The sequence below is a fragment of the Edaphobacter sp. FHG110511_03 genome, from assembly GCF_059115365.1.
In genome coordinates this window covers 113,589-171,259 of the sequence record NZ_JBZYWL010000007.1, presented here as the reverse complement: position 1 = coordinate 171,259, position 57,671 = coordinate 113,589, and the positions used below count along the sequence as shown (strand labels likewise).

General features: G+C 56.1%; 37 protein-coding genes (2 of these 37 cut by a window edge). 25 read left to right on the top strand and 12 right to left on the bottom strand.

The features are described 5' to 3' along the window. On the bottom strand, positions 1 to 1,020 hold the 5' portion of the coding sequence (locus AC5S26_RS25335; protein WP_494187745.1) for a carboxypeptidase-like regulatory domain-containing protein. Its footprint begins 2,571 nt before the window's first position; 1,020 of the gene's 3,591 nt are visible here — the first part of the coding sequence; the start codon lies at positions 1,018 to 1,020; its stop codon lies beyond the left edge, outside the window. A 383-nt stretch (positions 1,021 to 1,403) separates the two neighbouring features. Here AC5S26_RS25335 and AC5S26_RS25330 point away from each other — a divergent pair, with 383 nt between their 5' ends. From AC5S26_RS25330 to AC5S26_RS25315, 4 genes are all read left to right on the top strand, one after another. After that, positions 1,404 to 1,553, top strand: coding sequence for a hypothetical protein (locus tag AC5S26_RS25330; protein WP_494187744.1), 150 nt, complete (start codon positions 1,404 to 1,406; stop codon positions 1,551 to 1,553). 323 nt (positions 1,554 to 1,876) lie between these two features. Then, a complete protein-coding gene (locus tag AC5S26_RS25325) occupies positions 1,877 to 3,508 on the top strand; it encodes a glycoside hydrolase family 28 protein (protein ID WP_494187743.1) in 1,632 nt (543 codons plus the stop codon). Positions 3,509 to 3,622: 114 nt separating this feature from the next. After that, a complete protein-coding gene (locus AC5S26_RS25320; RefSeq protein WP_494187742.1) occupies positions 3,623 to 5,986 on the top strand; it encodes a glycosyl hydrolase family 95 catalytic domain-containing protein in 2,364 nt (787 codons plus the stop codon). A gap of 16 nt (positions 5,987 to 6,002) precedes the next feature. Then, on the top strand, positions 6,003 to 7,214 hold the full coding sequence (locus AC5S26_RS25315; RefSeq protein ID WP_494187741.1) for an alginate lyase family protein: 1,212 nt from the start codon (positions 6,003 to 6,005) through the stop codon (positions 7,212 to 7,214). A gap of 292 nt (positions 7,215 to 7,506) precedes the next feature. Here AC5S26_RS25315 and AC5S26_RS25310 read toward each other — a convergent pair whose 3' ends face one another. Beyond that, positions 7,507 to 8,700: a glycoside hydrolase family 88/105 protein gene (locus AC5S26_RS25310; RefSeq protein ID WP_494187740.1), complete on the bottom strand. Its 1,194-nt coding sequence runs from the start codon at positions 8,698 to 8,700 to the stop codon at positions 7,507 to 7,509. Positions 8,701 to 8,727: 27 nt separating this feature from the next. Further along, positions 8,728 to 10,509, bottom strand: a complete 1,782-nt coding sequence (locus tag AC5S26_RS25305) for a glycoside hydrolase family 28 protein (protein WP_494187739.1) — start codon at positions 10,507 to 10,509, stop codon at positions 8,728 to 8,730. Between the two features lie 223 nt (positions 10,510 to 10,732). Between AC5S26_RS25305 and AC5S26_RS25300 the strand changes: the two genes are divergently transcribed. The 6 genes from AC5S26_RS25300 (at position 10,733) to AC5S26_RS25275 (ending at position 16,689) form a co-directional block, all read left to right on the top strand. Continuing rightward, entirely contained in the window at positions 10,733 to 10,879 is a 147-nt protein-coding gene (locus AC5S26_RS25300) for a twin-arginine translocation signal domain-containing protein (RefSeq protein ID WP_494187738.1), read from the top strand. After that, on the top strand, positions 10,843 to 11,259 hold the full coding sequence (locus AC5S26_RS25295; RefSeq protein ID WP_494187737.1) for a glycosyl hydrolase family 28-related protein: 417 nt from the start codon (positions 10,843 to 10,845) through the stop codon (positions 11,257 to 11,259). Before AC5S26_RS25300 ends, AC5S26_RS25295 begins: the two co-directional genes overlap by 37 nt. Beyond that, positions 11,150 to 12,352, top strand: a complete 1,203-nt coding sequence (locus AC5S26_RS25290; RefSeq protein WP_494187736.1) for a rhamnogalacturonidase — start codon at positions 11,150 to 11,152, stop codon at positions 12,350 to 12,352. The genes AC5S26_RS25295 and AC5S26_RS25290 overlap by 110 nt, the downstream gene beginning before the upstream one ends. A gap of 22 nt (positions 12,353 to 12,374) precedes the next feature. Then, complete coding sequence (locus tag AC5S26_RS25285) at positions 12,375 to 12,563, top strand: hypothetical protein (RefSeq protein ID WP_494187735.1); 189 nt, start codon at positions 12,375 to 12,377, stop codon at positions 12,561 to 12,563. A gap of 648 nt (positions 12,564 to 13,211) precedes the next feature. Continuing rightward, positions 13,212 to 14,912, top strand: a complete 1,701-nt coding sequence (locus AC5S26_RS25280; protein ID WP_494187734.1) for a carboxypeptidase-like regulatory domain-containing protein — start codon at positions 13,212 to 13,214, stop codon at positions 14,910 to 14,912. Continuing rightward, a complete protein-coding gene (locus AC5S26_RS25275) occupies positions 14,806 to 16,689 on the top strand; it encodes a TonB-dependent receptor domain-containing protein (protein WP_494187733.1) in 1,884 nt (627 codons plus the stop codon). Before AC5S26_RS25280 ends, AC5S26_RS25275 begins: the two co-directional genes overlap by 107 nt. Positions 16,690 to 17,163: 474 nt before the next feature. Here the strand turns inward: AC5S26_RS25275 and AC5S26_RS25270 are convergent, their stop codons facing one another. Together AC5S26_RS25270 and AC5S26_RS25265 are read right to left on the bottom strand one after the other, a co-directional pair. After that, complete coding sequence (locus AC5S26_RS25270) at positions 17,164 to 20,547, bottom strand: TonB-dependent receptor (RefSeq protein WP_494187732.1); 3,384 nt, start codon at positions 20,545 to 20,547, stop codon at positions 17,164 to 17,166. Between the two features lie 46 nt (positions 20,548 to 20,593). After that, positions 20,594 to 20,752, bottom strand: a complete 159-nt coding sequence (locus AC5S26_RS25265) for a hypothetical protein (protein ID WP_494187731.1) — start codon at positions 20,750 to 20,752, stop codon at positions 20,594 to 20,596. A gap of 214 nt (positions 20,753 to 20,966) precedes the next feature. Here AC5S26_RS25265 and AC5S26_RS25260 point away from each other — a divergent pair, with 214 nt between their 5' ends. Beyond that, positions 20,967 to 21,131, top strand: a complete 165-nt coding sequence (locus AC5S26_RS25260) for a hypothetical protein (protein ID WP_494187730.1) — start codon at positions 20,967 to 20,969, stop codon at positions 21,129 to 21,131. A 620-nt stretch (positions 21,132 to 21,751) separates the two neighbouring features. Here the strand turns inward: AC5S26_RS25260 and AC5S26_RS25255 are convergent. Beyond that, entirely contained in the window at positions 21,752 to 22,255 is a 504-nt protein-coding gene (locus tag AC5S26_RS25255; RefSeq protein WP_494187729.1) for an EAL domain-containing protein, read from the bottom strand. Between the two features lie 139 nt (positions 22,256 to 22,394). Here AC5S26_RS25255 and AC5S26_RS25250 point away from each other — a divergent pair, with 139 nt between their 5' ends. Continuing rightward, positions 22,395 to 23,075: a GlxA family transcriptional regulator gene (locus tag AC5S26_RS25250; protein ID WP_494187728.1), complete on the top strand. Its 681-nt coding sequence runs from the start codon at positions 22,395 to 22,397 to the stop codon at positions 23,073 to 23,075. Positions 23,076 to 23,177: 102 nt separating this feature from the next. Here the strand turns inward: AC5S26_RS25250 and AC5S26_RS25245 are convergent, their stop codons facing one another. Next, positions 23,178 to 24,008: an alpha/beta fold hydrolase gene (locus AC5S26_RS25245; RefSeq protein ID WP_494187727.1), complete on the bottom strand. Its 831-nt coding sequence runs from the start codon at positions 24,006 to 24,008 to the stop codon at positions 23,178 to 23,180. 615 nt (positions 24,009 to 24,623) lie between these two features. Between AC5S26_RS25245 and AC5S26_RS25240 the strand changes: the two genes are divergently transcribed. The 3 genes from AC5S26_RS25240 to AC5S26_RS25230 are packed head-to-tail and all read left to right on the top strand — an operon-like array spanning position 24,624 to position 30,625. Beyond that, positions 24,624 to 26,939, top strand: coding sequence for a glycoside hydrolase family 3 N-terminal domain-containing protein (locus tag AC5S26_RS25240; protein WP_494187726.1), 2,316 nt, complete (start codon positions 24,624 to 24,626; stop codon positions 26,937 to 26,939). Positions 26,940 to 26,959: 20 nt separating this feature from the next. Beyond that, a complete protein-coding gene (locus AC5S26_RS25235) occupies positions 26,960 to 29,272 on the top strand; it encodes a GH92 family glycosyl hydrolase (protein WP_494187725.1) in 2,313 nt (770 codons plus the stop codon). 42 nt (positions 29,273 to 29,314) lie between these two features. Further along, complete coding sequence (locus AC5S26_RS25230; RefSeq protein ID WP_494187724.1) at positions 29,315 to 30,625, top strand: glycosyl hydrolase family 28-related protein; 1,311 nt, start codon at positions 29,315 to 29,317, stop codon at positions 30,623 to 30,625. Between the two features lie 9 nt (positions 30,626 to 30,634). On the opposite strand, the gene AC5S26_RS25225 is transcribed toward AC5S26_RS25230, so the two are convergent. Beyond that, on the bottom strand, positions 30,635 to 32,020 hold the full coding sequence (locus AC5S26_RS25225) for a hypothetical protein (RefSeq protein ID WP_494187723.1): 1,386 nt from the start codon (positions 32,018 to 32,020) through the stop codon (positions 30,635 to 30,637). A gap of 305 nt (positions 32,021 to 32,325) precedes the next feature. Between AC5S26_RS25225 and AC5S26_RS25220 the strand changes: the two genes are divergently transcribed. The 3 genes from AC5S26_RS25220 (at position 32,326) to AC5S26_RS25210 (ending at position 35,220) form a co-directional block, all read left to right on the top strand. Further along, complete coding sequence (locus tag AC5S26_RS25220; protein WP_494187722.1) at positions 32,326 to 32,640, top strand: hypothetical protein; 315 nt, start codon at positions 32,326 to 32,328, stop codon at positions 32,638 to 32,640. A gap of 61 nt (positions 32,641 to 32,701) precedes the next feature. Further along, entirely contained in the window at positions 32,702 to 34,684 is a 1,983-nt protein-coding gene (locus AC5S26_RS25215; protein ID WP_494187721.1) for an alpha-mannosidase, read from the top strand. Then, the gene (locus AC5S26_RS25210) at positions 34,663 to 35,220 is read left to right on the top strand and encodes a hypothetical protein (protein WP_494187748.1); all 558 of its coding nucleotides are present in this window, start codon (positions 34,663 to 34,665) and stop codon (positions 35,218 to 35,220) included. Before AC5S26_RS25215 ends, AC5S26_RS25210 begins: the two co-directional genes overlap by 22 nt. Positions 35,221 to 35,303: 83 nt before the next feature. Here the strand turns inward: AC5S26_RS25210 and AC5S26_RS25205 are convergent, their stop codons facing one another. Then, complete coding sequence (locus tag AC5S26_RS25205; protein WP_494187720.1) at positions 35,304 to 36,740, bottom strand: hypothetical protein; 1,437 nt, start codon at positions 36,738 to 36,740, stop codon at positions 35,304 to 35,306. Between the two features lie 614 nt (positions 36,741 to 37,354). On the opposite strand from AC5S26_RS25205, the gene AC5S26_RS25200 reads away from it, so the two are divergent. The 7 genes from AC5S26_RS25200 (at position 37,355) to AC5S26_RS25170 (ending at position 54,010) form a co-directional block, all read left to right on the top strand. Beyond that, on the top strand, positions 37,355 to 40,762 hold the full coding sequence (locus AC5S26_RS25200; protein ID WP_494187719.1) for an outer membrane beta-barrel protein: 3,408 nt from the start codon (positions 37,355 to 37,357) through the stop codon (positions 40,760 to 40,762). Between the two features lie 217 nt (positions 40,763 to 40,979). Next, positions 40,980 to 42,890, top strand: coding sequence for an FG-GAP-like repeat-containing protein (locus AC5S26_RS25195; RefSeq protein WP_494187718.1), 1,911 nt, complete (start codon positions 40,980 to 40,982; stop codon positions 42,888 to 42,890). A 34-nt stretch (positions 42,891 to 42,924) separates the two neighbouring features. Then, positions 42,925 to 44,691, top strand: coding sequence for a carboxylesterase/lipase family protein (locus AC5S26_RS25190; protein ID WP_494187717.1), 1,767 nt, complete (start codon positions 42,925 to 42,927; stop codon positions 44,689 to 44,691). Between the two features lie 38 nt (positions 44,692 to 44,729). Continuing rightward, positions 44,730 to 45,806 carry a GTSAG motif subfamily hormone-sensitive lipase gene (locus tag AC5S26_RS25185; RefSeq protein WP_494187716.1) on the top strand — a complete coding sequence of 359 codons (1,077 nt, stop codon included), beginning with the start codon at positions 44,730 to 44,732 and terminating at the stop codon, positions 45,804 to 45,806. A 270-nt stretch (positions 45,807 to 46,076) separates the two neighbouring features. Further along, positions 46,077 to 49,793 carry a TonB-dependent receptor gene (locus AC5S26_RS25180; RefSeq protein WP_494187715.1) on the top strand — a complete coding sequence of 1,239 codons (3,717 nt, stop codon included), beginning with the start codon at positions 46,077 to 46,079 and terminating at the stop codon, positions 49,791 to 49,793. A 165-nt stretch (positions 49,794 to 49,958) separates the two neighbouring features. After that, positions 49,959 to 52,178: an outer membrane protein assembly factor BamB family protein gene (locus AC5S26_RS25175; protein WP_494187714.1), complete on the top strand. Its 2,220-nt coding sequence runs from the start codon at positions 49,959 to 49,961 to the stop codon at positions 52,176 to 52,178. Between the two features lie 695 nt (positions 52,179 to 52,873). Further along, entirely contained in the window at positions 52,874 to 54,010 is a 1,137-nt protein-coding gene (locus AC5S26_RS25170; RefSeq protein ID WP_494187713.1) for a tyrosine-type recombinase/integrase, read from the top strand. 1,041 nt (positions 54,011 to 55,051) lie between these two features. On the opposite strand, the gene AC5S26_RS25165 is transcribed toward AC5S26_RS25170, so the two are convergent. The 3 genes in view from AC5S26_RS25165 to AC5S26_RS25155 are tightly spaced (at most 2 nt apart) and all read right to left on the bottom strand, a layout consistent with a single transcriptional unit that may run on beyond the window. Continuing rightward, a complete protein-coding gene (locus AC5S26_RS25165) occupies positions 55,052 to 57,067 on the bottom strand; it encodes an AAA family ATPase (RefSeq protein WP_494187712.1) in 2,016 nt (671 codons plus the stop codon). Further along, complete coding sequence (locus AC5S26_RS25160) at positions 57,068 to 57,502, bottom strand: hypothetical protein (protein WP_494187711.1); 435 nt, start codon at positions 57,500 to 57,502, stop codon at positions 57,068 to 57,070. It lies immediately after the preceding gene. 2 nt (positions 57,503 to 57,504) lie between these two features. After that, positions 57,505 to 57,671: the 3' portion of a helix-turn-helix domain-containing protein gene (locus AC5S26_RS25155; protein WP_494187710.1), read on the bottom strand. Its footprint extends 37 nt past the window's final position; 167 of the gene's 204 nt are visible here — the last part of the coding sequence; the start codon falls outside the window, past its right edge; its stop codon occupies positions 57,505 to 57,507.

Below are 57,671 nucleotides of genomic sequence, written 5' to 3'. Positions count from 1 at the left end.
GTAACGCCATCCCTCGTAGGCGGCGAAGAAGAAGGTCTTGTCCTTGAAGATGGGGCCGCCGACGGCTGCGCCAAACTCATTCTGCGTGTAATGGCCGGGTGCGGCAGGGGTGTTCGGCGAAGAACCCGCACCACAACGCGCGGGAGTGCAGAAATCGGTGAACGGGTTGCGAGCGTCGAAGATGTTGTTCCGGACAAACTCCCACGCCGATCCGTGAAACTCCTTCGTGCCGGAGCGGCTCGCCATGTTGACGACACCGCCAAGGACGCCACCGTACTCCGCCTTGTCGTTGTGCGATTGCACCTTGAACTCGTCCGTCGCATCGATGATGGGAAGGAAGCCGTAGATGGAGGTTCGGAAATCGGTGTTGTTGATTCCGTCAAGCAGATACATGGTGGAGCGGTTCTGCTGTCCGAAGATCGAAGGCTTGTAGAACGCCGTTCCGGGAATACCGGTAACGCCGGAATCGGTGGTGCTGACCCCGGAACCCTGGGCGGTCGAGACGGGAGTAACACCCGGCGTGAGAATCAAAAGCTGGGTGAAGTTTCTACCGTTCAAGGGCAACTGTTGCACTTCCTTGGTCTCGATTACCGTGCCAAGCTCTGAGCTGGAACGCTGAGTGAGATTTCCTGCAAGCGAGGAGGAGACCTGCACCGTCTCGCTGGTGGCACCCGTCTGGAGGACCTGGTTCTGTGTGACCGACTGATTCACATCCACCGGAAAGGCCGGAGACTGATTGGTCTTGAAGCCCGTCATCGTGACCTTCAGGCTATAGGTTCCCGGCTGCACATTCAGCAGGGTGAAGGCACCCGCTTCGTTGCTCTCGGTGTGACGAATCACGCCGGTGTCGGTCCCGATCAGGTCGATCCCAGCGCCCGGAACGACGGCGCCGGTAGGATCCGTTACGGTTCCATTGACCGATCCTGAGGAGCTTTGGGCGCGAGCGCTGCTTGCGACAAACAGAAGAACAAGCGCGAAACTGATGCCGATCCTTCGTATTACCTGGTAGATGTTTTTCATTGAGATCACCTCAAAATCGATGCAATTTGGCCGTCCGAAATAGCTTTCTGCGGCGGTGTTATGTCTGAACAAAACAGCCTCTCAACCGTGAAAGGCTAATTTGAGAAGGGTTAGGGCTGCTCTCGGAAATGGGCCTTCTATCACTGCCCTCAGCATCAGCCTTGAGAGACAATGATGGGCTACGCGCCGCGACGGCAATGACGATCTCGCCGTTCTGCAGCTGAACCTTCAGAGATTGCGGAGCGCTCTTCGTTGCTGTCACAGCCTTGAGGTTTCGTGAAATCCAGCCAGCCGGGATCGAATGACGCAACGTGCAAGCGTCGGTGGAGTAAAACAATGCGGTCGAAGCAAAGCGGCCACGCAATCCAGGTTTCGGAGACGACTTGAACTCCGTTTACGACGGCGGAGTACTTGCCAGACCCGAGCGATACATCGATCTTGGCACCTTCCAGAAGAAGGGTCCGCCGATTCAGGTTCAGATCAGCGTGTTTAATGGTTCCATTTCGCAATTAGAAATCTACTTCCATCCTTAAAACTTACCGGCCAACATCCTACTTCTAAAACATGACAATCGTCCACCGAAACCGGAAGAAATTAGATGACTTCTCATTCACGTCCTCGCAGATGGCGTCCTGACCACGAGGCTTCCAAAGACGCGAAAATCTTTGCCTCTTCGGATTGAAGACAGAAGCCGTCCCTTGGTCCGCCGCGGCTTTACGCTTGACTCGGTCGGTAGGCAGCGTTCACTTCGTTTTCATCATACAAAATATATTTTTATACTTGACACTATCGCTTCGGCAAACGTAAAAATGATCGGACTTGCAATAACTGATCCACTCGGAGCAAAGATCGCGACTTGTCATCAAAAAGCCCTATCCCTTCTTCCCTCCGTCGTGACTTCATTCGCAAGATGACGACTGCCGGCTTCGCCACGGCGGCACTCGCGGCCAGTGATTCGCGAGCTTTCGCCCAAACCCCACAAGGCGCTGTCACCTCTCGCTCGCACACGTTTCTGGTGACTGACTTCGGCGCGGTCGGCGACGGTAAGACCCTCTCAACCACGGGGCTTCAGCGAGCTATCGACGCCTGCGGTCGTGCTGGCGGCGGTTGTGTGATCGTGCCACCCGGAACCTTTCTTACCGGGCCGCTCTTCCTGCGCAGCAATCTAACTCTCGACCTGCTCGGAGGCGCCGTCCTTCTCGGCCACACCAACTTCGATGACTACCCCACCATCCAGGGCCGATGGGAGGGCAACGATCGTACCGTCTTCGCCTCGCTGATTACAGGTGAGGATCTGGAGAATGTCACCATCACCGGCCGCGGCGCGCTGAACGGACAGGGCCAGCCCTGGCGTGATGCCCAACGCCAGACGAACCAGACGCGAAAGGCCGCTGGTCTGCACGAGCGTGAGCCTGAAAACCCCCCGGGTTCCAAGCTGAAGTGGCCGCGCCCGCGCATGATCAATCTTTATCGATCGAAGAACATCCTGATCTCCGGAATCTCCGTGCTCGATTCGCCGTCCTGGAATATCCATCCGGTTCTCTGCGAGAACATCACCATCGATGGCATCACTATCATCAGCCCAAAGGATTCGCTCAACACTGACGGTATCGATCCAGAGTCCTGCAAGCAGGTGCGCATTGCCAACTGTTACATCAGCACCGGCGACGACTGTATCATCCTCAAGTCAGGCTATAAGTACATCGAGGGCAAGACACTCGTTCCGACCCAAGACGTTACCATTACCAACTGTGTCTTTGGCTTTGGACAATGTGGCGTAGGAATCGGAAGTGAGACCGCCGGCGGCGTTCGCGATGTGACCATCAGCAACTGCGTTTGCGATGGAACCCGCAGAGGTCTCTACTTCAAGACAGGCCGCGGCCGCGGGGCGTCGGTCGAGAACATTCGTGTCAACAACTACGTTATGCGTAACCTGGTCGACACCGCGCTGTGGGTGTCGATGTGGTATGTCAATGGAGACCGCGATAAGGCCGAGCCGATAGGCCCAGCCACGCCCGCGATGCGCAACATCCACTGTAGTGACATGATCGTCTCCGGGACGAAGCGGGCGGCGCTCATCGAAGGTCTTCCGGAGCGGCCGATCGAGGGTCTGCAGATCGATAATTTCCATGTGGAAGGGGCGACCACTGGCATCTCCTGCATGCATGTGGATGGTATGGTGCTCAATCGGGCAACCATCAACGTTGCATCTGGAGTGGCCGCGAACTTCCACGGGGTGCACGACCTCGAGGTTCTCCACTTCCGCACCGATGGCCCAAGCGCTACCGACCCGGCGCTGCGCATGAACGACGTAAAGGAAGTATTGCTCTCGTCTTCTCGCGGCACGGCCGCGCGACCCGTGTTTCTTGAACTGTCTGGGGCCACCAGTGCGGATGTGCAACTTTCTCTGAACCGCATGGCTCAGGGCGTCAAAGAAGTTGTTCTTACCGGTGGCGTTGGAGCAGACGCGGTGCGCAGACTCACCTAAATTCATGCACCACTTGGATGAAAAGCGACGGCGAACCCGGCCAGAACAACATCAACGTTTCGTACCGACATGCCTCACGGAAGTGGGTGTAGTTCAGCTTGGTCAGGATTTCTCATGAAATTCAGGTACATGTGCACTTCCTCCCTTATGCTCGCCGCGTGCTTGGTTACAGCAGCACCTGCTAACGCGCAGACTGACCGCGACTGGGCCACACTGAAGACCATTCTCGAGCAGATCCACGGCATCGCGACGGAGCCGCCAAAGAACCTTGTAACACCGAAATACACTTCCGGCGCACTGTTGGGCAATGGTGATATCGGCGTCGTGGCCGGCGACCTCACCGTCGATTCGCAGCGCTTCTACTTCGGCAAGAGCGATTTTTGGGGTAGCCACTGGAACACCAGGCACAACGCGCCGGAGGTATCCATCCTCTCTCTCGGTACGCTCTCTGTCGCATCCGCGGCAGGCGCCCACGGAGACCCGGCGGCGTATCGCGTCGATCAAGACATCCTCAATGCGCAGGTTCTTACCACGCTCAAGCTCGGGTCCAGCACTGTGTCTATGCGCTCGTGGACGTCCGACACGTCAAATGTCTTCGTCACTCAGATATCTGTTCCGAGCGGAACATCTGACGTGCCGCTGCAGATAGTACTTGCCACGCCGACTCCTTTGCCGAATGCACACATGATTTTTCCGGCGGAGAGCGGTGCAATGGATAGTGTGCTCTGGGTCAGCCGAGAGAACGACCTCAGTGGTCTGAAGGATTACAAAGCGCGTGTTGGCATTGCGACTGGCATTGTGGGCACTTCCTTCTCTGGCGTGACTTCTGCTCCAAATGGTGAGGCGGCGAAGTTCACGGTGAAGGCGGGCCAAACTGTCTGGCTCCTCACGGCTTTTGAGAGCGATGCCAGGATCGGCCCCGACGGACCTGCCGCACAGGTGCTGGCAAAGACAGCAGTCGCGGATGTGAAGAAGATCGATACGCCCCAGATCGCCCGACTTGAGACCCAGCATCGCGAATGGTGGAAACAGTTCTGGCTCCAGTCCTATGTCGAACTGCACGACAAAGTCTTGGAAGACTATTATTACGGAGCACAATATGTTCTCGGCTCGGCATCTCGTCCTGGTCATCTTCCGCCATCGCTTTGGGCGAACTGGCTAACGACAGACAACGCCGGCTGGGGTGGTCGTTATTTCATGAACTATAACGAGGAAGCGCCCTTCTATGGAGTCTCCTCAAGCAACCGGCCGGAGATTGCAGAACCATACAACCGTATGGTGCTTGCGCAGATTCCCACGCAGACTAACCGCACCGCGCTCGCGGGTTATCAGGGGATGGCGTTCCAACGCACCTTCTCGCCGTTTACCCAGTATCAGCCCGTTCCCCCACCGGCTCACGTCGCTGCGATAAAGGACTACAAAAAGCTTCCATCCGATCAGAAGTCGAACGCGACGTTTAGTCTGCTCCCCGTCATCGACTATTGGGAATACACGCAGGACCTCAACTTCCTCCGCACACAGCTGTATCCCGCCATGAAGGCCCTAGATGGGTTCTGGCGTGATTTCACCATTCGCGATCCAGCAACTGAGCACCTCCACTTTGAACATAGTTCGGCGCACGAGGGCGGCGATGACATCGATCCCAATCTCGATATCGGGTTCGCTCGCCGGGTCGCCGGGGAACTCATCGAGACGAGCAAAATACTCGGTGTCGATAGCGAACTTCGCCCAGTGTGGCAAAAGTTTCTCGATGACCTCGCGCCCTATCCGTCCGGCGAGGTGAACGGAAAACCCGTCTATTACATCGCTGCAAGCATCAAGAACACGATCAAGAATCAGGGCCTTTTCGAACCTGGAGATCAGCCCATCAACCTCGAGGGGATCGTCTACCCCGGTGAAAATCTGGCCATTGGCGGCGATCCGCAGCAACTTCAGATCGCTCGCAATTCCATGGAAGAGATGAATTCCTGGGGTGTCACGAAGGGGGGCAACACGAATAACGGATTCTGTAAGATCTTCCCTGTGGCGGCACGCATTGGGTGGCCTGCGGACGACCTGATTGCGAAGTTCAAGGCCGCGATCCAGCACCAGTGGAGACCGAGCAATCTTACCGTCTTCCAGGGCGGCGGGGGCATTGAGACCTCGGGATCCATCGAGGCTATCAACTCCATGCTGCTGCAACACGAGGCGAACGTTCTGCGGCTCTTTCCTGACTGGCCGACCGCTATGGATGCAGCCTTCACGCGGCTTCGGGCAAAGGGTGCTTACCTTGTTTCGAGTGAGCAGGCCGCAGGAAAGGTGACTTTCGTCGACATCGTCAGCGAAAAGGGTGGAGTTCTCGTCATTCAAAGTCCTTGGGGTGCACGTGCGGTCGCTGTGTCGTCGTCCGGGAAAGTGCCAGCTCTGCATGCCAACAAGTCAGGCAGGCTCACCCTAACGACCCTAGCGGGTGGCTCATACCACCTCTCACCAGAATGAGATAGATCGGAGCACCATGATGCGACCTCGTCACACAGTTTCATCCATCTGCGCGGCCCTTACATTGTCGTTTGCCGCGCCCCTGGTGTGCCTCGCACAAGCCGCACCACGCGTCTTTCTCTACGACCCCGCGATTGTTGCCCGCTTGAAGAACGCGGACGCCGGCGATGGGCACAAGCAGCAGGTGTTCCTTGCGGCGAAAACAGCTGCTGATCAGGCCATGCACGAGGGTCCATTCTCTGTCGTGCAAAAGGGGATCACCCCGCCCAGTGGCGACAAGCACGATTATATGAGCCAGGCCCCGTACTTCTGGGCCGATCCGAGCAAAGCGAACGGCCTTCCCTACATTCGTCACGATGGCCAGCGGAACCCCGAGTTGAAGAAGATCTCCGACCACGACCAGTTTGGGAAGATGGGAGACGACGTTAGAGTGCTCGCGCTCGAGTACTACCTGACGGGGAGACAAGAATACGCGGATCGCGCGGAGCTGTTGTTGCGCACTTGGTTCCTCGATCCCGCTACTAAGATGAATCCGAATCTCGAGTTTGGCCAAGGGATTCCAGGGATCAACACCGGCCGCGGCATCGGTATCATCGAGTCGCGGTCACTTCTCGGAGCATGTGAGGCGGTCGGGCTTCTCGCCGAATCGAAGACCTGGACCGTATCGGATGAGCAGGGAATCAAGATATGGATGGCAGCCTATTTGAGCTGGATGCGCAACAGCCAAAAGGGTAAGGACGAGGACGCCGCGAAGAACAACCACGGAACCTGGTACGACCTGCAGGTGACGGAACTGGCTTTGTTCTTGGGCGATCGCAAGCTAGCGGTCGATACCCTGGAGCGTGTGAAAACACGGCGCATCACACAAATCGACCCCAATGGACGTCAGCCGCTTGAGACAGCACGCACAAATGGGTGGGGTTACAGCAATGGAAATCTGGATGGGCTGACTCAGCTTGCCACGCTTGGCGAGCGCGTGGGCGTTGATCTTTGGAACTACAAGACGCCTGATGGGCGCTCGATACGCGGGGCGATCGACTTTCTTCTGCCGTATGCGGTGGCCGGCAAGAAGTGGGAGTATCAGCAGATCGGAGGCTTCAAGGCGAGCGATCTGGAGCACACCCTGGAGCGGGCCGCGGTCGCTTACCATGACCCCAAATATGCGCTGGCCGCGAAGCAGATTCGAGATGGAAACGACCTCGCTACCGTCATGCTGGCGAGCGATTGATTGTAGTCGGTTGCTTGTGAGAGGTTGTCCTTTAGGATCCTAGTAGCTCTCGCGAAAATCGGAGACCGTTTGTAAATGGAGAAGAGATCGGTGCTGCGGTGCGTCCGAGACGCCGGCATTGGTGAAGGGCGAGTTGTCGAGGATAAAGTTAGGTTGTTATCTGGCGAGGAGAGAATCAGCTCAACCTGGACTCGCGATGGGGAGGAACTTCAAGAGGAAATGCATCTTGCCTTCCTCTTTGCATAGCTCTATTTGATTGCCTCACTCGTGCGATGAACCTGCCATGCGCACGTCAAGATCTCTTTGTAATGATAGGGTCGCCGTTGCGGGGGTGGGTTAGTTGCTCATTCATGATGAGGAAGGCCCCGAGGCCGTGGAAGTCGTCGGTGCTGCGGGGGCGAGCGAGATAGAAGGAGAGGTCTCCGACGTTGGTGCCCTCGCAGATATTGGCGATATGGGCGTTGCCTTTGTCGTCCTTAGAGAGTTGAGTGAGGATGCCGAGGTATCCCTTGTCTGCTATGGCTTTGTAGCGTCGGGAGATGTAGCCGCGCTGCACCGCGCGGGACAGCATGTAGGTGTACATGCATGAGCTGGAGGTCTCGTGCCAATTGCCGGGAAGGCTGCCTTTGTCAACGACCTCGTACCAGAGGCCTGTAGCGGAATCCTGGTATTTTTCGTAAGCAGCGGCCAACCGACGAACCTGCGTGATGAGATCGTCGCGGCGGGGATGATTCCTGGGCATGATCTCCAGTACATCGACGAGCGTCATACCGAACCATCCGATGGAGCGGCACCAGAAGATCGGCGAGTGACGGGTCACAGGATCGGCCCAGCGCTGCTGGCCTGATTCGTCATAGGCGTGAAACATCAGCCCTGTTACGGGATCGTTGAGGTGTCCTTGATAGATCATCAACTGCTTTGCCGCTTCATCGAGTGTGTACTTGCTTTCATTGAAGTTGGCGCCATAGCGAACGAGGAAGGGAAGCGACATGTAAACACCATCGAGCCAAAGCTGGTGCTGGCGGGAGAGCGCGTGCCAGAAGCCACCATCTTCAGTGCGGGGATAGGTGTCGAAGGTAGTGCGGATAGTGGAGGCGGCAGTCTTGTATTTTTGCAATCCCGTTTCGTTATAAAGGAGCAGCAGAACATTGCCGGGCAACATATAGTCGAGCGCGGTGATCTTCCGATCGATAATGCCGGAGTCGTCAATGTGCTTGTCAATCCAGCCCTGGATATATGTGAGGTATGTCTTGTCGCCAGTGCGGAGGTAGACCAGGTACATGCCGTAGCAGTAAAGCGCGATGGCATACCCCCAACCGCCGAGTTGGGCGGGATCGGGTTTGCGGTCCATAGTCGCGGCGATGACGAGACGGGACCAATCCGTGGTGTCCGCAACGTCTTTTGTAGGCGCAGCAAATGCCAACGGGCTAATGAAAGGAGTCGCAGTACACAGGCGAAGCATATGACGGCGTGTGATTACGTTCATAGATGATCTCTTTCCCGGGGATATGGTTCAGACACGATGCTTGATAGCCGCAGCTGTCGCACCGTCCTTGTACACGATCGGCGCGGTGGCGCGGGAGACGTCGCCGCCATCGAGCGTAATGTGCGTGTTGGCTTTGCCTTCCAGCTGCAGAAAGGTTGCCGTGTTGGTGAGCAGACGCGGAGACGTGACAAGAATGTCGGTGGAGTCGATGAATCGGAAGGCAGATTCGGCACGGGGATCTGCCTGCACGCTGACGAGATCGAGGGATGCGTCGACGACGTGATCGAGAATGACCGCTGGACGGAGGTCGGGGGCCGCAGTCTGGAAGCGGATGTTTGAGGCCGTGAGGCCGCGAACGTTCCGTGCATAGAGTCCATAAGCCGGAATGGAACCTAACATGAAATATTCGCCGGAGATATGCGGGAGATCGCGGCGAGCGGCTTCTTCTGCTGTGCCTCCGCCGGCGAAGGTGAGATGGATGTTTGTGAGCGAGATGTTTTCCATGGTGGCATTACCGGTGCAGTTAAAGGTGATGGCGGAGTGTCCTTCACCAGGACGGAGCACGTCGGGTGCAAGAGAAGACTCCGGGAGTTGGCCACCACGGTCGGTGATGGTGCCGCTGATGTTCGAGAAAGAGATATTGCGCGCGACGGCAGGCGGACGCTGTGCATGAATTTCAGGCTGTAAGCCCGGATTGACGGTCTGCTGGGGGCGCGGACCAACGCCGAGATGAATGGGGCCGGTCACCTCTTGCAGGATGAGATTAGAGAAGGAGATGTTCTCAAAACGGGAGCCATCGTTGCCTTGGAACTTGATTGGACAGCCGTACACCTTATAAAGGACGCAATTGGAGACAGCGATGTTTTCGCTCTCACCACCGCCAAAGCGAAAGACGGACCAGCGAGTGCTAAAGGTGGAGTTAGTGATGTTGATGAACTTGCATGAGCCAAACATGGCGCAACCGTCGTCCTGCGAGATCACGGTGCAATTGGAGACTGTCACGTGCTCGGCGGAGATGAAGTGAAACCCGTCGTTATTGCCATTGACGCGGTTGTGAATGTAAACGCTGTCGATGAAGATACGGCGGCTTTGGATGATACGAATGGAGTGGTACGCACCGTCGACGAGTGAGAGATTCCGGAGGCGGATGTCTTCGCACTTGTGCATGAGAATGTGGTACGGGCGGTTGTTGCCGCTGAGCTTGCTTGGAGGTAAGGTTCCGCGAACAGACGAGTGGAACTGCGCACCCTGGCCGTCGATCGTACCGGGACCTTCAATGACGATATTCTTTTGATTGACCGCGAAGAGGAGAGCCCAGTTACCATCGTTGAGAGTGGAATCGCCCGTGAGTGGGATGGCATAGACCGCGTGGTAGTCTGTGCCGACGCCACTGCCGAGGAGAATGGCTGAAGGCGCAAGATAGAGGGTGATGTTGCTGCGCAGCTCAACTGTGCCGATGCGGAAGGTACCAGCGGGAACGAGGACTGTGCCGCCACCGTCGGCATGGCAGGCGTCGATTGCGGCCTGCACCGCGGCCGTGTTCAACGAGATGCGGTCACCCTTTGCGCCGAAGGCCGTGATGTCGTAGATCCTTGCACCGAGGGGCAGGACATCGGGTACGGAGCCAGCGTGCGCACCCGTCGCTGCTTGAGCTTGCGCCGTTGGGCTGGGAAAGATCACTGCCGCAGCGATCGCTCCCATTGCCGGTACAGGGACGTTCTGGAGCAATTGCCTGCGAGTGAGGCTGGATACTCTTGGGGTTGCATTCTGAATGGCCATAACGATGAGAGGACCTCGGTGAAGTGTCAAAGAAATATCTTGTATTTTAATATATGAAACATAAGTTGAACCAGTTGAAATAATAATGAGGGCATGGAGCCGTATTTGCAATAGTGTCTGAAGCTGGTATCGGTGGCTGGGTATCAGCGGAGGTTCAGAAAAGATGAAGCTTGTCATGAGTTCGGACACTTTCTTCAGCATGCCAGCCGTTCGAGCCCGCAGCTGACCAAGTAACGAGTGAGGACCTACTAGCATGACCATATTCCGCAGAGAATTCTTAAAGCTGGCATCGACCGGGACAGCTGGTGCCGCTGCCACAGCGCTCCTTTCACGCAATCTCAAGCGCTGGGTGAGGCGGCATCGATGCCTGGCGCAGGCACCAGCATCGTTTTCAACGTGAAGCAATATGGAGCAAAGGGAGATGGGGTTGCCATTGACACTCCGGCAATCAATCGAGCAATCGATGCGGCCAGCGTGAGTGGCGGAGGCACAGTCCACTTCCCGTCCGGCACTTATGCATCCTATTCGATCCATCTAAAGAGCAATGTGGCCCTATATCTCGATCAAGGAGCGACGATATTGGCCGCATCAGTGTCGGAGCGATCGACAGCTAGCGGGGCAAGCTATGATCCTCCGGAACCGAAGACGGCGTGGGACAGCTATCAGGACTTTGGTCACAATCATTGGCATAACAGTTTTGATCTGGGGGGCGGGGCTACAGAACATAGCAATCCTTGGCCCCGGCCTGATCTGGGGCAAGGGTTTGGTTCGCGGTGGTAAAGCGGCTGAGACGCCAGGAATGGGCAATAAGTCGATTTCGCTCAAGAACTGTCGCAACGTCATTCTTCGCGATTTTTCGGTGCTCAAGGGAGGATGGTTTGCGATCCTGGCGACAGGTGTGGACAACCTCACGATCGATAATTTGAAGATCGACACCGACCGCGACGGAATGGACATTGACTGCTGCCGCAACGTCCGGGTATCCAATTGTTCAGTTAATTCACCTTGGGATGACGGCATCTGCCCCAAGAGTTCGTTCGCGCTGGGCTATGCTCGTCCTACAGAGAATGTAACGATCACCAACTGTTACGTCACGGGCGCGTATGAGCTTGGGACTACCCTGGATGGAACTTGGAAACGTTGGCCGGCGGACTCCAAGATGACCAGCCCTACAGGTCGCATCAAGTGTGGCACTGAGTCGAATGGCGGATTCAAGAACATCACAATTTCCAACTGTGTGTTCGACGGCTGCCGCGGCTTTGCGTTGGAGACCGTTGACGGGGCGATTCTCGAAGACATCACGTTCACCGGCGTAACGATGAGAGACTGTGCCAACACGCCGATTTTCTTGCGTCTCGGCCGCCGAATGCGCGGCCCGTCCGGAGTCCCTATAGGAACACTGAAGCGAATCATAATACGTAACGTGGTCAGCCATAACTCTTGGTCGAAGTTTAGTGGCGGCGGTCTGATATGGGGCATTCCCGGGCATCCGATTGAGGATGTGAAGATTCACGACTTGTATATGGAGCATCGGGGCGGCGGAACAAAAGAGATTGCCGACCGGATTGTTGACGATCAGGAGACCGCGTACCCGGAACCGTATCGGCTGGGCGATAGTCCGGCCAGCGGCTTCCTTGTGCGTCATGTCAAGAATATCGAGTTCAACAATGTTGAAATTGCCTCGAGCCAGCCGGATATGCGACCTGTCTTCTCCTTGTCTGGCGTCGACGGCGCTGAATTCTTCCGAGTCAAAACGCCAAAGGGGCTCTCTACACCGGTCTTTGCCTTGGAGGATGTGAAGGACTTCAGCGTCTCTGGGTCTCGCAATGTGCAGGATGCTCATATGGACGAAGTGGGAAAGAAGACCCTCTAGGCAAGGAACCGAGCCGACTCAGATGCCCTTCGTCACCGCGAAAGGGGGCTTCAGAGTTGGCAAGCACTTCGCCGGAAAGGAACGTGCTTGCATGGTGGTGGTCGACGACCGGGGCTACCTGTCGGAACCGCAACTCGCGTCCGTGCAAATCTTCGAGCACCGCCTTGCGAAGAGCACACTCCAACAAACGAAAGCTGCTCTGGAAAATTGAACGCACCCAACCTCTGGCTCCAGACCTTCTTCAGAATCGAGGTCCGCTATGACCGGATCCTCATTGTCTTTCAATGCTTCTTTCGGTTCGGTTGTCTCTTCCTATACTTGAGGAATTTATTCAATTGGCTAAATGGCTAACTTACCACCGGGTAAGTCGCCCAGACCGCTTGCCTACTAGTAATTTCGGCAGGAATTCCCCCATGAGCGCTGGATCAGAGGGGCTGCCGTTTGGTTATCGCTAACGTTGGGTTCGACTCTGCAACATGGCCGGCCGTCGCTCTTACATTAGCCTGCTACCCAACCGCCGGATATTAAGACCCCCTTTATTTTTAGGTGGTGAAAAATATGTATCACAAGTAAAAATAAATTGACAGGCATTGCCTATCTCACATACGTTCATGGTCGATAGAAAAAGGCAGGAATTTGTATACGTATACTTTTCTTCGAGGAAGTGTGCGTGTGCGGTATCCAGCCGTGGATTTTAGTGGATAAAGCATCGCTACCTGGAGACATCGCAAAGATGAAGAGCAATTTAGCGACTAATACGTTTAGATGGCTAGCTAGAGACTGCGGTTCCAAAGAATGCAACCTAGATGGGTTCCGTTTCGCACTCGCTGGTATCCAGAAGCTGGCACTCGTCCTTGCAATGATCTTTCTGCTCCTTGCGCCCAACGCTACAACGCACGCGCAGGATATACGCGGTCAGATCCAGGGAAAAATCGTGGATTCATCGGGAGCTTTTGTCGAGGGTGCTCGAATCACGGCAGTTGAACTTGCTACCAGCGTTGGAAAAACTGGCGTCTCCAATAGCAAAGGCGACTTCGTAATGCCATTTTTGCCTACTGGACATTATCGAGTCACAGTTGAGAAGGAGGGCTTCAAGAGATACGAGCAGAACGATATTCTGCTTCAGGTCTCGGACAATATCTCATTGAGCATCTCCTTGCAGATAGGCGATGTCGCGACTGGTGTTACGGTCAATTCGACCGATCAGGGGATCCGAATTGCAGACGCGGATCTAGGCTCCGTCATTGAGGCGCGCCAGTTGGAAGATTTACCTGTCAAAGACAACAACCCCCTCCTGATGGCCACGCTGAGCGCGGGCGTCCTTGATTTCGCCAGCAGCAGCAGCGGTGGCCAGACCCAGGCCTTCACCAGCAGCACTCCCTCCAATATCTCCATCAGCGGTGTAGCTTCCAGCGGCGCGAACGGAGGTAACACCTACACTTTGGATGGAGCCCCGAACAATGCTGGAAATCGTAACGGCGTCGGTTACAACCAGGCCTTTACCCCAACCACAGCCATGGTCTCGGAGTTCAAGATTCAAACCGCCACCTATGACGCCAGTAGTGGCTACGGTCCCGGGGCCAACGTCAATCTTAGCCTGAAGAGCGGCACCGATCACTTTCACGGGCAGCTTTACGAAACCATGCAGAATCCGGTGCTCAACGCTAACTCCTACTTCACGAACCTTGCCGGGCTGCCTAAAGACAACAACCGGCAGCACGATTGGAGCGCCGTCATTAGCGGCCCGGTTATTTTGCCGAAGATCTATAACGGCAGATCCCGGACCTTTTTCATGTACGGATACAACGGAATCAGTAATTCCTTCCCGAAAAGCACGAATGCAGTCTACAGTGTTCCGACCGATGCCGAAAGAAGAGGAGACTTTTCGGCGCTGCTGGCCTCCGGCATCAAGATCTACAATCCCTACAGCACCGTAAAGGATCCGGCTAACGCGGGACACTTTATCCGGACTCCATTCGCGAACAATGTCATTCCCTTCGGTTCTAGTCTGAGCGGACACCAGTTCAATATGGACTCCTATGCGAAATACATCCTGAATACACACATGCCACGGCCCAACTTGGCGGGTGTGGCAGATGGCGAAAATAACTTGGTCCTTCAGCAGTACCAGACGAACTGGTACCAGTCCCACGTCGCTAGAATCGACCATACGATCAACGACCACCACAGTCTCTTCGGGCATTTCTATTACAGCCATCTGGATGAATACGACCAGATACGATTCAACCGCGGCGCCGGATGGACATACTTTCGGGACAACCGCGGCTTCGACGTGGACGATGTCTATACCTTTACACCACGCCTGGTTCTCAACACTCGGGCCTCGGTCACGCGTTACAGCACCGCGACGGTCCCTGTGACCGAGGGCGAGGACCTAGATCAACAGCATCGACCCCGGCCATACCCGCCTGCCCGACACCGCCATCGAGGACATGCCGGAGTTTTCCGGCAACGCCCGCGACAGCTATCCAAGCACAATCTGGAGCATAGCCTCGAACGTCACCTGGCTGCTGGGAAGCCACTCGTTGAAGCTGGGTAGCGAGTATCGCCTCTATCGCGACAATGGCTTCTCCGCCGGCTCCGACTCCGGAGAACTCGACTACAACTCCGATTGGACTCGTCTTAGCGATACGACGCCCAGCAGCTACGGGCAAGGCTTTGCTGGTTTTATCATGGGACTTCCCACGGGAGGCTCCATTCAAGTCAGCGACTCGTATGCCGAGCAGTACCAGATCTTCTCCGGATACGTCCAGGACAACTGGAAGGCAACGCCCCGGCTAACCGTGAACTTCGGCCTTCGTTATGAATATGAGTTTCCGGCTACTGAAAGCCAGAATCGCTCCATAACTCAATTCAACATGACAACAGTCAATCCGCTGCAGGCGGCTGCGTCCGCAGCATACTCCAATAGCGGGTCCACTTTGCTTCCAGCCAGACTTGCTGTTCTCGGCGGCCCCCTGTTTGCGGGCGTCAACACGCAGCGTTCGCTCTGGAGAGCGAAGAATGGACCGTCTGGTTTGCAGCCTCGCGTTGGCATTACCTATACGATCGACAACAACACCGTCGTTCGAGCCGGATACGGCATCTTCAACCAGATCACCCGATTCAACCCGATTCAGACCGGGTTCAGCCAAACTACCGGCCTGGTGGCCTCGCAGAACAACGGTCAAAGCTACGTCGCCTCTACCCAGGATCCGTTTCCCGTGAGCGGCTCCTTCACCAATCCCGTCCAGCAGCCCCTCGGAGCTGCCGGAGGATTGACCACGGGAGCTGGAACCAGCATGACCGCCATGTCCTCCGACTTCAAACGTCCCTATATGCAACGCTGGAGCCTTGGCGTGGAAAGAGGATTAGGCAAGGGGACGATTCTGGGAGTGTCGTACGTCGGCAATCGCGGCACGAAGCTGTGGGTCAGCCGGGCTTATGACTCCATTCCCAGGCAATATCTCAGCACACTTCCAGTGTGTGATACCGCGGTCATAAATGCGCTTTCCAAGAAGGTGTCGAATCCGTTTTATGGATTGATTCCCGGCCAGAGCCTGGGGACTACCACCACGACATCGGTATCGCAACTGCTTCGACCTTTTCCGGAGTTTACGGGCTTATCCATCCAGGAAAATACCGGATTTTACTGGTACCACTCCCTGCAAACTGAGATTAAAAAACGCTTTGAAGGTGGCTATTCGTTCGGCGCGGCATGGACATGGTCAAAGAATATGCAGGCAACCTCCTATTTGAATGAGACGGATTCACGACCGGAGCGAGTAATCTCTGATCAGGACCGCGCTCATCGCCTGGTATTGAACGGAATCTACGAGCTGCCTATAGGGAGCGGAAAGACATGGCTCTCTGGCCGCCATGAATTCGTGGATAAACTGGTCAGCGGCTGGCAGGGGCAGGGCACCTACCAGATTCAAGCCGGTCAGGCCCTTGGATTCGGCAATCCGATCTTCACGGGCAATGTGAGATCGATCTCCCTACCTTCCGAACAGAAGTCAATCAAGGCGTGGTTCGATACAAGTCACTTTGATAACAATCCTTCCGAGCAGCTCTCCAACAACATCCAGACTTTCCCAAGCCGACTCCCCACGGTTCACGGCCCCAGAGCAAATCTGCTCAATCTTTCAGCAGTGAAGAACACGCGTCTTGCTTCGGACAAGCTGAGTTTTCAGCTCCGTGCCGACTTCATCAATGCGCTCAACCATACCAACTTCAGCAACCCTAGCACTACCCTTGGCAAAGCAGCGTTCGGTACTGTTACAGGCACCAATGCCACGCCGAGGGTAATACAGATCAGCGGCAAACTTCGTTTCTGACGGCGGTAAGAGTAGACGTCAAATAGAAGGGTGCTGAAAAAGTAGTTGTTTGAAATGACCCGGCTATCAGCCCACCCAAGCTATGCACAGAGCCCGCTGGCATATACCTCACCCGCACCCCCAATTCCCCTCGCGCTGGCTCATGGGGTGGCTCTGATCCAGTATCGGACATGCCTCTCTCACAGAGAGCATTCGACACAGGTTGAAGCTACGGGTTTTGGTGACCGATTTTTGTCTCCGCCGCATCGAATTATCCGTATAGTGGTGAGCCCTCTCGCATGCCGACTCGCCCAACGTGGTCAGGTTCACTACAGATTTCTCTTGTATCGATTGCAGTCCGGCATCCATCAAATTCCATTCCTTAGATCGACGACCGATCCGGACAAATAAAATATGTTTTCGGTATCGTCACCGATAGGATGAAGCTGGTTACTCCTAAAATTTCTTACAGACTGGTTTTTAATTATCCGTTTTTTAGAAGACGATTTTGATCGCCCCTTGGATCTGACGAGCTCCCGTTGTGCCATCGTTTTGTCCGACCTGTGAGTTCGAGACTCCAAAGGTTGAAGAAGCGATGCTGAGATTGCTCGAAGGCGGCGTAGAAAAGTTCGGATGATTCAGCACGTTGTAACTCTCTGCGCGGAAGATCAGCTTGGCTTCATTGTGAAGAGTCTGCGTCTTCTGGAAGACGACATCGGTATTGATAAAGCTCGGCCCATAAAACTTGTTTCGATGGATCGAGACGTTCTGGTCGAAGGCTGCATTGGCAAAGGCAGACGGCGCCGGACCGGTGATCACTCCAGCCGAGGTGATGGTGCCCCTTCTCGAAGGATAGGGCTTGCCGACAAGTGCTGGCCGGTTGAGCAGACTGGTGTGCAGGTTATCCCTCGTTCCGCGCAGGTCGAACGGAAGACCGGTCTGTGCCTGTTCGATTCCGGAGAGCTCGATTCCCTCAAAGAGATGTCCGAAGAAGCCGTGGTTGAGATGGCCTTTTCCATCTCCAATGGGAAGATCGTAGATGGCAGCGATCGTCGCGCGATGTCGAACGTCGGTATCGGCGTTCCCGTATTCGGGACCGAGATCGAAGCTGTTGCGCGGAAGTCCACTGTTTCCGGCGCCGGGAGTGATCGGATCGCTTCCGTTGTCGAGGGCGTGAGCGAATGAGTAATTCGCATTAATCGTCAGAGAGGATAACTGCCCGCGGACCGATGCCTGGATCGCGTTGTAGTTGCCGCTGACGATCGAGGTTTGATAAAGCTCATTAAAAAAAGCCGTGTTGTTAGTTGCCTGGGTGGTGGTGACGGTATACAGCGCCGACAGTTGCAACTGGGAGGCGGGGATGCCGCTGGCGAGGAGCTTCTGGACGATCGCCGGTTGCGGCGGAGCGCCATCGATCTCGCGCAGAGCGTGGGTGGTATGGCTGCCAACATAGTTGAGCTCAAGGGTTACGTGACTATTGAGCTGATGTTGGACGCCGAGGTTGTAAGCCTGATTGGTGGGCATCTGAAGATGTGGATTGATGACAACCGGAGTCAAGAAGGAGCCGTCGAAGACCGCCGCCGAGGGGGTGAGAGCAGGGGGGAAGGCAGCCGTTGAGACGGTCGGGCTGGAGCCGGGATTATCCGTGTCAAAGGGAAAGTCGTTGAAGGTTGCCTGCAGCGGGGGATTGGAGCGCGCGTTGCCGAAGAGGTTGTCGAAGAGACGATCGTGGAAGATGCCGTAGCCTCCGCGAATGGCGGTCTTGCCGCTGCCGGAGACGTCGTAGGAGAAGCCGATGCGAGGCTCAATCATGCCCCAGTTATTGGCGTAGAGCTGGCGTCCGGTTCCAGGACCGACTGGAGTAAAGACGAATCCATTGGCGGGAGTGACGGTGGAGGCATCGCCGTAGAAGTTGGAAAAGTTGCCGTCTTTTTCGTAGGGAACGCCGTTGAAGGCATACCGGATGCCGCCGACCAGAGTCAGGCGAGGGGTGGCCTTCCAGGTGTCCTGCGTGAAGATGGCCCACTCATGCTGACGGAAGCGAGAATAGTCGGAGCCGCGCCGTATGCCGGAGCGAGTGAAGAACTGCGTCTCAACATTGGTTGCGACGACGCCCTGAGCACCCCAGATCAGGTTCTCAAAGGTGGGATAGCTGGGCGAGTCAGTGTTTTGAAAGTTATAGGCGTCGGCGTTGAAGTTGGACCACACGGAGAGATCAAGCAGGCTGCGGGAGGAGAAGTTTGCGGAGTTGTTGCTCTTGATGCTGCGAAACTCCCCGCCGAACTTGATGGAATGCTTTCCCTTCGTAAAGGCGAAGGTATCGGAGAAGGTCATGGTCGAGGTAAGGCGGGCCTGCTGATTGCTCTCTCCGAGGTCATAGCATCCGAACGGAAGGCCATTGAAGAAGCCAGGAATATTGATGTCGCGGCCATTGCCGAACGAATCAGTCCCAAGCAATGCATCAAAGCCCGCGTGATTGCAGAAGAAGCCAGTATTCGCCATGTTGAAGCCAGACCGGAAGATGTTGGTGCTGTTGGGGGCGATGACGGAGGCAACGGAGATGACGCCATTGTGGTTTGTGGCAATGGATGCCGTATTTCCGTATCCGGGCAAGACCTCGTCGTGGAACGGATCGTTGTCGTTCGAGTGTCCATAGATGTAGCGAACTGTGAGCTGATGCTTTTCAGACAGCTTGTGATCCAGGCGGCCGGTCAAGGTGTAGGAGTTCAGTGCATCGGGCGAGGCGAAGAAATATGTTGATGTCGCACCGTCGCCGTTGTCCGATTGCCCGACAGGCGCAATGGCATAGATCTTTGCGAGAGTGGGATCGATCCCTCGTCCACTGAAGTTGTTCGGATTTGCTGGATTGTTGAGATCCACGAGGGTTGGAGCTCCATTGTCTGCGGGATCGAGGTAAGTGAAGCGGCCCGTGCGAAAGGCCGCAGTAGGGGTGGTCGTACTTTCGGTGCGGGTCGTGCGGAAGCGCTGTACGTCGCCGTTCAGGAAGAAGAAGGTGTGGTCCTTCCAGAGAGGACCACCGACGGAGGCGCCGAAGTTATTTCGAACGTAGGGGTCCTGGGGACCATTCTCCTTCGTATTGAAGAAATCTCTCGCACCGAGGGCGTTATAGCGGCCGAACTCGTAGGCCTCCCCGTGAAAGCTATTGGTTCCACCCCGAGTGACTACATCGATAATGGCACCGGTATTTCGTCCGTATTCAGCGTCGAAGTTATTCGTAATAACGCGAAATTCCTGCGTTGACGCAGGATTGGCGGAAGAGATGCCCCCGGGGATGCCGGGAACAGATGTGTCGTTATTGTCGACGCCATCGAGAAGAAAGTTATTGTTGCGATCGCGCTGCCCATTGATGGCAAAGCCACCGTCGTTGTTGGTCGCAGTGACGGCGCCGGGGGAGAGCAGGACGAGCTGGTAGGGATCGCGGAGGATGAGCGGAAGATTCGTAATCTGTTTGGAATCGATCACGCTGGAGAGTTCGAAGCTGTCGCTTTCAATGGGAGCGATGGTCGTACTCTGAACATCAATCGATACCGCCGGGGAACCGATAGTGAGGTTAAAGTTCAGCGGAAGATTGGCGGAGACATTTAAGATGACATCTGTTTTGTTCGATGTCTGAAAGCCCGACGCGGTGACCGTTACGTCATAGATTCCCGGAGGGAGAGCGGTGATGTTATAGAGCCCCGCTGATGTGGTAGTAACGGTGCGCACCATCGCTGTAGTCTTAGAGGTCGTTGTAACGGTCGCTCCCGGGATTACTGCACCGGCGGAATCGAAGACCTGGCCCGTGATCGTAGCTGTTTGCGCCCTGACGGAATGTGCAGAAAGAACGCAGAAGAGAAGTAGGAAAAAAAGTTTTCTCATTGAGGCTCCACGGAACGGGGAGGTTGGATTGCATGTGTCAGATGTATTATGACTCTAAATTATCGATGGTGCGTGAGGTATAGGGACGCGGAATATCTTTCAGGTTCTCGAGATTCTCATCCAGCTCATTGCAAAGCGTGTCGAGCTCCTCAATCGCGTCCGAGTTGACATCCTCCCCTTCAAGCACTTCTTGAGGACCGTTCACCCGACGTCACTGCGCCTCATCGGCGAGTATCTGGAAGCCGGGAAACATGGCGGTGCGTTGAGTCGTGAGAGCCTGGAGTCTCCGCTCTTCCGCCCGGTCGCGAATAATCGCACAAGAACGCTCGATCAACCTCTTGATCCGGGGTCCATCTACCGCAATATCGTCATGAAATATGCGAGGGCATCAGGCATAGCGGCCGAGGCCGTCGGGATCTGTGTGCATTCGATGCGCGAAGGCTGCGACAAATGCACTATCCAATGAGGCGGATATCGCCAAGGTGCAGGAGTGGCTTGGACAGACGAACGTGTCCACTACCCGCCTCTATGACCGTCGCGGAGCGCGGCCTGAGGATAGCCCGACTTTTCATGTGAAGTATTAGTTCCCGTTTTATAACTGGGCGCCGCGCCAAACAAATAGGCGAAAGATTGTTAGGTGAGTCTTATGCCAGAAGAGCACGTTCCGCGCGATGCCTCAGAGCGTCAATGACGCATTGCCCTGAAGGCAAGACGTGAAGTCAGCTTTCGGAGCATCTGTGATTCAGCATTGAACCGGTAGACATTGGTGATGGAGCGTTCCGCGCTTCACTCGCACCGAAATGTTTCCAACAACGACCTTTCGCGCCCGCCGCACCGGCTTCCAACACGCAAGGAGTCCCACGATAACGAACAACGCTCCCGCACCAAATAACGCCGGAGGGTCGCGCCGGATGTACCATTGGCAAGCTGCTTAGCTAGGGATGCTGATGTAAAGCTGCGGCCGTAAGGGAAGTTTGATCCGAAGTAACGATTTGACCTGGCTCTGTGGAATCGCTGGGCTCACCAAATAGCCTTGCCTGGTCTCGCAGCCAAGCGCCAGGAGGGCCTCCACCTGAGAGTGACTCTCCACTCCCTTCGTCCACCGTGGCAAGCCGGAGGCTACGGCTGAGACCGATCATGGCGGCGACGATTTTTCTTGTTTTGTGTTCCGTAGTCATCGACCGTACGAAGCTCCTATCGATTTTCAACTCGTCGATTGGCAGGCCTGGAGATAGTACAGCGAGGAGAAGCCCGTACCGAAGTCATCCAGAGCAAGGCGAATGCCGAGCTCCTTCAGCCTCTCAGCAAGAGGGCGCACCAGAGCGAGATTCTCCAGTGGCATGCTCTCCGTGATCTCGAGAATCAAACGCGAGAGGAGCAATCCACTCTTCCCGGCAATACCATGAATTCGGTCTGGAAACCGACTGTCTCGTAGCTGCGATGGTGAGATGTTAACCGAAAGCGTTATCTCTTCTGGCCACGACGATGCCACCGCGGCGGCTCGAGCAAATAAAACCTCCGTCAACTCCCCCATCAATCCAGACCTCTCGGCTAGGGGAATAAATGCAGATGGCAAGACAACTCCGTACTCCGGGTGTTCCCATCGCGCCAGCGCCTCAAACCCGGATGCCCTCCCTGTTTTAAGGTGGAACTGGGGTTGAAAATACGGAACGATCTGGCCCTCCACAAGAGCCTGTCGGAAAATCAACTCGTTTATCATGAGCATGAACAACAATCTCGGGGCTCCAACAAGCGGTGCGGTTCGAGCCTCTCTTTAGTGAACTGGATTTAGGAAACGACAGCTGAAGCATGGCGCATGCAGAGGTGAGGAGTCTTTACGCTGTCTTATGGAATTCTCAAGAAATATAAAGGGCCAGGAAGACGCTATATCTTTCAGAGACTTACCGGAATCCGGCCGCCGCTGGAGATTTGGTGGCTGCGAGTATGTCGAGATCCGCCGCCAGCTTCTGGTCCTCGGCGAACTCGCTAAACTTGAGTCAAAGCCCCTAGAAGTTGTGATCGACGACGGAGACATCGTGACGGCAGGCGGAATGACGGCATGGACGGACCTTGGGATCAGATTGATCCAAAAGCTGATGGGATCTGCGGTTGCACTGGAAACTGCCAAATACATGCTCCTCGATCCGTCAGGACGAGAACAGAGCTTTTACAAGAGTTTTTTGCCTCGTTTTGATCATGGAGATGTCGAAATTCTCAAGGTGCAGCACTGGCTGCAGAAGAATGGCTGTCATAACGTTGACCTTTCCAAAATGGCGAAGAAATCGGGACTCGAATTGCGCACGTTCATGCGGCGGTTCCAAAAGGCAACCACGCTTAGGCCGACAGAGTATTGCCAACACCTGCGTATCGGGAAGGCGCGAGGGCTGCTCGAATCCACAAAAAAAACCGTCGAAAAGATCTCATGGGAAGTTGGCTATGAAGATCCCGCGTCATTTCGAAAGGTGTTTCAGAAGGTGTTAGGTCTTTCGCCAAGGGAGTACCGAAAAAGGTTTGCGATCGGATGTTGAGGATTTGTCCACACTGCCGATCATTCGTTTGACTAGGCGTCCTGGAATCGGCTGTTGCTCGGTCATCTCAAGACGACCGTCCAGGAGGGAGGCTTTGGCGGGTTACTTGCAAAAGAACATAAGCAGTTCTTTTGCGACGCACTCTGGCTTTCCGACATCGTCCGCTCCCATATGACCGACACCTGCTAATACGACGCGCCCTGACCGAGGCAGCACGGAGCTCAGAGCCGACAGGATGGGCGCGAAGTACGCCGGACTCCGAACGCCTCCAAGTAATAGAACGTCAGCCTCTACGGCGCGAAATGCTTCTAATGCGCCCACCATCTCGGCCACATTGCGCAAGTCGAAGTGAAGGGATCGAATGAGACTCTCCAGGGAAGCGTCCTCGGATTTCACGTTTCTTCGATCAGCCTGAATTGCGAGCCGCATGAGATTGGTCATGACAAAGCGCGGAAGTGCCACGAACCAATCTCCAGAATCGGCTATGCCTTTCATGCCGGTGACCATTCCTGCCGCGAGATTTCCTGCCGCGAATTCTTTTTCATACCGTGGCATCCAGTCCATCGGACTCGGATCGTCTTTCAGGACTAAGGGCGGTTCATAGAGAGCGATCCGGTGGAGGGCCGGTAAGGCTAACGCTGCCGTAAGAGTAATGAGGGCTCCTGCGCTCAATCCGAAGACATCGTTCGCTCCCGTCGCTTGAAGTACGGCGTCAAGATCCTCTACTTCTCGCTGAATGGAGTGGTCCTCGCGGTAAGGACCGCTGAGGCTTCGGCCCCGGCGATTGAGGATATGTAAGGTGAAGGAATCGGAGAGTGCCCATCCCAGCATCATGAAATTCTGCGCCGCCTGCATACCTCCGGGTACGAGCACCAGGGCAGGCCCATCGCCCATCTGTCGATAGCTGATCCTCGTCCCGTCCTTGGACGTCACGAGCCCTGTTTTATAAGACTGCGTCGCTGGCGCTTTCATTTCCTCAACAAGAGTAGCCGAACCGATGACACCAAGCGCGACGTTAAAGGGAGGAGGTCTCCTCCCCGCTGCGACCGCAGCGCGGCTAGCTTGGACAATTCAAAGCAGTCCCAGACAGCATATATGTCAAGGATTATCCGCTTAGGAGCCGAAGTCGTTTTTTTTGATTTGTGCGCATTCAGGAATGCTGCTACTCGGGACCTGATTTTTTACAGGTTCATACGAACTACTAGATAGGCCGACGCATCGTGGAGGAAGGGCAGGGAGGTGCTTATCGGGCACAATAAGTTCACGTAGAGTCAATGTTCATCTGGAGATTCCAGAGCGCGCTTCCCAACTCCGTATGTGATTGGCACTGCACTCTGTGCGATTGCCCTCGACACCGGTAAGTGGACTGAGGTTATTCCGTCGTCTTCAACTTCTTCGGGGTACGTACCTGTTAGCCTTAGAGAGTGGGTTATTCCTTTTGTTTTCAGTAATAAAGGAAACCGTTAGAACCTTCACTAACGTTGCTCCTTCAGTCAGCTCTCAATTACCGTGTTTCAAAATCTGAGATTGATTAGGGTTTGTTACGGAATGATGGCTTATTTTGACTGGAAGCGGATTGGCAGGGGCACGGTTTTGGGGATCACAATCCATGCCCGGGGGCTGGGAATTGTGGGTGTGCTGCTTGTTTGTCTCCTTTGTCCTTTCGGGGTGGGGCAGCAGACACGGTCAGTGAAGGGTGGATCGGCTTTGTATCTCCAGAGGACAGCTCGGCTGGAGCGGAGGGTCGACGATTTGCTGCGCCGGATGACGATCGAAGAGAAGGTCCGGCAGCTGGACATGTATTCGAGTGCGAAGGAGATCGTCGACAAGCATACTGACGATACGCATGCTGATGCTTCGGCCGTGTTTCTTCCCAAGAAGGCTCAGGCTCTGTGGGGTGGTTTGGGGGTTGGGAGCGTGCACGATCTGAACCCTACTCCCCATCAGGCAAATGCGATTCAGCGGTGGGTGATCGAGCATAACCGTCTGGGGATTCCGGCGCTGTTTATTGAAGAGGGGGTGCATGGCTTCGATAACGGCACGGTTTTTCCGGCTCCCCTTGGACTGGCGGCGACGTGGGATAAGGAGCTTGCGCAGGGCACGGGAGCGGTGATTGCCGCGGAGGCTCGTGCAACGGGAGTGGATATGATTCTGGCCCCGGTGCTCGACCTGGCGCGGGAGCCGCGCTGGGGAAGGATCGAAGAAGACTTTGGCGAAGACCCGTACCTAACGGGGCAGTTTGGCCTGGCGTATGTGCGGGGCCAGCAGGGCGAGGGGCTGAACACGGACCATACGGTTGTCAGCGAGCCGAAGCATTTTGCGGGGCACGGTTCTCCCGAGGGAGGGACGAATACGTCGCCGGTGCATATGGGTGAGCGCGAGATGCGCATGGTGATGCTGAAGTCGTTTGAGCCGGCGATCCGCGAAGGTCATGCGATGGCGGTGATGGCCGCGTATCACGAGACCGATGGGATTCCGATGACGGCCGATCCCTTGCTGATGAAGTCGATCCTGCGAAAGGAGTGGGGGTTCCAGGGGTTCGTGCTGTTGGACCTGGGAGCGATTCAGCGGTTGTACAAAGTGCACAAGGTGGCGGCGAGCCCGGAAGAGGCGACCTGTATGGCCATACGGTCGGGCGTGGATATGCAGTTCTACGACTTCGACCATGACGTGTTTCAGAAGGCGCTGATCGACTGCGTGCACAAGGGGACGCTTGCGCAGGTAGACCTGGATCGCGCGGTTCGGTCGGTGCTGCGGACGAAGTTTGCTCTGGGGCTTTTTGACCATCCTTATGTAGATACGGGGCTGAATGCTCGAGTGCATCGTGCACCCGAGCACCTTGCGGTGTCACTGGCCTCAGCGCGGGAGTCGATGACGCTGCTGAAGAATGAGAACCAGCTATTGCCGCTCGCGAAGACGGTGAAGAAGATTGCCGTGATTGGGCCGAATGCAAATGTGGCGCGGTATGGGGACTACGAGAAGGAAGAGAACGGCCTGCACATCAGCATGCTCGATGGAATCCGCAAGGAGGTCCCAGGGGCCGAGGTGAGCTTCGACGAAGGGAAGAAGACCGAAGATGCGGTAGCCAAGGCGAACGATGCTGAGGTAGTGGTTCTGGGGCTGGGAGAGAGGCAGGGGATCTCGGGCGAAGGGTTTGACCGCTCGAACCTCGATCTACCGGGCGATCAGGAGAAGCTGCTGGAGGCGGTGGTGGCGACAGGCAAGCCGGTGGTGCTGGTGTTGCAGAACGGCAGGCCGCTGACGATCGGGTGGGCGAAGCAACATGTTCCGGCGATTGTGGAGGCGTGGTATCCGGGCGAGTTTGGAGGGCAGGCGATTGCCGAGACGCTATTTGGGGACAATAACCCGGCAGGCAGGCTGACGATTACCTTTCCGCGCAGTGTGGGAGAGATTCCGGCGTTCTACAATTCGGACCCGTCGCGGATGGAAAGGTATGTCGATAGCAACGGCAAGCCATTGTTTCCTTTCGGATTTGGCTTGAGCTATACAAGCTTCCGGTATGAGCATCTTGAGGCGGTGGCTCCGGCGGCGGGAAGCAAGGGAGATATACATGTAACTGTAGATATTACGAATACGGGCGATCGCGAAGGGGACGAGGTCGCGCAGCTGTATTTCCGCGAGGATGTGAGCAGCGTGGAGACGCCGCGGCGGTCTCTGGCGGGATTTTCGCGGATTCATCTGAGGCCCGGTGAGACGAAGAAGGTGAGCTTCGGTCTTCCGCAGAGCCAGCTTGCGGTATGGAACGCGGAGAAGCGGTGGGCCGTGGAGCTGGGGGCGTATACGGTTTGGGCGGGCGGGTCTTCGGAGGCCTCGCTGACCGCGCAGTTTGTCCTGAAGCAGTGAGAGGGAAAGACAGGAGCATTATGCAAAAGGCCACTATGAGAAAGACGCGGATAACGATGTGCATTGCCGGAGCATTACTGGTGCTCCATGCGGGGCAGGCGCAGGCGGCCGAGACGAAGGCCCCGGTGGATTATGTACGGCCGAATATTGGCGGCATCGGACAACTGCTTACGCCGACGATTCCGCATGTGCAGTATCCGTATGGGATGGCGCGGCTGGCTCCGGTGACGACGCCGGGCATCACAGACCGCTATCTTGCGGACAAGATCTACGGCTTTCCGGCGGGTCCGGCGATGCTGATGGTCTCGACGGGGACGGCGGATACGCACGCGGAGAGCTATGCGTCGGAGTTCGATCATGACTTCGAGACGGCGATTCCCTACTACTATGCGGTGAACCTGGACACGTGGGATACGAAGGCTGAGCTGACGGCGGGGGAGAAGAGTGCGTACTACCGATTCACGTTTTCTGCGGCTCCTCATGCGCATGTGGTGCTGAGCCTGCGGGATCATGCGGAGATCGCGGTGGTGGGTGATCGCATGGTGCAGGGCAGCGAGAGGATTCATGGAAATATTGCCACCACTTCGGACGCAGAAGGAGAGACGCGGCAGTACTTCTACGCGGAGTTTTCGCGGCCGCTTGCGAGCTGGCAGACGTGGAAGGGCGAGACGTTCTCGCACGACGCCAAGCAGAGCGGCGATGGACTTGGGTTTATCTCGGAGGCGGCGACGAAGCAGGGCGAGCAGGTGGAGGTGCGGGTCGGCATCTCGTACATCAGCATAGAGCAGGCGAAGCGGAACTTGGAGAAGGATGCGAATGGGCGCAGCTTCGACAGGATGAAGGAGGCCGCGCGCGAGAAGTGGAACCAGGCGCTGGATGGAATCAAGACGGCTGGAGGGACGGAGAAGGAGCGCACGATCTTCTACACGGCGCTGTGGCGCTCGATGGGGAGGATGACCGACATCACGGAGGATGACCGTTACTTCAGCGCGTACGACCATGCAGTGCACGATGCGCAGGGGCATCACTTCTACGTCGACGATGGTTTGTGGGACACGTACCGCTCGCTGCATCCGTTGCAGCTGCTGCTGGACCCGGTGCGGCAACAGGATATGGTGCGTTCCTATTTGCGGATGTATGAGCAGAGCGGATGGATGCCGTCGTTCCCCTCGGTCGCGGGGGAGCAAGCGGTGATGATTGGCCATCACTCAGCGGCGCTGATCGCCGATCTTTACGAGAAGGGATATCGCGACTTCGACGTGAACCTTGCCTATCAGGCGATGCGAAAGAATGTGACGGAGGCGACGATGCTTCCGTGGCGGAGAGGTCCGCTGACCAGTCTGGATAAGGTGTACTTCGAGAAGGGATTTTTCCCGGCGCTGGCGTATGGCGAGAAGGAAGATGTGCCGGAGGTGACGCCGGAGCGGCGGCAGGCGGTGTCGGTGACGCTCGAGAACGCCTACGATGCATGGTGCGTGGCACAGCTGGCAAAGGCGCTGGGCAAGACGGAGGACGCGGCATACTTCACCAAACTGGCGCATAACTACGAGAATGTCTTCAATCCTGAGATTGGCTTCATGGCTCCACGCAGCGCGGATGGGAAGTGGGTGGAGCACTTCGATCCGAAGCTGGGCGGAGGGCAAGGCGGGCGCGCCTACTTCACGGAGGTGAACTCGTGGCTGTACACATTCCATGTACAGCATGATGTTGCCGGGCTGGTGCGGCTGATGGGTGGGCGCGAGGCGTTTACGAAGAAGCTCGATCAGTTGTTTGTGGAGCAGTATGGAACGTCGAAGTTCGCGTACCTTGGGCAGTTTCCGGATTCGACAGGACTGGTAGGGCTGTATGCGCAGGGCAATGAGCCCAGCTTCCATATTCCTTACCTGTATGACTTTGTGGGAGAGCCGTGGAAGGCGCAGAAACGAGTGCGGCAACTGCTGGATGTCTGGTACGGGGACGGGCCGTTGGGGATTCCCGGAGACGATGACGGCGGCGAGACTTCGTCGTGGTATGTGCTGAGTGCGATCGGGTTTTATCCGGTGTGTCCGGGAAGCCCGGTGTATGAGATCGGTAGCCCGATCTTCACGAAGAGCACGGTGCGGCTGGGCAACGGCAAGGAGTTCACGGTGGTGGCGAATGGAGCTTCGGCGCAGAGCAAGTACATCCAATCGGCGCGGCTGAATGGGAAGCCGCTGAACCGGCCGTGGTTTCAGCAATCGGATATCGCGAATGGAGGATTGCTGGAGCTGGAGATGGGAGATAAACCGAATGTGCAGTGGGGCAGCCATCCGGAGGATGCTCCGCCGTCGATGAGTTCGCAGGCGGGCAACTGAACTTATACGCATAGAGAGGTGGATGTAATGGAAGAGTTGAGGATGACGTCGCGGAGAGAGCTGTTGTCTCGCGGAGCTGTGGCTGGGCTTTCGCCGTTCCTGCAGAAGGGATCGCAACCCGCGGCAGGGCGGCGTGCGACTCCGGCTGCGGGCTGGAGAGATGTTCGTGAGTTTGGGGCGGTGGGGGATGCGAAGACCGATGATACGGCTGCCTTTCAGCGCGCGCTCGACGAGGTAGGCAAGGCAGGAGGAGGCACAGTGTATGCGCCGACGGGGCGCTATCTCTTCAAGGAATCGCTTACGGTTCCGGGAGGAGTCACGCTGGAGGGGTCGTTCCGTTGCGTGCCTTCACACGTCGGCCTGCGCAACAAGGGAGAGGCGAAGCCGGGCGACGATGGCACGGCCTTCTTCGTGATCGCGGGGCGTGGGAGCGAGGATGGACAGCCGTTCCTTACGCTGAACACGAACAGCTCGCTCTGCGGCGTGACAATTTATTATCCGGAGCAGATTGCCGATGACGAGCCGGTGGCTTATCCGTGGACGATTGCGATGCGCGGGAAGAATCCGGCGGTCTTCGATGTGGAGCTGCTGAATCCTTACCAGGGCATTGATGCGAGCAAGAATGAACGGCACAATATCCGTAACATTACGGGACAGCCGTTGCGGCGCGGCATATGGGTGGATGCGATCTACGATATTGGCCGCATCGAGAATGTTCATTTCAATCCGTGGTGGAGCTCGCACAGTAAGGTCTATGAGTGGCAGACGACCCACGGCGAGGCGTTCATCTTCGGCCGAGCCGACTGGGAGTATGTGCTGAACTGCTTCTGCTTCGGCTATCACGTGGGCTATCGGTTCGTGGAGACAGAGACGGGTGGGTGCAACGGAAACTATCTCGGCATCGGTGCCGATGACTGCAACCGCGCGGTGCTTGTGGAGCAGTGCGCGCCCTATGGCCTTCTGATCGCGAACGCGGAGTTCACGTCGTTCCATGGCGACGATCCCACGATGATCGAAGTGCGGGAGGCGAATAAGGGGGTCGTGCGGTTGAGCAACAGCGCGTTCTGGGGGCCGTGCAATCAGATTGCGAAGATCAAGGGCACAGGCACCGTCGGATTCAGCGAGTGCACGTTCGTGCAGTGGGGCAAACAGGGGAAGCGTGCAGCGATCCAGGTTTCTTCAGGAAGTGTATTGATTCGCGGATGCGAGTTTCTCGAGAACAAGCCACACATTCTTCTGGGAGAAGGGGTGACGCGCGCGGTAGTTACAGGGAATTTGTTCTCGGGACCGGCACAGATTGAGAATCTTTCGCAGCGGGATGTGCAGATTGGATTGAATGCGGCTTCTGCCTGAGCAAAGCGATCAGGAACTCGCGGGGTTGGAGATCAGAATGTGGCAGGCCTCGATGGTCTCGTTGCTGGGGATTCCGGCCATCGTGTTCAACTTCACGAGCAACTCGAATCGCTGCATGGGGCCTTGGCGTGAGAGACCGCAGTGTTCGAGGGCGGCTGCCAGCCTTGCGCCGGTGAGGATCCTGCCGGCGGCTTCGGTTCCTTCTGCATCTGCTCCGGCGAGCAAAAGAATCTGCGCGTGCTGATCGAAGTTGCGAACCAGAGCGATGATGGCGTAGGTCTTGCCGGTCGCTCCTCCCATCGCGGTCGGAATGTATTGAGCGGCCTCGTTAGGGCGCGGGTGAACGTTGCGAATGATCTCCTGTCCGGAGTTCTTATCGTAGACGAACTGGAAGTCGAGCTGGTCGCTGAAGAGGGCGGACCATGGGTTGGAGCGCGGGCTTCCGAGCAAGATGAAGTTGTTGTCGTTCTGCAGATCGGCCATCTGGATGCTGCGGGCGGTGCGCACCAGGATTCTGTTGGCATGGGCCTCTACCAACTCGCCGATATGAACGGCGATTTGGACGTCGGCTGCGGCGGCTTTGTCGGATCTCATGAAAGAGTCGCGAAAGCGCCTCATCTCCGGGGTCATGCCGTCGGAGGCGGAGAAGACGCGATGATTCACATAATCGGAGACTGGGACTTCAGTGCCCGTGAACTGCTGGATCGCCGCCATATCCGGATCGCTGGTGATGAGATAGACGGGATGAGGCGAGCTGAAGAATCCCCCCAGGGGAGTGAATGACGCGCGCCGCGACTGGAGATGGTGCCAGACGTAGCCCCAGACGAAAAGGTTCAGAAGCACGATCAACGCGATTGCGACCTTTGCGAAGCTCAGCCGCGATTGGACCGGATGAGCGCGAGGAGGTTCGGGAGCACTTTCGATGCGTGGTGCGGGAGGAGAAGCGGGGTCGCTGCTAGTCTCGAGGACGCTCTGTATCGCCGAACAGGGCTGTGTGGAGGCGATCTGGGTGGCGATCGGAGCGCCAGTAAGATGCTCGTGACCGCCTGGATCGTAGTGAAACTCAGGAAGGTAGGAGCCGAGGGGCAGGGCGATCCGGACATCGAAGGCGGAGGCATATTTGCCGTAGTGCTGGAGTAGGCGCTTACGAACATCGCTCGCAGTGACGCGAACGATGGCATCGTTTCCGGTGTCGTAGGAGGGCGACCGGCCAAACAACTCGACACCGATCAACCGTTCTTTCAGGGAGTTCGGATGGCCGGCAAGGGCCTGTTCGACGATGTGGCGCAGGAACTGCGCGCTCCGTTGACTACCGCGGAAGGCCTGGCCCTCAAGTACCTCCTTCAGATGCTTCTGAAGGAAAGCGATGTCCGCTTCGGACTCGACGAGCTTCATCGTCTGTATATCGTTCGTGGAGGGCGCAGACATAAAGAAAGGGCGGCGCAATTCTAGCACTCCGGATATAGCTAAGTCTCGGAGCGGCCAGTGTTACCTCCTTTTCAAATGGAATCGCGACGTAACTACCGTTAGGGCCTTCCGCATTCAACCAGAGCAAACAATTTTAGGGAGATGCGAAGACGTTAGAAGGTGAAGCTAACGTTGCCGCACAAAGCTTCGGTCAATTAGCGTGATCACTCCGTTCTGAATCAAGAAAGCCAGAATCTCGCGGGGCAATTGGATCAACAAGGATTGGAGAGGATATGTCTGTGGGAAGAGGGCAGCGAGCGTTGAGGAAGATGGGGTGGCTTGTGACGATCGCTGTATCGTGCTCGGCGGCATCGGCGCAGCAGATCGGCGTGACTTATTCCGCCACGGATCAGACCAAGGCGGCCCTGAAGAGCCTCTCACCAGCATCGCAGATTGTGATGGAGCGGCTGGAGCATCTGGGGAGCCTGCCCGTCGGCGACCTGCGATACCACGCCGGCGCCCTGCGGGATGGATCGTCGGATGCACTGAACGATGCGTCGTGGGGGACGATCCAAATTCCGTACACGGCTTCAACGGATGAAGTCTAGCTGCGCAAGAGGATCGAGATCCCGAAGTCGATCACGGTTATGATCCGACGGGAGCAAAGTTGTGGCTTCAGGGCCGACGCGCGGGGACGTAGTGGTTTACGTAGACGGCAAGCGGATCGCTCGAGGCGAGGACATGGAGCCTTTGGTGCTACTGAATCCGATCAAGCCGGGCGACAATCTGCTGCTTGCGATTCATCTCGGCAAGACGAATGAGCAGAAGCGGTTGCGGCGCATGGAGTTTCATGTCGACTTTGCGCCGAACCGGCCGAACCCGGAGGTCCTGCGCAAGGAGTTGATATCTGCAGCGCTGCTGGTTCCGTCACTTCCACCGGAGCGCAAATCCTCCGTGGATCAGGCGATCGAAGCGGTCAACCTGAAGGCTCTTGATCGTGGCGATTCGCAGGCCTTCGACCAGTCGCTGGAGAAGTCGAAGCAACTGCTCGATTCGCTCAAGTCAACGCTGCAGGCCGCGACCTTCCATCTGACTGGAAACTCGCACATCGATGCGGCGTGGCTGTGGCCCTGGACCGAGACGGTGGACGTGGTGAAGCGCACCTTTGGTTCGGCTGCGCAGCTGATGGATGAGTATCCGGACTATACCTATACGCAGTCGGGGGCGCAGTACAACGTGTGGATGGCAGAGAAGTATCCGCAGCTGAATGACCGGATCAAGCAGCGGATCAAGGAAGAGCGATGGGAGATTGTAGGCGGCATGTGGGTGGAGCCCGACCTGAACATGCCGGATGGCGAGTCGCTGACGCGGCAGATTCTAGTTGGCAAGCGCGCATACAAGCAACTCTACGGCGTCGACGTGAAGATCGGCTGGAACCCGGATTCGTTCGGGTACAACTGGCAGTTGCCGCAGATCTACAAGAAGTCGGGGATCGATTATTTTGTCACGCAGAAGATGTCGTGGAACGAGACCAACCAGGTTCCTCTGAAACTGTTCTGGTGGCAGTCGCCGGACGGCAGCAAGGTGCTGAGCTATTTCCCCGATGGATATGGCAACACAAACTTCAGCCCGATCCGATTGTCGAACGACCTGTTGCACGCGCGGAAGCTGAACCCGGGTCTCGACAATATGATGGATCTGTATGGTGTGGGAGATCACGGAGGCGGGCCCACCCGTGCGCTGCTGGACGAAGGAGATCAGTGGAAGGCCGCCGACAGGACGATCCCGAAGATGAACTTCGGTACGGCGCAGAGCTATTTCAATGATGTCCAGGGGCGGATTGCCTCCAATTCCCCGACCTGGAACTACGAGACGGCGGCGGCCGGGAAGACCGAGCTGCCGACTCCTCCGGATGGCAAGATCAGCATTCCGACCTGGGACGACGAGCTGTATCTCGAGTTTCATCGCGGCGTATTTACGACGCAGAGCAATCACAAGCGCAATATGCGGGAGGCAGAAGTCGAGGTGCTGAACGCCGAGAAGTATGCCTCTCTGGCGTGGCTGGATGGCCTGCCTTATCCCGGCGATCAGATTACGGACGCGTGGAAGAAGGTTACGTTCAACCAGTTTCATGACCTGGCCGCAGGCTCGGGAATTGGCGTGATCTATAAGGATGCGCAGGATGACTATGACCAGGTCCGGCGTGTCACGAACGAGGTGGATGCCAAGTCACTGCGCACGCTGGAGTCGCGAATCGACACGCGCGTGGCAACACCGAACACAGTTCCGCTACTGATCATGAATCCGCTGGGATGGAAGCGCTCGGGTGTGGTGGAGGCGGATGTGCAGATGCCCACGGCTACGCCGTCGGGGGTTTCGGTCGTCGATTCGCAGGGACGTGTGCTGCCCTCGCTCGTCGTCTCCAGCGACAAGAAGACGAGCTCGTATCATCTGTTGGTTCAGGCCCGGGATCTTCCGTCGCTGGGCTATGAGGTGGCGCATGTTGTCGCCGGGCACAGAACGTTTACCAGCGACCTGAAGGCGAGCAAAACGACGCTGGAGAACAGCTCCCTGAAGGTGACCGTCGATCCAAAGGTAAGGCGTGGGCGACCAGTGGATGGAAGTCGGCGCTGTTCGGCGGTTTCCAGCTGAGCGCCAGCTACGAGGTGCAACCGGGCATTCCAGTCAACTTCGGCAACGCGTTCTTCATCGGAGACGTCAAGGCCAGCAGCATTAAGATCAAGAATCCCGTGTATCACAACGAGCAGGCCTCGGGAGGCTCGAACTACGTGCAGTGGCTGACCCCTGGGACCGTGACCGCAACTCCGACCACGGTTACCAATCCCGATGGCTCGACGACGACAACTTGCACTTACACGGGTTATGGCTTTGTGACCAATCCCGCGTGCCAGCCCACGGGATTCAACTCAAGGGTATTTCCGGCACGCGTGGATGGAGTGCGCCAGATGGGCATGAATGGGGCTTCGGCGAGCGTGCAGAGGGAGTTCCATCTGTACGAAAGGATCAGACTGGAGACGACGTTCAATGCTTACAACGTCTTCAATCATCAGGTGCTGGGCGGCGTAAACAGTAATCCTACGGACCCGAACTTTGGCAGGGTCTTTGGTGACGGTTGGCCCAACTCCTCCGGTCGATGGCTGTCGATCCAGGGACGACTGCGATTCTGACACGGTTTTAGCTGGACCCCTCCGGGGCGTTATGGGCTCCGGATTTTTTTGCCCAGGCACTTCTTCGATGACTAATTCAGCAATTAGTGTTCGTCGGTTTCGGGCAGGACGTGGCAGGCTTCCACGTTTACGTTTGTTGGGGAGCCTGCCATCATGTTCAACCGCAGCAGAAGCTCGAAGTGACGTACCGGTCCTCCAGCGGAGATACCACACGTCTTGAGGGCTGCGGTCATGCGGGGCACATCGGTTACGAGCTTTCCTGCGGCCTCGGTTCCTTCGGCGTTGGCTCCGCCCAGAAGGAGAACGTTGCCGTTCTGGTCCGGATTGCGAACCATTGCGATGATGGCATATGACTGTCCGGTGGCCCATCCCAGGGCGGTCGGAACATATTGAGATTTTTCGTGTGGTCCCGGATGCGCGTTGAGGACGATCTCCTGCGCGGAGGCCTTGTCGTAAAAAAAACGGAAGCTCATCTGGTCGCTGAAGAGCGCCGTCCACGGGTTCGAACGCGGGCTTCCGAGGAGGACGAAGTTGTCGTCGGTCTGGAGGTTCGAGAGCTGGATGCTTCTTGCCGAATGAACCTCCACACGGCGCGAACTGGCTTGTGCGAGTTCCGTAACTCCGACGGCGATTGGAGTGTCGACCAGCGCCGCCTTGTTTCCCCCCAGAAGGATGCGGCTGAGTTGGTTTGTCTCGGGCGTCAGCTGCTCCGGGTGAGGAATGTAGTTGTGATTCGCGTAGTCCGAGATAGTGATGACCTGACCTGTATATCCCTGAATCTCCGCGATATCGGGGTCACTGGTGATGAGCTGCAGAGGGCGCGGGGAGCCCAGGAGGGCCGACCAGGGAAGAACTCGGCGAGCAGCCTGCGAGTGGTGGATATACCGGGCCCAGAAGAAGATCCACACTCCTATATTAAGGATGGCCAACGCGAGCGCGAGATAGAGCCACCGGCGGGCTGGTCGACGAACCGGCTGTTCTTCCATAGAAGCGGCGGATTGGGGCTCGGTTGTGGACGAGCTCCCACGCGCCTGAGGCTCTGGCTTGGCGATGACTGCAAGTCCGTTTGAGGATGGAAGTGCAATTTCGATCAGAGTTGATGGTGCCTGGTCCAGACCGGGGTCGGGTTTTGTGTCGCGAACAATCTCCGGGATATAGGAACCGAGGGGAAGACTGATGCGGAACGGAGACTCGGTTCCGTAACGGCCATAGTGCTGCAGCAAGCGTTTTCGGACGTCGCTCGCTGTGACCCGGACGATCGCATCCTCGCCAGTGTCATAGGTTGGAGAACGCCCGAAGAGTTCGACCCCGATGACGCGCTCCTTGAGAGAGTCGAAGTGCCCGGCGATGCCCTGATCGATGATGTATTGGAGAAACTGCCCGCTGCGATGGCTTCCTTTGAAGGCGGCGCCTTCGACGATGTCCTTTACGTGCTGCTTGAGGAGAGCCAGATCTTCTTCTGTCTCGGCGATCTTTGCAAATTCGACGTTATGAGGGTTGCTCTGTCGTGAAGAAGACATGAAAGTGCCGGAAAAGAAATTCTAGCACCGGGTTTCCAAGGGCCTGTTTCGGGTAAAGAAAGGGCAGGCTTGTAAGACGGTGACGTAGCTACCTGTTAGTCGAAGTTGAACCTATTCTTATATCGTTATTATTTTCAGTGAAATAGAAGAGCAATGCATGTTTGCCGCCGGGCTTGGTCGATGTGGAGGCAAGAGATGGCGATTGTCATGCCATGAGAGTTCTGGGTTGAGAGTGATTATGTAGCGAAGGGTGGAAGGGCATGTTTGCTGTTCTTTTTGCAGCCGTTTTGAGACGGGTTGCCGTAAACAGCCTTAAGTATCTGCTGTGGCGTGGGTTTGCTCCCGATGGCCTGCTCTGTCAGGTTGATACGTGGTAGCTACCGTTTTTACTGGATTCACTTCGTAAACCATTGATCCATATTGACTTTAATATTCCGTTACAGCCTCCTCTAACCTTGCAAAAACCTACTTGTCTCCAAATAAGTTTTATGTGCCTGAAAAAAGGGCTGAGAAGAACGAATTAATGCAAGATTTGCGGAGGCACTATGGGAACCAGATCTTTTACAGAGGGAGAGCCATCTTTACCGATCAAATTGCGACCGGTTGCAGGAACGATGGCGTGGATTTGCTCGATCCTCTTTTTGCTGGCTATATATTTCGGCGGAGTTGCCCCTAAGGCTTTTGGCCAGGCGGAGCAGGGAACGATCACTGGCATAATCAGGGATTCGAGCGGGGCGGTCGTCGCCGGAGCCGGCGTGAAGGCGACGAACGTTGCCACGAATGTCTCCAGCTCCACGGTCTCGGGCGCCGACGGCTACTATACGATCCCGTATCTCAATCCAGGCACCTATAACGTGACCGCGGAGGCGAGCGGATTCTCGATCTCGACGGTCGCGAATGTCCGCATCACGGTGAACCTCTCCACCAGCGTGAACCTGATCCTGAAGGTTGGAGGCGTCACCCAGAGTGTGATCGTCCAGGCGAACTCGATTCAGCTGGAGACGGAGAACTCCGAGTTGGGCGGAACCGCATCGCGTGACCAGATCATCGAGCTTCCCCAGTTGGGAAGAAATCCCTATAACCTTCTGGCGCTACAGCCCGGCGTGCTCCCTGTCTACAACAACGCCGGAATCCAGGCGCAGATAAACGGCGGCATGGCCAACACGAGCAATGTACTGCTGGACGGCGCCACGCAGGTGAACAGCTCTTCGGGCGATCTTGCCTATACTCCTCCATTGGAGTCGGTCGGCGAGCTGAAGCTGATTACGAACAACTATTCGTCCGAGTATGGAATGTCGGGCGGCGGCGTGGTCACTGCAGCCTCTGAGGCGGGAACCAATACGTATCACGGCAGCGCCTACGAGTATGTGCGGAACACGGTCTTCAATGCCAACGGTTGGTATCCCAACCACGTGGGCCAGAAGAGAAGCACGTACCGCGAGAACAACTACGGCTTCAGCATCGGCGGTCCCCTAAGCATCTCCCGGCTCTACGACGGCCGCAACAAGACCTTCTTCTTCACGAACCTCGAGTGGGACCCGCAGAGTACGCCCTCGTTGATTACGGCAAGCGTTCCGACGGCGGCGATGCGAACCGGAGACTTCTCCGGGCTGGTGGATCAAAGCGGAAAACAGATCACTCTCTATGATCCGAGCACCACATCGTTGGTTCCGGGTACGACGAATACGTGGACGAGGCAGCCGTTCCAGGGAAATATTATTCCGGCCAGCCGCATCACCAATCCGATCGTCCAGAACGTGCTGAAGTACTATCCTCTGCCGAACACGCAGGGCGTGCAGGGCATCTACGACAACTTCCAATCAACTCCAACAAGAACGACGAAGCAGAATACCTTCCTGGCGCGCGTAGATCAGAACTTCGGCAGCAGCCACAAAGCGTTCGTCACCGTTGGGCGTCATGCGTACAGCGCTGTTACGCCTCTGATTAATATTGCATTCCCTCAGACAGACACAAACGGAAGCCCAGGAGGAGCGACCAACACCGCATGGACCGGCACGGTGAGCGATACCTGGACGATTCGCCCGAACCTGCTGATCGAGTTCCGTGGCAACTTCGTCCATACCTTCTTCGGAACGCTGGTGCCGAGCCAGGGATTCGATGTGTCGAGCCTGGGCTTTCCGGATTCCTTCGTCTCGCAGACGACGAGCAAAGTGTTCCCTCAGTTCCAGATTGGCGATCAGAGCAACCTTGGACTTGCAAACTCGGCGGTCGACTCCGATACGGAGGGCAGCAATCAGGGGCAGGCTCACCTTACCTGGGTGAAGGGTCCGCATACGGTCAAGGCCGGATTCGACTATCGCTTTGTGTACTTCAACCAGTTCCGTCCTCTGAACCCGGCCGGCTACTTTACCTTCGGCCGCGGTTATACGCAGGGACCTGATCCAGCGAGCGCAACCTCCAATGCCGGATGGGGTTTCGCGACGTTCCTTCTGGGCGCTCCTGATGGCGGCTACACAACGCGAGATGCGTCCTCTACGGCATCGCAAAAGAACATAGACGGATATATCAATGACGACTACAAGGTCACGAACGACCTCACCCTCAACCTCGGACTTCGCTATGACGTTCTGACGGGATGGACAGATCGTTACAACAAGCTGACATGGTTCGACCCGACCACGCCTGATCCGGTGATCGGATTGCCGGGCATCGTGCAGTATGCGGGAGTGAATGGAAATCCCCGCAACGAGAACGATACGGTCTACACGAACTTTGCACCGCGCCTGGGCTTTGCCTACAAGCTCGGCGACAATACGGCCATTCGTGGAGGCTATGGCATCTTCTGGGTTACGAACAGCGGCGGCAACGTCGCCGGTACAGGGTTCCAGGTAAGCACGAACGTCTTTACCGGGCCTCCTCCACCTGCACCGAACACACCACCTGCGGGAGCAAGCCTCTCCAATCCATTCTCGGCCGGTTATCTTCCTTACCCCGCTCCTGCAAGCTCGCTGGTGGGCCAGGGAATCGGAGCTCCATTCCGTCCCGGGACGCTGCCGAACCATCAGGACTGGAACCTGAGCATTCAGCGCACACTCACCAGAAATACCGTGCTGACGGCTGCCTATGCAGGGTCGCGTGGAGAGCATCTCTGGTACAACCTGGATCGCAACTCCGCTCCGCTGAGTGCGCTCAGCCTCGGATCGAAGCTAACGCAGCAGGTGGCAAATCCGTATGCAGGAAAGCTGCAGGGATCGCTTGGAGCGCCGACAGTGGCCTACAGCCAGCTGCTTCGTCCATTCCCGCAGTACACCGGGGTGAGCTGGTATCACGATCCGGTGGGCGACTCATACTACGACGCCTTCACGCTTCAACTGCAGCATCGTGACGATGCGCATGGTCTGTACCTTCAGGCCTCTTACACGCTCAGCAAGGGGATCAACACTATCCCGGAGCGGTATGCGGGACGCGGAGGCTCGATCATCGATCCTACAAACCTGAGTCTCTCCCGTGCTGTCGCGGAGTACGACCGTCCGAACTACCTGGTGGTGAATTACATCTACCAGCTTCCCTTCGGACAAGGTCATCGCGTGCTCGGACATGGACCGGCGAGCTACATGGTTGGCAACTGGCAGTGGGCGGGCATCATGACTTACGGGTCGGGTACCCCCGTCGTCATTACCGTGCCGAACAACACCAACCTGCCCGGTATTGGAGCGGTGGCCAACAGGGTTCACGATGCACATCTCAAGAGCGGACAGAACCCGGATAACTGGTTCGATACGACGGCCTATGCGATTCCGGCGGCGTATACCACCGGCAACGGAAACCGCAATGAGCCGAATCTCCGCGGACCGATGTATGGCAACTGGGACATGAGCTTGAACCGGAAGCAGAAGTTTGGAGAGAAGGCCGTCTTCGAGCTTCGCTTCGAAGCATTCAATGTGTTCAACAACCGCAACCTGGGCACTCCGGATGGATCGATCACATCAGGCACATTCGGCAAAATCACCAGCAGCAACCAGCCGCGTAATCTTCAGATCGGAGGACGATTCTCCTTCTGAAGAGGACAAAAACGGAGAACGGGCAGACCTCATGGTCTGCCCGGTTTATTTTGGAATACGGTGTTATCTTCGGCCGCCTTGGGGGAATTAGCGAGGATGGTTGACGATTGCATATCACTGTCTTATAGTTGGGTCGCTTAATAAGCACAGCAGGTTGCTTATTGTGCAATCATGCAAGGGCGTCGAGCCGAGCCGAAGTGTGCTCGAGGGAGTGTGGATGAGAAAGAGTCTGGTTCCGCTGATCGTACTGCTTGCCGCTGAGATGGCGTTTGCATCTGGACCTTCTTTCACGCCCGATGCCCGGTTTACCGGATCCACGACGAAAGGCTGGCACACGTTCGGCAATGCGAGCTGGAGCGCCGATGCGGGCACGATCATGGGAAAGCCGACCGATAGCGGCGGCGGCTGGCTGGTGCTGGACGATTCCTATCAGGACATCAGCTTCTACACAGAATTCCGTTGCGAGGAAGGCTGCGAGACCGGAGTGCTGCTGCGCGCGGAGAAGACTCCTGATGGCGGTATAAAAGGGGTTTATGTCTCGCTTGACGATTCGGTGCTGAACACCTATGCGGTAACGATTGATTCCAGCGGAAAGATCGTGAAGAAGGACAAGCTGCCGCGAGGCGGCCTGCTGGCTCGCGTGACCCCCCCGCCTCCTCCCTCGCAGTCACAGGGGGAGAACAGGGCGAGGCCACAGAGACCAAGCGTTGAGCTCCCTCTGAAACCGGCCGACACCTCGCTTCGGCTTCATGAGTGGAATTCGGCGGAGATCTTTTTTGACACCAACACAGTCCGATCATTTCTCAACAACGGCCACCAACAGGGTTTTGTAGGCGAGGATGGCGGCTATGGCCCTGTGGCGTTGTATGCCGGCGGCAAAGGCTCAGTCCATTTTCGCGGCACAGCTTATATGGACATGTCTCTGAAGGTGCGCGATGACGAGAAGGTGGGGGCGCACTTTCGCAAGCAGAGGCTGAGCGATTTTTACTACTCGTGGGGAACGGCCGCTGCCGATTTCAACCACGACGGTGTGCTCGATGTCATCTCCGGGCCATACATCTACTACGGTCCCGATTACAAGAAGTCGCGCGAGATCTATTACGCATTGGCCTCCAATCCGACAACCGAGTTTGCGACCGATTCGACGACAGAATTCGCCGCCGACTTCAACGGCGATGGTTGGCCTGATGTTCTTACGGTGATGTTCGGCGGTGGTCCCAGCATGCAGCTCTACATCAACCCGAAGGGCGAGAAGCGTCGCTGGCAGAAATATACGGTGGGCACCGGGGTTCAGAGTGAGATCGCGATTCTGCGCGACATCGATGGCGATGGAAAGCCGGAGCTGGTCTACTCCGGTGATGGACGCGTCCGCTACGCAAAGCCCGATCCTGCAAAGCCGACGGAGAAATGGGTTGTGCATGATATCTCCGAGAGCGGCTATGGCGCGGGGCATGGTATCGGCGCTGGTGACATCAACGGCGATGGACGCATCGATATTGTGGATCCGTATGGCTGGTGGGAGCAGCCTGCGGCAGGAGCGGACTCAGGTCCGTGGACCTATCATCCCGCCGCCTTCGCTCACTTCGGCCGAGGGATGATGGGGGGTAGCGTCATGGCTGTCTATGACGTTAATGGGGATGGACTCAACGACGTTGTGACTTCTCTCAACGCGCATGGCTGGGGGCTTGCCTGGTACGAGCAGAAGAAGGACGCCGCGGGCAAGATCAGCTTCACAGAGCGCATGGTCATGGACGATTTTTCGACCAAGAACGCCGGGGGAGTTACATTCTCGGAGCTGCACGGCACATCGTTCGCGGATATCGATGGAGATGGGATCCCGGATTTTATCGCCGGCAAGCGTTACTTCTCGCATCTCGACACCAATCTCGATCCCAATCCTCGAGGAGCACCGGTCCTCTACTGGTACAAGACAGTTCGGAACCGTCAGGCCCCAGGCGGGGCAGAGCTGCTTCCTCAGCTGATCGATACGCACAGTGGTGTCGGGTCGGATGTACTTGCCGTCGATCTGAATCATGACGGAGCGATTGACGTTGTGACGTCCACACGATTTGGAACCTTCATCTACTGGGGAACTTCACGACACACCGCAGCCGCTCAAAAGAAGTAGCCACGGCACAACCTGGCAAATGGAGATCGCACGCATGAACTCGCAAGACCAGACTCCATCTCCTGACCAGGAGAAGAACCTGTTGGGGAGACGAGAATTTCTTGGAGGCATCGCAGGCGCGGTAGGGTTCGCTGCGTCTCGTGCCCATGCTTCTCCGCAGGCACCAGCTACGAAGACTTCACGTCCTGCGACCGTTTCGGATAGTTCTACGGTTGCCGAGACCAGCGCGGGAAAGGTGCGTGGATTCCGGCACAACGGCGTTTACGTCTTCAAGGGGATTCCGTATGGAGACTCTACGGCGGGGCGTAATCGCTTTATGGCTCCTGCAAAGCCAGAGCCGTGGACCGGCATCCGCAACGCTCTGCATTACGGTCCCGTGTCCTACATGCAGGATCTGCTGTTCCTCCAGACGGACTACAAGAATCTTGCCTCCGCAGACGAAGATGCTTTTCTGCTTCATCGCGGATCGGCGGTAATGATTCCAGGCGAGGACTGTCTTCGTCTCAATCTGTGGACGCCTGAGATTAACCCGCGCAACCGCCAGCATAAGCGCCCTGTGATGGTCTATATGCACGGCGGCGGCTTTGCGAACGGGTGCGGACATGATCTGCTCTCGTACGAAGGGGAGAGTCTGGCCCGCAATCATGACGCGGTGGTAGTGAACCATAATCATCGGCTCAACACCTTCGGCTACCTGAATCTCTCCGGCCTCGGTCAGGAGGAGTTCGCGGATTCCGCCAACGTCGGCCTGCTGGACCTTGTCGCCGTGCTCGAATGGGTGCGGGATAACATCGCGACCTTCGGCGGCGATCCGGGCACTGTGATGATCTTTGGCCAGTCCGGAGGAGGAGGCAAGGTCGTCGCGCTCATGGCCATGCCTGCGGCCAAGGGGCTCTTTCAGCGCGCCATCGTGCAAAGCGGCCCCTTCCTCAGGATGCTCACTCCCGATTATTCGAACGAGGTCGCCGAGAGGGTTTTGGCTGAACTCAACATCCCGAAGACAAACCCGCGCGAGCTACAAACCGTAGACCCGCGCCGTCTCTCTGCAGCTTCCGTCGAGGTCATGCGGAAGATGCCGAAGCGGCCACCTTCACTACGCGATGGCTTCGGCATGACTGGCTGGGCCCCCACCGTGGACGGCCGCATCCTTCCCGTCCATCCCTTCGATCCTGCTGCGCCCGAGATCTCTGCCGATGTTCCGCTCATTACCGGCACCAATCTGAACGAGTTCATCAGCGGGCTCGATCATCCGGACGCCCGCTCGATGACCGAAGAGCAGATGCAGCAGAGTGTGCGTGAGAGCTTCGGTACCGAAGCCCCGGGCATCATCGCGGCGTATCGACGAGAGTATCCCAAGGCTGCACCGTTCGACATCTTTGCAGCCATCGCAGCCTCGCGCCTGCGCCTGCCATCGGTTGAGCAGGCAGCGCGAAAGGCTGCTCTCGGACGAGCGCCTGCGTATTCGTACATCTTCGCCTGGCGCACTCCTGTCCTCGAGGATCGCGTCGGTACGTTCCATGCCTGCGAGATCTCGTTTGCGTTCGATAACGCCATGCTGTGCGATCACTATAGCGCTGGGAGGCCGCAAGCGCTGTCTCTCTCGCGGCAGATGGGCGGCGCATGGGTGGCCTTTGCACGCACCGGCAATCCGAACCACAGTGGTCTACCCCATTGGCCGCGATATGACTCCCGGTTGCGATCAACGATGATCTTCGACTCTCCATGCAAGGTCAAAGACGATCCCGAAGGCGAAGGCCTCCGGATTATTGCCGCCTCCAACCGCGCCGTGAAGAGTTCGTAGCGGCCACTTCTTAATCTCTCAAAAGGGAAACGGATGCAATGCGTATCAATTTCTTCTTTCTAGCCACACTTTCTCTACTGATCCCGAGCGCCGTGCCATACACACTGTCGCAACAACCGACATCGACTGCCTCACCAGATCAGAGTGTCCTCGACCCCGATGGGACGGCCCATCTGTCGCGCGTCGTGCCTCTGCCGCACACGGTGAGCGCGGAGGCGCAGAAATCATTAGCTAAAAAAATTGTCGATCCACCTGCCGACGAAACAATGCAAGCAAAACGCAGACGCACCGATGCATATCACCACACAGATACCCAGGCCTACCTCGCGCTCTACCCGTCACACATCGAAGAGAGCTCCATCGCCGGAATCCCGGTTCGGTTGATCACACCTGTGACTGTTATCCCCAACGACAGGAAGGATTGCGTCCTCATTAATCTTCATGGAGGCGGCTTCACCACCGACTCAGGTTCGCTGACGGAGGCAATCCCGATCGCTTCACTTACACATATCAAAGTCATCTCGGTGCTTTACCGTCTTGCCCCGGAGCATCCATTTCCGGCTGCAGTCGACGATGCTGTGACAGTCTATAGAGAGTTGCTCAAGTCCTACAGGTCGAACCATATCATTGTCTACGGAGCTTCCGCAGGAGCGATTCTCACAGGCGAAATGGCCGTGAAGCTCAAGCTGCTGGGACTCCCTATGCCCGCGGCGCTCGGCATCTTTTCGACGACAGGAGATTTTTCTACAACCGGAGATACGCAGGCTATCTACACCGTTACGGGAGTGGCAGGAAGTCTCATTCCTCCAGATCCATCGCGACAGTTTCTTGCAGACTATGTAGGGACAACGAATCCTCGCGATCCGGCCTTATCGCCTCTCTATGCAGATCTGAGCGGGATGCCTCCGACACTTTTCCTTAGCAGCACGCGAGACATGATGATGAGTTCCACGACCGTTCTGCATCGGGCATTCCTGCGCGCCGGCGTCGACGCGCAGATGGTCATCTTCGAGGCGTTGAATCACGGGTTCTGGTATGAAGCGGGCCTGCCTGAAACCGCGGAAGCGAATGACATCATCGCCTCTTTCTTTTTGAAACGTCTCAATCTTCGCTGACGCGTGCCCTACAAAGAGTAACGGTTTGTCTGCCAGTTTGGACAAGAGGTGCGACGAGGACTTTCGTCCCCCAAAAAATGTGATCTTTAGCAAAACAATTTCTTGACGTCCGTCGATCGGGATTGCTAGGATTTCGCTTCACCTAATAACGCAAGGTAAATTGCGTAATATGCAACGTAACCATTTGGGCAGCAAATGCGCCGCGGCTCAAGGAGGCAATTACAAATGAACCTCAACTGGAAAAGATATTGGACCCTTTGGGCAGTCCTTATGATCTGGTTCACACAGGCGGTATATGCTCAAGTTCGCTCCGGTAGCATCACCGGCACAATCACCGATGTGACTGGGGCTGTCGTCTCCGAGGCCGATGTTATTGCCAGAGATGAAGCGACCAACGTCGAGTACAGGGGCAAGACCACGCAGACCGGACAATTCACCATCCCGTATCTGGCGGCGGGGACCTATACCGTTACCATCTCCAAGACGGGATTTCAGAAGTTTTCCGCAACCGGCGTACAGCTTGCTGCCTCTCAGACCGTAAAGGTCGACGGGACATTGAGCGTTGGAACGGCGACTGAACGGGTCGAGGTCCAGGCCTCAGGCATTCAGTTGCAAACGGAGAGCAGCACGATTGCGGCGGCGGTCAGCGCCGAGGTGATCGACGCGATTCCCAACATTACCCAGAACCCTCTGTATTTCGCCACCCTCCAGAATGGTGTTCAGCCTCGCGCCCAGACTTCGAGCAGCCAGAACCTGAACTCCTTCGGCATCGGCGTAGCTGGCCGCGCCCAGTATTCCTCCATCGGCGTTAATGGTGGGCGTGCCTTCGAGAATGACATTCAGGTCGACGGTCTTCCTAACACCGGCTTTGGATTCAACGAAGCGGCGGTGGTTCCCAACCAGGAAGGTATCCAGGAAGTTCGCGTTATCAGCAATAATTTCACCGCCGACTACGGACGCGGCATGTCGGTGATGGCAATTAACACCAAGTCGGGTGGAAACATGTTTCACGGCCAGGCCTCGTACATGATGCGCAATGAGGCCCTCAACGCAAATTCACCGGGCAACAAGTTACAGGGACTACGCAGACCGGCATTCAAGGTCCACGACTTGGGCGGCGCGCTCTCCGGGCCAATCGTTCGCGACAAGCTGTTCTTTTCCTCGAGCTTTCATTACCAGCGCTACGACACTGGGGTAAACAATCTGTCGACGGTCCCGACTGCGCTTGAGCGCGTGGGCGATTTCAGCCAGACCTTCATCAACGACAATGGCAGACCCGTTCCGGCGCAGATCTACGATCCATACAATGTAACCAAGCTTGGGAATGACCTCTATCAGAGGGCCCTTATCCCCGGCGCGAGGATTCCGAATCCGAATCCCTCGGCGCTTCTGATGTATAGTTTCTATCCGTTGCCGAACCGGGCACCGCAGGACGTGTACAACACCAACAACTACTTCTCCTACACCGTCAACTCTGTGCGCAAGCAGACTTTGAATAGCCGCATTGATTACAAGTTGGGCAAACACTCCATCTATTCCAGTGGCGGTTATGACTTCGGCACGATCACGCAGCCACGGGCCTTCGGTACTGCGCCCTTCAACGACGCTCCCACCGTGACAAAGGACAATAACTACTACGCCCAGCTCGGAGACACGATCGTGCTGAAGCCGACTCTGTATGTTGACGTTCGCTATGGTGTTACCAGGATCAGCACTTATAACCTGGCCGGCAATCAGTCGGGCTTCACGCAATACAATGAATTCGGTATCGCTCCGGCGACCCAGGCTCTCTTCGCCGTGATGGGCTCAGCTCCCGTGGTAAATCCAAATGGGTTTACCGGCGGATCGGGCGGCGCAAGTAACTGGACTGGTCTCTCTTCGGGACAATTCGCTAACAAGCGTGAGAGTCAGATTGCACATGCGATCAATGGCAGCCTCACCAAGGTGGCAGGCAACTGGACTTATAAGGCCGGCGCGGAGTATCGCGTCATGCTGGCCAACTTCACCGACTTCGAAGAGGGCTCGGCAAACATCGGCGGTTGCTGCGCCGCTGATCCGGGTGGCAACTACTCGTTCCAGTTCGTCAATGCCTCCGGCGGTTCTGTGGCGTCCAGCAACGCGACCGCCTCACAACGTGGAATCAATGCGGCGGCGATGCTGCTCGGGCAAGGAGTCTGGTTCGTCCGTCCCGGAGCAAACCTGAAGCCAGCCTACTCAGCGAAATACTTCGCCGTCTACTCACAGAACGACTGGAAGGTAAAGGCCAACCTCACGCTCAACCTTGGCCTGCGCTGGGACGTGCAACCCGGCATAACCGAGCGGTACAACCGCATGACCGCCATTGATCTTACGAAGAGCAATCCCTTCGGGTCGCAGGGTGTTTTCGCCTTTCCTGGGGCTAATGGCTACGGCCGAAATCTCTGGGATACCGAGTACCACGACTTCCAGCCGCGCGTAGGTTTCGCTTGGCAGGCCTATCCAGGAACGGTTGTTCGTGGTGGCTTCGGTATCACTTATCTGCCCACCAACAGCGGATATTTCTCTAGTTCCAACGATTACGGCGGTGCGCCGTTTGCCGCAGGCAACCAGGCTCTCCCTTATGGCAGTGCGCCGAACGGGGTTCCGGTCACACGTCTTAGTGATCCGGCTCCCCTTGTAGCGGCGGTCGGGGCGAACCAGGCGGCACCCCAGCTCTACGGGACGCAGACGACCTATTTTGACAGACACCTGAAGAACCAGGTCGCCCAGCAAGCAAACGTGTTTGTCGAGCAGGCCTTCGGCAAGGGGCAGCAATGGATCATGTCTCTCGGCTGGAGTGCCTCTTTCTCTGACAACCTCACAACCCGTAGCCAGCCATTCCAGACTCTACAGAGTGTCGATTCTTCTGTACTGGGTACGTGGCATTCCCAGTACATCGCTAGCAATGGAATTAATCCCGCAACCACTCAGGTGGCAAACCCATACCAGACCGGCGGCGCGCTCATCCCCTTCCAAGGCGGATTGTCTGCCCGTACCATCCAGCAACAGATTCCGCAGATGCCATATCCTCTGCTTTGGGGCGCAACACTCGATGGATCGCGCGGCTACGGAAGCTACAACTCGCTTCAGGCCAGTCTGTCGCACTCTTTCACTACGGGCCTCAATCTGCGCCTGAACTACACCTGGAGCAAAGAGTTGGATTACGTAACGACACCCATCGAGGACGGACAGGGAGTCAACTCTGGCGGTACGGTTGGCACACCCGACCTCATCGACAATCGGCGCAACCGCAACTACGGCCTGGCGGACGTACCTCATCGATTTGTCGCAACCGTTGTCTACACCTCTCCGTTCGGAAAGAATGGTAAGCATGCCCTGGAGAACCCGATCGGGCGTTTCGCTCTCGGCGGCTGGAGCGTTGGATCGGTCATCAGCATGCAAGGTGGTATGCCTGTGGTCGTCAGCATGACCAATGGTGCGCTCACCTCGAGGGTAGATCGTATATCCGGTGTAGACGTCCAGGTGCCTAAGGCGTTGCAGCGCCGCTACGATGGCAAGACTACAGTTACGCTTCCCTGCGGCAAGACGGTTACCCCAGGCAACTTCCAATTGCTGAAGTACAACGCCTGCGCGTTTTCGGGCCGGACGGTAACCGGCGCAAACGGAAACTTATTGCAGGATATCTACTGGATCGGAAATCAACCGCAGACCAGTGGAGATATCCGCGGGTTGGCTCGCTACAACGTCGATCTCAGCCTGCGTCGTGCCTTCCCCATCTACGAGCGCTACCGCATCGAGATCTCTGGGGAAGCAACCAACGTTCTCAACAATGCTCAGTGGAATAACTCCGGCAACAACGCTACAGGTAATCTCGGTAACACAATTCTGAGGAATAATCCTTCGGGTGGCCAGATTCCAGGACTAGGCGACAACACTAACTACGGTACGCTCAATGTCAACAGTTTTGATCCGCGGCAGATTCAGCTGCACGCTAGATTCATCTTCTAACGCAATCTTCTGCGCGTCTCTCCGAAAGAGTAGGGAGGAGCGCCGAAGTAACTTAAAGTTCTGGCGTCGAGCTTCCTATCCGTTGCACTTTTTTACGACGCACATTGAAGACTGAAATTTCCGTGGGAAGTCATCGCGGCGAAAACTTACAAGAAGGCTCTTCTGATGAAATTTCGTGATCGTGGTCGGGAGTTTGTCGCTGGAGTCGCCGGGGTTGTGGTGCTCTCTGTCTTTACGATCTATGGTGCCGTAGGCAAGAGCGGATCCGGCGAATCCGTCAACGTTGGTTGGGCAACCTACGAGGCGAATCAGGGTGGGAATCATTATTCACCACTGACCCAGATCAACCGATCCAATGTGAAGGATCTGCAGCAAGTCTGGACCTACGATATCGGCGACTCCGTCTCGATCGACAATCCGCTGATCATCAACGGAGTCATGTATCTCAGCGGCAAGAATGGCGGCGCCATATCGGCGCTCGAAGCCGCGACAGGCAAAGAGATCTGGGTCTCGGAGCCAAAGATGGTAAGCGCCCGCCAGCGCGGTCTGACTTACTGGGAGAGCACCGACCACACCAAACGGCGCATCGTCTTCTACCGCGCCAACCACATCCGGCAGATCGACGTGGAGACAGGGAAGCTCGACCCAACCTACGATGTAGATCTGAAGCAGGGGCTCGAGCGCGCCCCCGAGGTCATCTTCAACGTGCAGAGCGTCTCGCCACCACGGGTGTGGCACGACACACTGCTCGTCGGTTCAGCCCCGGGCGAGGAGTATGGATCGCCTGTTGGAGATATTCGTGCCTTCGACCTGAACACAGGCAAACTCGTCTGGCAGTTCCACACAATCCCAACGCCCGATGAACCCGAGGCGAAGACCTGGGGACCCAATCCGCGTGCTTTCAACGGAGGAGCGAACTCCTGGACCGGATCCTCGGTAGATGAGAAGCGCGGCATCCTCTACGCTGTTACCGGCGGCAGCACCTACGACTTCTGGGGAGTCGACCGGCCGGGAGACAATCTTTATGCGGACTGTCTGCTCGCCATCGACATCCGCACCGGCAAGCTGCTCTGGCACTTTCAGGATGTCCATCACGATGTATGGGACTACGATCTGGCCTCTACGCCTGTTCTATTCACAGCTCGAAGCAAAGGCAAGTCGGTGGACTCAGTGGCCATCGCCGGAAAGACCGGCTTCCTGTTCGCCTTCGATCGCGTGACCGGCAAGCCTCTCTTTCCTATTGAAGAACGTCCCGTGCCGCAGGGTGAGCACATGGAAGGGGAACAACTTTCACCCACACAGCCGTTCCCCACCGTACTGAAGCCATTCGTGCGTCAGACTTTCACAGTCGACGACATAGATCCGGCGATTCCCGAGCCGGAGCGTTCAGAGATTCAAGCACGTTTTCGAACGCTGCGTTGGGAGGGTATCTTCACGCCGCCCTCCACAAAGCCCACACTCGAGGCTCCAGGGAGTAACGGCGCGGCGAACTTCGGCACTACTTCCGCCGACCCGGTGCGCGGTCGAGTTTACGTGGCCGGTGTGGACATTCCTGCGGTGATTCAGCTGACGAAATCTACCCCGCAATTCGGCGCTGGTAACAGTCCCATGGAGCGCGGCCGCTCGCTCTATCAGAAGAACTGCGCCGTTTGCCACGGAGCCGACCGCGCCGGCCATCCTCCAACCTTTCCTTCCCTGATTGGCGTCAACACCCGCTTGAATAATGAAGAGCTCGTAGACTTCATTCACGCCGGTAAACCGCCGATGCCGGGCTTTCCAAACATCACTGGCCAGTCGATGACCGACCTGCTGACCTACGTAAACAATGGATTTGTTCCGAGCGACGCCCCCCCGCGCAAGGTGATGAAGGGCTTGGCGGAAGGCGAACCGCGGTGGCGCACCGACTACGGCTACTGGTATACCAAAGCAGGAAATGGTGTTATGCGTCCGCCATGGACGACACTTTCTGCCTACGACATGAACACCGGGGCTCAATTGTGGCAAGTGCCGATCGACAGTGATCCGAGCTATCCCATCAAGGGCATCAAAACCGGCACGGGCGACACCAACAAGGTCGGAATCGCCATCACGGGAGGCGGTCTGCTCTTTGTTCCCGAAGACCGGCTAAAGAAACTGATTGCGCTTGACGCCGATACCGGCAAGTTGCTCTGGGAGGTCGATCTGCCGCAGAATCCCGTAGGCGTTCCCTCCGTCTATGCCGTTAACGGACGCGAATATGTTGTCGTTCCTGCGGCAAGCGGAATCGCACGGCGAAAGGGGAAGGGCAGGGCGTCCGCATCGGACGTTTCCCCCGCGGCTCCCGTTCACAACCAGTTTGTCGTATTTGCTTTGCCCGGCAAGCATGGAACGACCCATCTCGAGTGAAGAGGCCGCTCCTTTGTGATCTGGCTCCATCGGCTTCGCTCTCGCATGGTTTCAACTGCGTCTCGCAATCCTCAATCCATGGTTGCCAATGTCCAGCTAGACTTGCAAAACGGAGGGCGCAACGTAAAGTCGTCGAGATGGTGCGTTCGCAGGATGCGCCGGAGCCGATGAAGTGGGGCGCGTAAAATTGGGTACCCAGGTGGTACCCTGCCGATTTTGGGGATTTCCGCTAAGTTTTTAGAACGTTGGCGTCCCCGACGGGATTCGAACCCGCGTTATCGCCGTGAAAGAGACAAAGATTTGCAATTCCTAAGCAGTTCTAAAATTCATAAAGTGCTATAGAATCCCTATATTCATTGACGATTGGAGTTCTATCGTCCACAGTCGTCCACAAAAACTTCCGCTCATCCGACGATGCTTATTCGACATTTTGCTCGACATTTTCTGCCGCATCAGTCATGCTCTGAACCATGAGAACAGCAGAGCATTCGGCAAAGGAATTAGGTAGCAGGTCAGCGCGTCAGCGTCTCCCCATTCAGGCACGGCCATACTTCGCTCATATCCAAGACGGTCTATCGATTGGATACAGAAGAGGGAAAAGAGGCGGCTCATGGATCGCGAGATCATATGACACCGAACGCGGATATCGCTTCTCACCTTTGGGCAAAGCGAATGATCTATTGGAAAGCGTCGGATTGAGCTTTCAGCAGGCCCAGGACGCTGCGCGGCTATGGTTTGCTGAGTTAGCCAATATCGACGCAGGCGAACTCACTCCAGGCCGCTATACAGTGGCGATGGCCTTGGATGAATACCTTGTAGACAGCGAGACAAAGAAACGAAAGAAACTGTCCCATACGCGGCAAGTGATCGAAGGACGGATAAAGGCAGCGTTGGGACATATTGAGCTTTCCAAGCTTACCCATGGTCAGGTGAAAAAGTGGCGGGATGCACTGGCTATCAGTGCTCCACGCAGCAAGACGGCCTTCGTGAAAGAGAAGGTTTGGTGCGTTCGGAGCGTGAAAGGTGTGCAGAAAGGGCAGTACAGAGAACGCGCGACAAAGGTTCCTGCTGGTCCTGTACTGCGCGACGTGGATATGACTGACCCAATCGTGCTACGCAAGCGTCAGGCCACGGCAAATCGCATCTTGACCGTCCTCAAAGCCGCTCTGAACCATGCCAAGTCTGAGAACCGAAGGATCACAACGAATGCCGCATGGGTCGATGTAAAGCCCTTCGTCAACGTAGACGTTGCCAAGATTCGCTTTCTATCCGCAGAGGAGGTTACGGCTCTGATACCGGCGTGTGAAGCGACCTTTCGAACGTTAGTGAAAGGTGCTTTGGTTACAGGATGCCGCTATGGTGAGCTTGCCGCTCTGACAGTCGGATGCTTCGATGCTCAACATGGAACCGTCTTCATTGCTCAGAGCAAGAATGGCGAGTCTCGCTACGTCCAGTTGAATAATGAAGGAGTCGCATTCCTCACGTCGATAACGCAGGGCAGGGGATTGAATGAGACGATATTCCTTCGTTGGAACGATAAGACGTGGAGAGCATCAGATCAGCAGCGTCCATTAGAAGACGCTTGCATGATTGCTAAGGTGCAAGGCGTCACTTTTCACATCCTCCGACACACCTATGCTTCCCATGCTGCGATGAATGGAATGCCCATCAAGGTTCTTGCTGACAACTTGGGACACAAAGACACGCGAATCACAGAGCGTCATTATGCTCATTTGTCGAAGGGATATAAGCAGGAAATGATTCGCGCTCATGCTCCGACATTCGGCTTCGATACAAAAGCAGGTCCGATGCTCGTACAGAGATCGGCATAGCACTTCGCCACGCACTTATTGCTTCCCATTCGCAGCTTGCATCGAATCATGGTGCAAGCTCTTTTTGCGAACGCGATGATACACACGATGTTGATAGCTTTTCCCCTCTCTCCCTGTTCCCTAGTTGGCCAAGCCTCTCTATTTCGGTATTACCCTTGACCATCTGGCCATCTTAGGCATCTTTGTCCAGAGGGTATGGTCAGACTCTCCAAGATGGTCACACTAATATGGCCATGCCTTGGCTAAAGGTAATCCCTTTATTTACATATATATATATCTAAGATGGCCAATTCTAGAAGGGTAATAGGAAATTTGGCCATCTGTGACTTTTCCTAAGTTGGCCAAGTGCTCAATCTGTTTGGCCATCTAGTTTGGCCATCTGTGAGAGTGCCGATGCTATCTGTACTGACTCCCGCTTTCCCGCAACGGATAATTCTGCGTCCAATGGGGAGGCAATCAAGTCTCTTCATACGGCAACGCATTCAATAGACCGTCGTCAGAGAGCACAATGGAGGCTCAAACCCGCTCGGCTTGGCGTTGTCGTTGATTGTCTACAAACGCAATCGACTCATCGAATCATTCGCCAATCGATCTGCGAACCGATCAACGATTGATTGTGTCGTCTATTGCAAACACCCTATAAACATTGGTGATTTCATGCAAATATATTTTTCGCACTCGTGCCAATTTCGTAGTTTCCGTGATATTTTCGTTCAGCGACACACTAGAGCAAAGGGAGAATAACGTTGATAGATTTCAGCTCAGCACGAGTAGCACTGAGGGAAGGTAAGCACGTAGCAACGAAGAGCATGAGCGCATATAACAAATCGTGGTTTCTGAAGGTCATCGATGGGAAAGAGTATTTGTTTCAGCGTTCAATCAATCGCAGGACTGGCGAATGTGAGGAAGGACCAACTGCTATGTATTGGGACGATTTGAGCGATACAACTTGGCAGATTCTCAACTAACGAACAATGGCATCCCATGAGTCAGACCGCTGCAGATCGCACTAATATGTGGGATGCCATTGCGTGTTCACGATCATGGAACGGTTTCGATTCCAGGTAGCGACCAGGACCAGCCACCGGCAAATACAGGATTGTGTGTTGCTTCAATGCCAAGCTCTCTCTGCGCTCTGCGGAGTGTCTTTTCCGAGATGACATAGCGCTCTTTAGCGTGTTTTATCAGCTCTTTCGAACCAATCGGCCCAGAGGCCAACGCTTCAAGCAGAAATCTTTTTGCTTGGCCCATCTTGCTAGTGTCGTCGTTGGTTCCGTCACCCTCGATTTCAGCCAGGATAGAACGCGACGATCCTTCCAATGCTTCGCCCCACACCACTCGAGTCGTTTCGATTTCCTGATTGAGCATGAGTGCTTCGATTGTGTAGCTGAATCCACCTGTATCAATCGAATTGTTCGACTTTGCGCGTGTAAATACGCGTCTGTCTGAATCTTCTTCCTTCGCTGCGGCAAGTACCATACGCGCAAAGTCTTTAAATGCTGTTGATCCGATGACCCGCTCCGCTGAATTCTTTCCTGCTGTACCCTTGGCAAAGTGAGTGATACCGAGCACTGCGCAATTCATCTCCGATGCAAAGTCCACAATCGTCTGTAAGCTTCGGCGAACATCATTCGCTTTGTGCATATCGCCTGTAACCGCTGTAACGATTGGATCGATGATTAGTAGGGAAATGCCTCCTATTGCTTCGACAGCATCCCGTAACCTATCCATATCAATTGCCGCATCGAATGGGCAGCTCAGGCCGCTTTCGTCTACGGTACCTGTAATCACACCGCAACGATTTTGATTTGCACCTACGGCCATAAGGCGCGGCTTGATAGTGTCTGCCGGATCATCTTCGCTGCTCCATATAATGACGTTGCCTGCTTCCTTGCATCGTGCGCCATCCGGCCATGTTCCACCATTGGAGATGATTCCTGCGAGATTGAATGCAATGGTTGATTTACCAGTTCCACCAGCACCAGCAAGCAACGTTAGTTTGCCCTTCGGTAAATATCCGCGCCATAACCAAGTAATAGGCTTGGCTTCGATTGCGGAAAGCTGCGATACCTTGACCGAACGTTTGCCATTTGATTGTGCGGATAATATTGTCTGGCCTTTATGCTTCGCTTTGTATTGAGCAAGCAAACTGGTTTGCATCTGCTTGATGTACTGATCGGATACGTCATTGATAGGCAACCGCGCACGTGGCTTGAGCATTCCCGCGTTGATGCCGCTCTCGATTGTCTTTCTAGTCGCCGACTCGCCGTCCTTTGCTACATAGCCGTTAGCGACGGATGCCACATACAGGCGGTTAGCGCCAACGTTTAGGTCAATCCAACCATTCATGGTGCCGAGCGAATGGGCAAAATCATTCAGTGCTTTGTTTCGGCCTGATCCTTCGCCCATCTCTGAGAGCTTCGCTGCATCGTCGAGGTTGGCAGCTTCGGCATAAGCTTGCTCTCTGGCGGTTACTGTGAGAGCTGCCGCGCTATGGGGCAGCGACGGAAGGACTGTTGCTTGCTTCTCGCGCAGGAAGGCTGCCAGTGCGTCAGGCAGAGGCGCTATCGAATCCCATGAGCCTTGGACTACGCGATAGCCTCGGCCATCAGGCAGCGTCGCGCCAGGGCCAATAACATAGCCGCCTTTCCCGCGCACATCGATTCCAGAAGGTAGCGAACCGGAAGAATTGCCGTAGGGTGTCGCCGTGCGGAAATAGAAGTGAAAGCCGCGAGAGGGTGTTTCGACTACAAACGTAGAGGATAGATCAATCCTCTCTTCCACGCATAGCGCCGTAAATGCGGCAACACCATCAGGACCATTGACCTTTCTATCGGCGTCGATCACTACCAGACCGTGAGCGCCAATCGGCAATCCAGGCAGCGAATCAGGCGATGCTTCCCATTTCACTGCTATCTCGAATGGACTTGCACTCGCGGCCTGTTCCCAGGCTTTGACCTTCGGCTTCTTGTCTGGACTGCATGGGAAAACATGAAGGCCACGGCTTGCTAGAGCCAACGCTGCGTCTTTGTTGCCTGTCATGATTGAGGCTGACATCTAGTGAATTACCTCAGCCTTGGAAGGCAATGCGTTGAACGTTCGATCATTCTTATCTTCGAATGCAACCCATTCCGTTTCATCGATGCCATTCCGACGCGCCATTTCGATAAGAATCTGAATAACTTCTAAATCGGTTGTGTCGTTGCCGTAGAAGAATGCCTTACCGCGATATACCGGCGTGATTTGATGGCTTCCCTTTGCAAGTTGTGTGACTAGCACATGGAGCTTCGGCGTCTTGAGCGCTTCAGCGAGTTCCATTTCAAGATCAAACTCACCGATATAAGCAGCGCGAAGATACAAAGTTCGCCCCTTATGTAATTGGAAAAACTCCTTGTCCTGCGAGTAGACATCGCCTATGTAACTTGAAGGGCTATCGATTCGGAGCAATCCAAGGGCAAACAACGGTGGGCAGAGCTGGTGAATGTCCTTCATGGTCAATTTCCTTTCTCGATTGCAGGTTTGAACGTCGCGGTAGGCAATGATGCTGCCCAGGTTTTGATTGAATCGGTGCATACAAGCGTCTTTCTGCCTGCCTTCACTGCACGGATCGAGCCTTCTGAGAGCCGTTCATAAAGTCCTGAGCGTGATAATCCACTTATCT

Excerpts from the sequence above, each read along its gene's own strand:
- AC5S26_RS25320 (WP_494187742.1), top strand. The coding sequence starts at position 3,623 with ATGAAATTCAGGTACATGTGCACTTCCTCCCTTATGCTCGCCGCGTGC.
- AC5S26_RS25315 (WP_494187741.1), top strand. The coding sequence starts at position 6,003 with ATGATGCGACCTCGTCACACAGTTTCATCCATCTGCGCGGCCCTTACA.
- AC5S26_RS25310 (WP_494187740.1), bottom strand. The coding sequence starts at position 8,700 with ATGAACGTAATCACACGCCGTCATATGCTTCGCCTGTGTACTGCGACT.
- AC5S26_RS25300 (WP_494187738.1), top strand. The coding sequence starts at position 10,733 with ATGACCATATTCCGCAGAGAATTCTTAAAGCTGGCATCGACCGGGACA.
- AC5S26_RS25295 (WP_494187737.1), top strand. The coding sequence starts at position 10,843 with ATGCCTGGCGCAGGCACCAGCATCGTTTTCAACGTGAAGCAATATGGA.
- AC5S26_RS25285 (WP_494187735.1), top strand. The coding sequence starts at position 12,375 with ATGCCCTTCGTCACCGCGAAAGGGGGCTTCAGAGTTGGCAAGCACTTC.
- AC5S26_RS25280 (WP_494187734.1), top strand. The coding sequence starts at position 13,212 with ATGATCTTTCTGCTCCTTGCGCCCAACGCTACAACGCACGCGCAGGAT.
- AC5S26_RS25275 (WP_494187733.1), top strand. The coding sequence starts at position 14,806 with ATGCCGGAGTTTTCCGGCAACGCCCGCGACAGCTATCCAAGCACAATC.
- AC5S26_RS25270 (WP_494187732.1), bottom strand. The coding sequence starts at position 20,547 with ATGAGAAAACTTTTTTTCCTACTTCTCTTCTGCGTTCTTTCTGCACAT.
- AC5S26_RS25250 (WP_494187728.1), top strand. The coding sequence starts at position 22,395 with ATGGAATTCTCAAGAAATATAAAGGGCCAGGAAGACGCTATATCTTTC.
- AC5S26_RS25240 (WP_494187726.1), top strand. The coding sequence starts at position 24,624 with ATGATGGCTTATTTTGACTGGAAGCGGATTGGCAGGGGCACGGTTTTG.
- AC5S26_RS25235 (WP_494187725.1), top strand. The coding sequence starts at position 26,960 with ATGCAAAAGGCCACTATGAGAAAGACGCGGATAACGATGTGCATTGCC.
- AC5S26_RS25230 (WP_494187724.1), top strand. The coding sequence starts at position 29,315 with ATGACGTCGCGGAGAGAGCTGTTGTCTCGCGGAGCTGTGGCTGGGCTT.
- AC5S26_RS25225 (WP_494187723.1), bottom strand. The coding sequence starts at position 32,020 with ATGAAGCTCGTCGAGTCCGAAGCGGACATCGCTTTCCTTCAGAAGCAT.
- AC5S26_RS25220 (WP_494187722.1), top strand. The coding sequence starts at position 32,326 with ATGTCTGTGGGAAGAGGGCAGCGAGCGTTGAGGAAGATGGGGTGGCTT.
- AC5S26_RS25205 (WP_494187720.1), bottom strand. The coding sequence starts at position 36,740 with ATGTCTTCTTCACGACAGAGCAACCCTCATAACGTCGAATTTGCAAAG.
- AC5S26_RS25200 (WP_494187719.1), top strand. The coding sequence starts at position 37,355 with ATGGCGTGGATTTGCTCGATCCTCTTTTTGCTGGCTATATATTTCGGC.
- AC5S26_RS25195 (WP_494187718.1), top strand. The coding sequence starts at position 40,980 with ATGAGAAAGAGTCTGGTTCCGCTGATCGTACTGCTTGCCGCTGAGATG.
- AC5S26_RS25190 (WP_494187717.1), top strand. The coding sequence starts at position 42,925 with ATGAACTCGCAAGACCAGACTCCATCTCCTGACCAGGAGAAGAACCTG.
- AC5S26_RS25185 (WP_494187716.1), top strand. The coding sequence starts at position 44,730 with ATGCGTATCAATTTCTTCTTTCTAGCCACACTTTCTCTACTGATCCCG.
- AC5S26_RS25180 (WP_494187715.1), top strand. The coding sequence starts at position 46,077 with ATGATCTGGTTCACACAGGCGGTATATGCTCAAGTTCGCTCCGGTAGC.
- AC5S26_RS25175 (WP_494187714.1), top strand. The coding sequence starts at position 49,959 with ATGAAATTTCGTGATCGTGGTCGGGAGTTTGTCGCTGGAGTCGCCGGG.
- AC5S26_RS25165 (WP_494187712.1), bottom strand. The coding sequence starts at position 57,067 with ATGTCAGCCTCAATCATGACAGGCAACAAAGACGCAGCGTTGGCTCTA.
- AC5S26_RS25160 (WP_494187711.1), bottom strand. The coding sequence starts at position 57,502 with ATGAAGGACATTCACCAGCTCTGCCCACCGTTGTTTGCCCTTGGATTG.